At 73.1% G+C, this 56,748-nt stretch carries 55 protein-coding genes (1 of these 55 only partly in view); 31 read left to right on the top strand and 24 right to left on the bottom strand.

The features are described from left to right. A partial coding sequence (locus tag BIU94_RS01650) for a DEAD/DEAH box helicase (protein ID WP_071253579.1) occupies nt 1-1,791 on the top strand: 1,791 nt, incomplete at its 5' end. Nucleotides 1,792-1,940: 149 nt separating this feature from the next. Here BIU94_RS01650 and BIU94_RS01655 read toward each other — a convergent pair. Both BIU94_RS01655 and BIU94_RS01660 read right to left on the bottom strand, forming a co-directional pair. Then, the gene (locus BIU94_RS01655; protein ID WP_071253581.1) at nt 1,941-2,450 is read right to left on the bottom strand and encodes a DinB family protein; all 510 of its coding nucleotides are present in this window, start codon (nt 2,448-2,450) and stop codon (nt 1,941-1,943) included. Nucleotides 2,451-2,487: 37 nt separating this feature from the next. Continuing rightward, entirely contained in the window at nt 2,488-2,988 is a 501-nt protein-coding gene (locus BIU94_RS01660; protein ID WP_071253583.1) for a MarR family winged helix-turn-helix transcriptional regulator, read from the bottom strand. 240 nt (nt 2,989-3,228) lie between these two features. Between BIU94_RS01660 and BIU94_RS01665 the strand changes: the two genes are divergently transcribed. The 4 genes from BIU94_RS01665 (at nt 3,229) to BIU94_RS01680 (ending at nt 9,269) form a co-directional block, all read left to right on the top strand. Beyond that, a complete protein-coding gene (locus BIU94_RS01665) occupies nt 3,229-3,828 on the top strand; it encodes a hypothetical protein (protein WP_071253585.1) in 600 nt (199 codons plus the stop codon). Between the two features lie 29 nt (nt 3,829-3,857). Continuing rightward, nucleotides 3,858-5,039, top strand: a complete 1,182-nt coding sequence (locus BIU94_RS01670) for a hypothetical protein (protein ID WP_071253587.1) — start codon at nt 3,858-3,860, stop codon at nt 5,037-5,039. Nucleotides 5,040-5,103: 64 nt separating this feature from the next. Continuing rightward, on the top strand, nt 5,104-6,267 hold the full coding sequence (locus BIU94_RS01675; RefSeq protein ID WP_071253589.1) for an exonuclease SbcCD subunit D: 1,164 nt from the start codon (nt 5,104-5,106) through the stop codon (nt 6,265-6,267). Further along, nucleotides 6,267-9,269 carry an AAA family ATPase gene (locus tag BIU94_RS01680; RefSeq protein ID WP_071253592.1) on the top strand — a complete coding sequence of 1,001 codons (3,003 nt, stop codon included), beginning with the start codon at nt 6,267-6,269 and terminating at the stop codon, nt 9,267-9,269. Before BIU94_RS01675 ends, BIU94_RS01680 begins: the two co-directional genes overlap by 1 nt. Before the next feature lie 415 nt (nt 9,270-9,684). Here BIU94_RS01680 and BIU94_RS17605 read toward each other — a convergent pair whose 3' ends face one another. Both BIU94_RS17605 and BIU94_RS01685 read right to left on the bottom strand, forming a co-directional pair. Beyond that, nucleotides 9,685-9,861 (bottom strand): hypothetical protein, encoded by a 177-nt coding sequence (locus BIU94_RS17605; RefSeq protein WP_175472159.1) that lies wholly within the window; start codon nt 9,859-9,861, stop codon nt 9,685-9,687. After that, nucleotides 9,858-10,559: a class E sortase gene (locus BIU94_RS01685; protein WP_254784703.1), complete on the bottom strand. Its 702-nt coding sequence runs from the start codon at nt 10,557-10,559 to the stop codon at nt 9,858-9,860. Before BIU94_RS01685 ends, BIU94_RS17605 begins: the two co-directional genes overlap by 4 nt. A 201-nt stretch (nt 10,560-10,760) precedes the next feature. Here BIU94_RS01685 and BIU94_RS01690 point away from each other — a divergent pair, with 201 nt between their 5' ends. The 7 genes from BIU94_RS01690 (at nt 10,761) to BIU94_RS01720 (ending at nt 17,519) form a co-directional block, all read left to right on the top strand. Continuing rightward, on the top strand, nt 10,761-11,309 hold the full coding sequence (locus BIU94_RS01690; protein ID WP_071253594.1) for a GNAT family N-acetyltransferase: 549 nt from the start codon (nt 10,761-10,763) through the stop codon (nt 11,307-11,309). 61 nt (nt 11,310-11,370) lie between these two features. Continuing rightward, entirely contained in the window at nt 11,371-12,540 is a 1,170-nt protein-coding gene (locus BIU94_RS01695; protein ID WP_071253595.1) for a CPBP family intramembrane glutamic endopeptidase, read from the top strand. Between the two features lie 9 nt (nt 12,541-12,549). Beyond that, entirely contained in the window at nt 12,550-14,400 is a 1,851-nt protein-coding gene (gene recQ, locus BIU94_RS01700) for a DNA helicase RecQ (protein WP_071253597.1), read from the top strand. An 88-nt stretch (nt 14,401-14,488) separates the two neighbouring features. Then, entirely contained in the window at nt 14,489-15,238 is a 750-nt protein-coding gene (locus tag BIU94_RS01705) for a 1-acyl-sn-glycerol-3-phosphate acyltransferase (RefSeq protein WP_071253599.1), read from the top strand. Between the two features lie 134 nt (nt 15,239-15,372). Further along, nucleotides 15,373-15,708: a hypothetical protein gene (locus BIU94_RS01710; protein WP_175473902.1), complete on the top strand. Its 336-nt coding sequence runs from the start codon at nt 15,373-15,375 to the stop codon at nt 15,706-15,708. A gap of 214 nt (nt 15,709-15,922) precedes the next feature. Next, nucleotides 15,923-16,579: a M23 family metallopeptidase gene (locus BIU94_RS01715; protein ID WP_071253603.1), complete on the top strand. Its 657-nt coding sequence runs from the start codon at nt 15,923-15,925 to the stop codon at nt 16,577-16,579. A gap of 103 nt (nt 16,580-16,682) precedes the next feature. Then, a complete protein-coding gene (locus BIU94_RS01720; RefSeq protein ID WP_071253717.1) occupies nt 16,683-17,519 on the top strand; it encodes an NAD(P)-dependent oxidoreductase in 837 nt (278 codons plus the stop codon). 12 nt (nt 17,520-17,531) lie between these two features. On the opposite strand, the gene BIU94_RS01725 is transcribed toward BIU94_RS01720, so the two are convergent. Further along, the gene (locus tag BIU94_RS01725; protein WP_071253605.1) at nt 17,532-17,735 is read right to left on the bottom strand and encodes a hypothetical protein; all 204 of its coding nucleotides are present in this window, start codon (nt 17,733-17,735) and stop codon (nt 17,532-17,534) included. Between the two features lie 10 nt (nt 17,736-17,745). After that, nucleotides 17,746-18,261, bottom strand: coding sequence for a MarR family winged helix-turn-helix transcriptional regulator (locus tag BIU94_RS01730; protein WP_071253606.1), 516 nt, complete (start codon nt 18,259-18,261; stop codon nt 17,746-17,748). A gap of 131 nt (nt 18,262-18,392) precedes the next feature. On the opposite strand from BIU94_RS01730, the gene BIU94_RS01735 reads away from it, so the two are divergent. Beyond that, entirely contained in the window at nt 18,393-19,286 is an 894-nt protein-coding gene (locus BIU94_RS01735; protein ID WP_071253607.1) for an alpha-E domain-containing protein, read from the top strand. Between the two features lie 78 nt (nt 19,287-19,364). Here BIU94_RS01735 and BIU94_RS01740 read toward each other — a convergent pair whose 3' ends face one another. Both BIU94_RS01740 and BIU94_RS01745 read right to left on the bottom strand, forming a co-directional pair. After that, nucleotides 19,365-20,711, bottom strand: coding sequence for an MFS transporter (locus BIU94_RS01740; RefSeq protein WP_071253608.1), 1,347 nt, complete (start codon nt 20,709-20,711; stop codon nt 19,365-19,367). After that, nucleotides 20,708-21,118, bottom strand: a complete 411-nt coding sequence (locus tag BIU94_RS01745) for a MarR family winged helix-turn-helix transcriptional regulator (RefSeq protein ID WP_071253609.1) — start codon at nt 21,116-21,118, stop codon at nt 20,708-20,710. The genes BIU94_RS01740 and BIU94_RS01745 overlap by 4 nt, the downstream gene beginning before the upstream one ends. A 95-nt stretch (nt 21,119-21,213) precedes the next feature. On the opposite strand from BIU94_RS01745, the gene BIU94_RS01750 reads away from it, so the two are divergent. Next, entirely contained in the window at nt 21,214-21,966 is a 753-nt protein-coding gene (locus tag BIU94_RS01750) for an SDR family NAD(P)-dependent oxidoreductase (RefSeq protein WP_071253719.1), read from the top strand. 78 nt (nt 21,967-22,044) lie between these two features. Here the strand turns inward: BIU94_RS01750 and BIU94_RS01755 are convergent, their stop codons facing one another. From BIU94_RS01755 to BIU94_RS01765, 3 genes are read right to left on the bottom strand one after another with little or no spacing between them, the layout of a single operon-like run. After that, a complete protein-coding gene (locus tag BIU94_RS01755) occupies nt 22,045-23,004 on the bottom strand; it encodes an acetamidase/formamidase family protein (RefSeq protein ID WP_071253610.1) in 960 nt (319 codons plus the stop codon). Nucleotides 23,005-23,037: 33 nt separating this feature from the next. Continuing rightward, on the bottom strand, nt 23,038-23,307 hold the full coding sequence (locus tag BIU94_RS01760; protein ID WP_071253612.1) for a hypothetical protein: 270 nt from the start codon (nt 23,305-23,307) through the stop codon (nt 23,038-23,040). A gap of 11 nt (nt 23,308-23,318) precedes the next feature. After that, a complete protein-coding gene (locus BIU94_RS01765; protein WP_071253614.1) occupies nt 23,319-24,461 on the bottom strand; it encodes an inorganic phosphate transporter in 1,143 nt (380 codons plus the stop codon). Nucleotides 24,462-24,548: 87 nt separating this feature from the next. Between BIU94_RS01765 and BIU94_RS01770 the strand changes: the two genes are divergently transcribed. Beyond that, on the top strand, nt 24,549-25,421 hold the full coding sequence (locus BIU94_RS01770) for an alpha/beta hydrolase (protein WP_071253721.1): 873 nt from the start codon (nt 24,549-24,551) through the stop codon (nt 25,419-25,421). 312 nt (nt 25,422-25,733) lie between these two features. Then, on the top strand, nt 25,734-26,783 hold the full coding sequence (locus BIU94_RS01775) for a biotin/lipoate A/B protein ligase family protein (RefSeq protein WP_071253616.1): 1,050 nt from the start codon (nt 25,734-25,736) through the stop codon (nt 26,781-26,783). A 13-nt stretch (nt 26,784-26,796) separates the two neighbouring features. Here the strand turns inward: BIU94_RS01775 and BIU94_RS01780 are convergent, their stop codons facing one another. Next, nucleotides 26,797-28,338 (bottom strand): ATP-binding protein, encoded by a 1,542-nt coding sequence (locus BIU94_RS01780; RefSeq protein WP_071253618.1) that lies wholly within the window; start codon nt 28,336-28,338, stop codon nt 26,797-26,799. Between the two features lie 138 nt (nt 28,339-28,476). Between BIU94_RS01780 and BIU94_RS01785 the strand changes: the two genes are divergently transcribed. Together BIU94_RS01785 and BIU94_RS01790 are read left to right on the top strand one after the other, a co-directional pair. Beyond that, nucleotides 28,477-28,806, top strand: a complete 330-nt coding sequence (locus tag BIU94_RS01785) for a hypothetical protein (RefSeq protein ID WP_071253619.1) — start codon at nt 28,477-28,479, stop codon at nt 28,804-28,806. A gap of 127 nt (nt 28,807-28,933) precedes the next feature. After that, nucleotides 28,934-29,986, top strand: coding sequence for a BLUF domain-containing protein (locus BIU94_RS01790; RefSeq protein ID WP_071253622.1), 1,053 nt, complete (start codon nt 28,934-28,936; stop codon nt 29,984-29,986). A gap of 113 nt (nt 29,987-30,099) precedes the next feature. On the opposite strand, the gene BIU94_RS01795 is transcribed toward BIU94_RS01790, so the two are convergent. After that, nucleotides 30,100-30,387, bottom strand: a complete 288-nt coding sequence (locus BIU94_RS01795; protein ID WP_071253624.1) for a GNAT family N-acetyltransferase — start codon at nt 30,385-30,387, stop codon at nt 30,100-30,102. A gap of 119 nt (nt 30,388-30,506) precedes the next feature. Here BIU94_RS01795 and BIU94_RS01800 point away from each other — a divergent pair, with 119 nt between their 5' ends. Continuing rightward, nucleotides 30,507-31,352 carry a site-specific DNA-methyltransferase gene (locus BIU94_RS01800; RefSeq protein WP_071253626.1) on the top strand — a complete coding sequence of 282 codons (846 nt, stop codon included), beginning with the start codon at nt 30,507-30,509 and terminating at the stop codon, nt 31,350-31,352. A 242-nt stretch (nt 31,353-31,594) separates the two neighbouring features. Here BIU94_RS01800 and BIU94_RS01805 read toward each other — a convergent pair whose 3' ends face one another. From BIU94_RS01805 to BIU94_RS01815, 3 genes are all read right to left on the bottom strand, one after another. Next, entirely contained in the window at nt 31,595-34,087 is a 2,493-nt protein-coding gene (locus BIU94_RS01805; protein ID WP_071253723.1) for an MDR family MFS transporter, read from the bottom strand. Nucleotides 34,088-34,345: 258 nt separating this feature from the next. Next, nucleotides 34,346-35,590, bottom strand: a complete 1,245-nt coding sequence (locus BIU94_RS01810) for a glycosyl hydrolase (RefSeq protein WP_071253628.1) — start codon at nt 35,588-35,590, stop codon at nt 34,346-34,348. A gap of 13 nt (nt 35,591-35,603) precedes the next feature. Further along, on the bottom strand, nt 35,604-36,644 hold the full coding sequence (locus BIU94_RS01815; protein WP_071253634.1) for a LacI family DNA-binding transcriptional regulator: 1,041 nt from the start codon (nt 36,642-36,644) through the stop codon (nt 35,604-35,606). Nucleotides 36,645-36,766: 122 nt separating this feature from the next. Between BIU94_RS01815 and BIU94_RS01820 the strand changes: the two genes are divergently transcribed. The 5 genes from BIU94_RS01820 to BIU94_RS01840 are packed head-to-tail and all read left to right on the top strand — an operon-like array spanning nt 36,767 to nt 43,450. After that, nucleotides 36,767-38,056, top strand: a complete 1,290-nt coding sequence (locus BIU94_RS01820; protein WP_071253636.1) for an ABC transporter substrate-binding protein — start codon at nt 36,767-36,769, stop codon at nt 38,054-38,056. 28 nt (nt 38,057-38,084) lie between these two features. Continuing rightward, nucleotides 38,085-39,023, top strand: coding sequence for a carbohydrate ABC transporter permease (locus BIU94_RS01825; RefSeq protein ID WP_071253638.1), 939 nt, complete (start codon nt 38,085-38,087; stop codon nt 39,021-39,023). A gap of 31 nt (nt 39,024-39,054) precedes the next feature. Beyond that, a complete protein-coding gene (locus BIU94_RS01830) occupies nt 39,055-39,909 on the top strand; it encodes a carbohydrate ABC transporter permease (RefSeq protein WP_071253640.1) in 855 nt (284 codons plus the stop codon). Next, nucleotides 39,906-42,179: a glycoside hydrolase family 3 N-terminal domain-containing protein gene (locus BIU94_RS01835; RefSeq protein WP_071253642.1), complete on the top strand. Its 2,274-nt coding sequence runs from the start codon at nt 39,906-39,908 to the stop codon at nt 42,177-42,179. The genes BIU94_RS01830 and BIU94_RS01835 overlap by 4 nt, the downstream gene beginning before the upstream one ends. Beyond that, the gene (locus BIU94_RS01840; protein WP_071253644.1) at nt 42,167-43,450 is read left to right on the top strand and encodes a glycoside hydrolase family 125 protein; all 1,284 of its coding nucleotides are present in this window, start codon (nt 42,167-42,169) and stop codon (nt 43,448-43,450) included. Before BIU94_RS01835 ends, BIU94_RS01840 begins: the two co-directional genes overlap by 13 nt. Before the next feature lie 7 nt (nt 43,451-43,457). On the opposite strand, the gene BIU94_RS01845 is transcribed toward BIU94_RS01840, so the two are convergent. From BIU94_RS01845 to BIU94_RS01880, 8 genes are all read right to left on the bottom strand, one after another. After that, entirely contained in the window at nt 43,458-44,363 is a 906-nt protein-coding gene (locus tag BIU94_RS01845; protein WP_139196241.1) for a hypothetical protein, read from the bottom strand. A 33-nt stretch (nt 44,364-44,396) separates the two neighbouring features. After that, nucleotides 44,397-46,016, bottom strand: coding sequence for a phosphoglucomutase (alpha-D-glucose-1,6-bisphosphate-dependent) (gene pgm / locus BIU94_RS01850; protein WP_071253648.1), 1,620 nt, complete (start codon nt 46,014-46,016; stop codon nt 44,397-44,399). Nucleotides 46,017-46,122: 106 nt separating this feature from the next. Then, nucleotides 46,123-46,368, bottom strand: coding sequence for a hypothetical protein (locus tag BIU94_RS01855; protein ID WP_071253650.1), 246 nt, complete (start codon nt 46,366-46,368; stop codon nt 46,123-46,125). Between the two features lie 115 nt (nt 46,369-46,483). After that, on the bottom strand, nt 46,484-47,146 hold the full coding sequence (locus BIU94_RS01860) for a bifunctional 2-polyprenyl-6-hydroxyphenol methylase/3-demethylubiquinol 3-O-methyltransferase UbiG (RefSeq protein ID WP_071253652.1): 663 nt from the start codon (nt 47,144-47,146) through the stop codon (nt 46,484-46,486). Beyond that, a complete protein-coding gene (locus BIU94_RS01865) occupies nt 47,143-47,775 on the bottom strand; it encodes a DUF2064 domain-containing protein (protein ID WP_071253654.1) in 633 nt (210 codons plus the stop codon). Before BIU94_RS01865 ends, BIU94_RS01860 begins: the two co-directional genes overlap by 4 nt. Continuing rightward, the gene (locus tag BIU94_RS01870; protein ID WP_368086388.1) at nt 47,772-48,509 is read right to left on the bottom strand and encodes a glycosyltransferase family 2 protein; all 738 of its coding nucleotides are present in this window, start codon (nt 48,507-48,509) and stop codon (nt 47,772-47,774) included. Before BIU94_RS01870 ends, BIU94_RS01865 begins: the two co-directional genes overlap by 4 nt. A gap of 207 nt (nt 48,510-48,716) precedes the next feature. Beyond that, nucleotides 48,717-49,787: an NAD(P)-dependent oxidoreductase gene (locus tag BIU94_RS01875; RefSeq protein ID WP_071253658.1), complete on the bottom strand. Its 1,071-nt coding sequence runs from the start codon at nt 49,785-49,787 to the stop codon at nt 48,717-48,719. Next, nucleotides 49,784-50,701 carry an MTAP family purine nucleoside phosphorylase gene (locus tag BIU94_RS01880; RefSeq protein WP_071253660.1) on the bottom strand — a complete coding sequence of 306 codons (918 nt, stop codon included), beginning with the start codon at nt 50,699-50,701 and terminating at the stop codon, nt 49,784-49,786. The genes BIU94_RS01875 and BIU94_RS01880 overlap by 4 nt, the downstream gene beginning before the upstream one ends. A 106-nt stretch (nt 50,702-50,807) precedes the next feature. Between BIU94_RS01880 and glp the strand changes: the two genes are divergently transcribed. The 7 genes from glp to BIU94_RS01915 all read left to right on the top strand — a co-directional run. Then, nucleotides 50,808-52,034 (top strand): gephyrin-like molybdotransferase Glp, encoded by a 1,227-nt coding sequence (gene glp / locus BIU94_RS01885; protein ID WP_071253662.1) that lies wholly within the window; start codon nt 50,808-50,810, stop codon nt 52,032-52,034. Beyond that, complete coding sequence (moaC, locus tag BIU94_RS01890) at nt 52,031-52,513, top strand: cyclic pyranopterin monophosphate synthase MoaC (protein ID WP_071253664.1); 483 nt, start codon at nt 52,031-52,033, stop codon at nt 52,511-52,513. The genes glp and moaC overlap by 4 nt, the downstream gene beginning before the upstream one ends. After that, on the top strand, nt 52,510-53,022 hold the full coding sequence (locus tag BIU94_RS17610) for a molybdenum cofactor biosynthesis protein B (RefSeq protein WP_071253666.1): 513 nt from the start codon (nt 52,510-52,512) through the stop codon (nt 53,020-53,022). Before moaC ends, BIU94_RS17610 begins: the two co-directional genes overlap by 4 nt. Then, complete coding sequence (locus tag BIU94_RS17615) at nt 53,019-53,465, top strand: molybdenum cofactor biosynthesis protein MoaE (protein WP_071253668.1); 447 nt, start codon at nt 53,019-53,021, stop codon at nt 53,463-53,465. Before BIU94_RS17610 ends, BIU94_RS17615 begins: the two co-directional genes overlap by 4 nt. A gap of 458 nt (nt 53,466-53,923) precedes the next feature. Beyond that, a complete protein-coding gene (locus BIU94_RS17620; protein ID WP_071253669.1) occupies nt 53,924-54,322 on the top strand; it encodes a PLDc N-terminal domain-containing protein in 399 nt (132 codons plus the stop codon). 3 nt (nt 54,323-54,325) lie between these two features. Further along, nucleotides 54,326-55,018 (top strand): hypothetical protein, encoded by a 693-nt coding sequence (locus tag BIU94_RS01910; protein WP_071253671.1) that lies wholly within the window; start codon nt 54,326-54,328, stop codon nt 55,016-55,018. 114 nt (nt 55,019-55,132) lie between these two features. Continuing rightward, nucleotides 55,133-56,748: the 5' portion of an ABC-F family ATP-binding cassette domain-containing protein gene (locus tag BIU94_RS01915; protein ID WP_071253673.1), read on the top strand. The gene runs 256 nt beyond the window's last position; only the first 1,616 of its 1,872 coding nucleotides appear in the window; its start codon is at nt 55,133-55,135; the stop codon falls past the right edge of the window.

Genomic DNA, 56,748 nt, shown 5'->3' on the forward strand with positions numbered 1-56,748 from the left:
GCTCCGCGTCGCTTCGACCGGGACGACCGTGCGCCTCGTCGCTTCGACCGCGACGACCGTGCTCCGCGTCGTGACACCGACGACCGCGCTCCCCGTCGCTTCGACCGGGACGACCGTGCCCCGCGTCGCTTCGACCGCGACGACCGTGCCCCGCGTCGTGACAACGACGACCGCCCGCGTCGCTCGTTCGACCGCGACGACCGCGCTCCGCGTCGTGACGCCGACGACCGTGCTCCGCGTCGCTTCGACCGGGACGACCGTGCCCCGCGTCGCTTCGACCGGGACGACCGTGCTCCGCGTCGTGACAACGACGACCGCCCGCGTCGCTTCGACCGGGACGACCGTGCTCCGCGTCGTGACGCCGACGACCGTGCTCCGCGTCGCTTCGACCGCGACGACCGTGCTCCCCGTCGTGACAACGACGACCGCCCGCGTCGCTCGTTCGACCGGGACGACCGTGCGCCGCGTCGGTTCGACCGCGACGACCGCAGCGCCCCGCGCCGCGACTTCGAGCGTGAGGCCCGCTCCGAGCGCTCGGCCTTCGTGCCGGCCGACGACGTCAAGCTCGAGAAGCTCCAGGCCGAGGCCACGATCGCGGCCGACGTCGAGGGCGTGACCTTCGGCGACCTCGGCATCGGCGGCAACATCTCCCGCGCCCTGCAGGAGCTCGGCGCGTCGAGCCCGTTCCCGATCCAGGCGGCGACGATCCCCGACGTGCTCGCCGGCAAGGACGTCCTCGGCCGTGGCCGCACCGGCTCCGGCAAGACCATCGCCTTCGGTGCGCCCCTGGTCGAGAAGCTCATGGAGCACGGCGGCGGCACCAAGCGCAAGATGGGCCGTGCCCCGCGTGCGCTCATCCTCGCGCCGACCCGCGAGCTCGCCCTGCAGATCGACCGCACCGTGCAGCCCATCGCCCGCTCGGTCGGCCTGTTCACGACGCAGATCTACGGCGGCGTGCCCTACGGCCGTCAGGAGGGCGCGCTCGAGCGCGGTGTCGACATCATCGTCGGCACCCCCGGTCGCGTGCAGGACCTCATGAACAAGGGGAAGCTCGACCTCAGCGAGGTCATCATCTCCGTGCTCGACGAGGCCGACCACATGTGCGACCTCGGGTTCCTCGAGCCGGTGCAGGAGATCCTCTCCGCCACGGCCGAGGTCACCCCGCAGGGCAACCGCGCGCAGAAGCTGCTGTTCAGTGCGACGCTCGACACCCAGGTCGCGGCGCTCGTCGAGGAGTTCCTGCACGAGCCGAGCGTGCACGAGGTCGCGGGTGAGGACCAGGCGTCCTCGACCATCGACCACCGTGTGCTCGTGGTCGAGCAGCGCGAGAAGGACCGTCTGCTCGAGGAGCTGGTCGCCGGCGACGGCAAGACCATCGTCTTCGCCCGGACCCGCGCCTACGCCGAGCGTCTGGCCGACCAGTTCGAGGACGCCGGCATCCGCGCGACCTCGCTCCACGGTGACCTGAACCAGTCGCGCCGCACGCGCAACCTGCAGCTGCTCACGAGCGGCCGGGTGAACGTGCTCGTGGCGACCGACGTCGCCGCCCGCGGCATCCACGTCGACGACGTCTCGCTCGTCGTGCAGGCGGACGCCCCGGACGACTACAAGGCGTACATGCACCGCTCCGGCCGCACCGGTCGTGCCGGCAAGGAGGGCACGGTCGTCACGATCGTCCCGCGTGGCCGCATCCGCAAGATCGAGGGCATCCTCGAGCGCGCGGAGATCGAGGCGGACCTGGTGCAGGCCGCACCCGGTGACGGCATCGTGTCGGAGCTCGCTGCGCGCTAGTCGCGACCCCACGAAGGACGGGAGGCCCGGTATCGGCTGGTACCGGGCCTCCCGTCCGTCACATGGTGAGCAGGAATGGTCGGGTCGCGAAGTCGGACCCGACCATTCCTGCTCACGAAGCGGCCGCGCGCACGAGCGCGCGGCACCGCTCAGCGGTTGAAGAACAGCAGGCCGCGCACGAAGCCGGCCTGGCCGGCGTGCTGCGTGCAGTCGTCGAGGATGCTCACGAGCTGGGCGCCGGCCGTCACGGGCGGGTCCCACGCGTCGTCGACGACGGGGTCCAGGTCGTCCGGGCCGAGCGTGCCGAGGTACGCCACCGTGCGCTCGTGCACCGCGCGGAGGTACCCGGTGAGCAGCTCGGCGGAGGCCCGCACCCGACCGACGTCGTCGCGGGACATGCCGTAGCCGAGCGCCTCGGCCGGGAACGGCAGGCCGAACCGGTCGTACCAGCCGTCGACCGTCCAGACCTGCTCGGTGCCGGCGAGGGCGGCGACCTGCGCGTCCTGGCCGCGGGCGATGTGCCATGCGAGCCACGCCAGGGTGTTCGCCCCGGTGGCGGGGCGTGCCGCGAGCTGGTCCTCGGACAGGCCCTCGACGGCCCGTTCGACGGTCGACGGCACGCGGGAGAACGCTTCGATGAGGACTTCGGAGGGGGTCATGCCGCTCACGCTACGCCGGGGCGACGACACGTCCGCATCACGCGAGGCGGGCGACGAGCTCCTGGTCGAGCGACTCGAGCAGCGCGGCGAGCACGGCCATCCGGTCCGTCGGGACGGCTGCGGAGAAGGCCTCGCGGTAGACGTCCTTGACCTCGGCGGCGCTCCGGGTGCCGGCCTCGGTGATGCGGACCTCGACGCTGCGTCGGTCCGCCGGGTTCGGGACACGGCGGACGAGGTCGCGGGCCTCGAGCCGGTCGATCAACGACGTCATCGCGCCGGTCGACAGGCCGAGGGCGCCGGCGGCCTGCTTCGGGAGCACCCGGCCGCTCGCCTGCGCCGCGAGCGCGAACAGGAAGCGCAGGTCGGTGGTCCCGAGGCCGCGCCGGGCGGCCTCGGCGGCGGCGACGCGCGCGTGGTGGACCTGCAGGCTCCGGTAGGCCTCGAGTGCGCGGTCGAGGTCCTGGTCCGCGGTCGGGGTCGGCGTCGGTTCGAGGGTGGTGGTGGGGGTGGGCCGGACGGCCCAGGTGGTGTCCGTCATCGGCTCTTCTCAGGGGTGCGCCGCAGGGACGGCGTGACGGCGGGGGGACTCCGCCGTGCACGTCAGTGTCCAAGCATCTCGATGATCGAACCACCCCCAACAGTGGGGGTGACGGCCCCCCTTGTGGGGCCCGTCCGACGAACGTAGCTTGATCGTCGTACCACCCCGGCACGCAGCGCGACCAACCACCGCGGATCCGGCCGGACCCTCGATCAGACATCTTCACCTCGGAGGACACCCATGTCCCGTGTCACGCCTCGTGCTGCCCGTCTCGCCGCCTGGATCGCCATCCCGGCCGCGCTCGTCGCCTCGGGAGCGGTCGTCTCGACCGCGTCCTACTCGGCCTTCTCGGCGACCACCGTCAACCCGACGAACAACTGGACCGCGGGCACCGTCGCCCTGACCGACGACGACAGCAACACCGCGCTCTTCACCGCCACGAACCTCAAGCCGGGGTCGACGGCGGCGAACTGCATCACCGTCACCTCGACGGGCTCGCTGCCCTCGACCGTGAAGCTCTACGGCACGAACGCGTCGACCACGAACAACCTCGCCGCGAACCTCAACCTGACGGTCGAGCAGGGCACCGGCGGCGGCGCCGGGTCGTGCACCGGCTTCACCCCGGCGGCGACGAGCGGCACGCTCTACACCGGCACGGTCGCCGGCTTCGGGTCGACCTCCACGAACTTCGCCTCCGGCGTCGGGACCTGGGCCCCGGGCGGCGGATCGTCCGAGGCGCGCGTCTACCGCTTCACCTACACGGTCGCGAGCGGCGCCCCGAACACGGTGCAGGGCGGCACCGCCTCGCTCGGCCTGACGTGGGAGGCCCAGAACAGCTGATCGCCCCGCACGATCCGTCGGAGGCGGTCATGGTCAGCATCCCGGCGCCCGGTGGTCACCCACCGCACCAGGCGCTCCACGACGCGGTCGAGTGGGGCCGCGTGGTCGTCGCCACGGCCGCCCGCGGCGTGGTGGCGACGCTCCTCGGGCTCGCCCTGTGGTCGGCGGCCCCCGCGGTGATCGGCTGGCAGCCGACCACCGTGATGACCGGGTCGATGGAGCCGCGGCTCGCGCCGGGCGACGTCGTGGTCACGCGTCCGGTCGCGCCGTCCGAGGTGCGTCCGGGTCGGATCCTGCTCGCTGCGGACCCGGACCAGCCCGGCCACCTGCGGATGCACCGCTACGTCGAGGACGGGCCGGGCGACACCATCGTCACGAAGGGCGACGCGAACCCGCAACAGGACTCGACCCCGGTCGCACGGTCCGCCGTCCGCGGGGTCGCGTTCCTGCGGATCCCGTTCGTCGGCGAGCCGGTCCGCTGGCTCCGCGAGGGACAGTGGGGGAGCGTCGCCGTCCTCGCGGTCGGCCTGGTCGCCCTGCTCGCGCTGTGCGGCGCCGACGGGTCCCTCCGTCGCGCCGCCCGGTCGGACCCGGACGACGGACCGTCACCGGCTGACGACGACGGTGACGGCGACGTCGCGGCTCGCGTCCCCGCCGGACGGGAGGCACGGGTCGGCGCCGCCACGGGCCTCCCGTCCGTCGGCACGGCCGTCCGCAGCCGCCGCGCCGCACGGGCGCGGGAACGTCGCGTCCGGCGCCTGCGCCGGGGCGGGGCCGCGGTGGTGGTCGTGGTCGTCGCCGCGACCGGGTTCCTGCTCCCCGCGCAGGCGGTGGCGGCACCGTTCGGGACGACGACCGGCAACCCGACCTCGACCTTCGTCGCCGGGACGGCGACCGCCGTGCCGACGCTCTCCTGCTCCCCTGCGTCGTCCACGTCGTCGTCGACGTCGGTCCAGATCAGCTGGACGTACCAGGGCTCGACCGTCCCGGTCTCCTTCGACCTGGTGTCCGGCAGCACCGTGCTCGCGACCGCCGGTGGCACCGCCCAGTCGCTGACGTACAGCGGCGGCGGGCTCCTCGCCCTCAACACCCCGTACGTGCTGCAGCTGCGGACGAACCTCGGGGGGTCGTGGACCACGGTGAGCACCGCCACCGTGAACGTCAAGGTGTCGTCGGTGGCGGGCGTGCTGACCTCCGCGGCCTGCGGCTGACCGGTTCTCCACAGGCTGCGCGCGGCCGGCGGGGGATGTCCCCGGCCGGCGTTAGCGTGGCGGCATGCGCATCCTGCACACCGGCGACTGGCACCTCGGCCGCACGCTGCTCGGTGCCGACCTCCTCGAGCACCAGGCGGCGTTCCTCGACTGGCTCGTCGACCTGGTCGCGGCGCGGTCCGTCGACCTCGTCGTCATCGCCGGCGACGTCTACGACCGGGCCATCCCGCCCGTCGACGCCGTCCGGATGCTGTCCCGCGCACTCGAACGCCTGGCCGAGACCGCCACGGTCGTGCTCACCCCGGGCAACCACGACTCCGCCGCGCGGCTCGGGTTCGGAGCCGGGGTGATGGGCGCCCGGGTCCGGATCCTCGCCGAACCCGCACGCGTCGGCGAACCCGTGCTCGTCACCGACGACCACGGTCCGGTCGCGGTCTACGGCATCCCCTACCTGCACCCCGACCTGACGCGGTACGCCCTGGCCGCCGTGCCCGACGAGCCGCTCGCAAGGTCCCACCACGCGGTGGTGCAGGCCGCGACCGAGCGGATCCGCGCCGACCTCGCAGGGCATGCCGGCACCAGGAGCATCGTCGTCGCGCACGCGTTCGTCGGCGGGGCCGACCCGAGCGACAGCGAGCAGGACATCCGCGTCGGCGGCGTGGACCGCGTCGCCGAGTCGGTGTTCGCCGACTTCGACTACGTCGCCCTCGGGCACCTGCACGGGCCCCAGCGCGTCGGTGACGGCGGTCGGATCCGCTACGCCGGCTCGCCCCTGGCGTTCTCCTTCGGGGAGCGCGACCAGCGGAAGTCCGTCACGGTGGTCGACCTCGACGCCGCCGGTGCGGTGACCGTCGAGCTCGTCCCCACCCCGGTACCCCGCCGACTCGTCGACGTCCGCGGCACGATCGACGAGCTCGAGGCCGGGGCCCACCGGGCGGACGCCGACGCCTGGGTCCGGGTGACCGTCACCGACACCGTGCACCCGGAGCGCATGTACGCCCGCGTGAAGGAGCACTTCCCGCACGCGCTGGCGATCACGCACGAGCCGGCCGACCGCGGGCCCGCCTCGGTCGCCCGGGCCGTCACCGCCACGTCCGACCCGGTCGAGGTCGCCGCCGACTTCGTCGCCTACGCCACCGGTGCGGTGCCCGACGCCGACGAGCACGCCGTCCTGACCGAGGCGTACGAGGCCGCTGCCCTGGCGCTGCAGCGCGAGGGGGACCGCTGATGTACCTGCACCGCCTCGACCTGCGCGCCATCGGCCCCTACCCGGACCTGGTCGCCATCGACTTTGCGGCGCTCGCCGCGTCCGGGGTCTTCCTGCTCGAGGGGCCGACGGGCTCCGGCAAGTCCACCATCATCGACGCCGTCGTCTTCGCCCTCTACGGCGGGCTCGCCGGGTCCGACGCCAGCTCCGACCGCCTGCACAGCCAGCACGCCGACCCCGCCGTCGAGCCGTTCGTCGAGCTCGTCTTCGAGACCGGCGCCGGGGTCTTCCGGGTCCGACGGACCCCGCAGTACGACCGTCCGAAGCAGCGGGGGACCGGCACGGTCAAGCAGCAGGCGTCGGCGCAGCTCTTCCGGCTCGCCGGACCAGCCGACGTCGCCGGCGAACCGGTGTCGTCGCGCATCCCCGAGATCGGTCTCGAGATCACCCGGGCCGTCGGCCTCGACCGGGCGCAGTTCCTGCAGACCGTGGTGCTGCCGCAGGGCGAGTTCGCCCGCTTCCTCCGCTCCCCGGGCGAGGACCGCCGCAAGCTCCTGCAATCGCTGTTCGGCACGCAGGTCTACGACCGCACGGCCGACGAGCTCGCCGCACGTCGGCGCGCCGTGCAGGCCGAGGTCGACGGCGCCGACGACCGCGTGCGCGACGCACTGAACCGCTTCGCACAGGCCGCGGGCGTCGACGACGCCGACGAGGCCGTGGTCGAGCCCACCGTCCGGTCCCTGCGGGCCGCGTCGGACGCCGCCGAGGCCGAACGGGTCGCTGCCGCTGCCGCCGCCGCGTCGGCCGTGGCGCACGAGCAGCAGGTCACCGCCAGGATCGCCGCGCGCGACCGCCGCGCCGAGCTCCTGCGTCGACGCACCGCACTCGACGCGGACGCCCCGACGGTGGAGCGTGCGCGCTCGGCCGTGGCGGACGGCGAGCGGGCCGCACGGGTCGCCGCGGTCGCCGACGGGCTCGACGCCGCCCAGGGCCGGGCGGACGACACCGCGACGGCGGCCGAGCGCCTGCGCGACGAGCACGGGCTGGTCGACGCCGCACCGGACACCGTCGTGCAGCAGCGGGACACCCTGACGGACGACCTCGCCGCCGTGCGGCACCTGGTCGGCGTCGAGACCGGCGCCGCAGCCCGACGCGCCGCCGTCGCCGACGCGACCGCGACGGCCGAGCGGCTCGCGGCGCAGCTCGTGGAACTCGACACCGCCCTCGACGCCCGCCCCGCCGAACGCGCGCGCATCGTCGAGGCCGCCCGCACCGCTGCGACGACCGCGGCCGACGCCGACCCCGCGGCGCACGAGGTCGCGCGGGTCCGCGGCCTCCGCGACGACCTCGCCGCCCGCGACCGTGCCGCAGTCCGCGCGGCCGACGCCGAACGGTCGGTCGCCGCCGCACGGGTCGCCGCGACGCGGGCCATCGACGCCGAACGCGCGCTGCGCGAGCGGCGCATCGCCGGCCTCGCCGGCGAACTCGGTGCAGCGCTGACACCGGGCGACCCCTGCCCGGTGTGCGGATCGACGACGCACCCCGCGGTCGCCGTCCCGCAGGACGACCACCCCTCGATCGCCGACGTCGACGCAGCGGCCGCGGCGACCCGTCGTGCCGACCAGCAGCTCGCCGACGCGGCCGCCGGTCTCGCCGTCGACCGTGCCGAGCACCAGCGTCTCGTCGGCGTCGTCGGTGCCCTCGACGAGGCCGGGATCGACGCCATGACGGCGGCGGCGGCCGAGCGGGTCCGGGCGGCGCGCGACGCGGCCGAGCTCGTGCTCCACCACGAACGGCAGCGCGCCGAGCATGACACCCGCACCGGCGTGCTCGAACGGGAGCGCAACGACCTCGACGCCCGGCAACGGCTCACGGCGGCGACGGCGGTGTCCGACGCCGAGCGCCTCGACGCCGACCTGCGCACCGTGCAGGACGCCCGCGAGCGTCTCGCTCCCCGCCTCGCCCCACGTCCCGACCTCGGCCCCGACGACGCGCCGCTCCCGCTCGCGGCGGTGGTCGACCGGCTCGATGTCCGGCTCGCGGGCCTCCGCGCCGTGACCGAGGCGGACGAGCGCGCCGCGCAGGCCGCACGCACGCTCGCCGAGCGCCGCGACGAGGTCGCACGCGTCCTCGCGGCACAGGGCTTCGACGACGTCGCCGGGGCCCGCGCCGCCCTGCTCGACGCCGACACCGCCGCGCGTCACCGCGCGGTGGTGACCGCCGCCGACGCCGAGCACGCCGTCGTGCAGGCCGGCCTGGCCGAGCCCGGGGTGGTCGCGGCGGCAGCGGACGACGCCGCACAGCTCGACCCGGACGGTGCGCGCGACGCCCGAGCCGGTGCCGAGGCCGCCCTGCAGGACGCCACCCGCGCCGCAGTGTCCGCCTCCGACCGAGCGGACGCCGTCGACCGGTGCGCCGCAGAGCTCGCACGTGCCGTCCGGGCCCGCGACGACACCTCCGCCCGGAGCCGGGCCGTGGTCCGCCTCGCCGACGTCGCGAACGGGGTGTCCTCGGTGAACCCGACAGGGATCACGCTCGGCACCTACGTGCTCATGCGCCGCTTCGAGGACGTCGTCGCCGCGGCGAACGACCGGCTTCGGGGCATGCTCGCGGGCCGCTTCACGCTCGAGACCTCGGACGAACGCGAGTCCGGGTCACGCTCGCGCCGGACCGGCCTGGCGCTCGCCGTGCACGACCACACGACCGACACCGTGCGCGACCCGCGCAGCCTGTCCGGCGGCGAGACCTTCACGGTGTCGCTCTGCCTCGCGCTCGGGCTCGCCGACGTCGTGCAGGCCGAGGCCGGCGGGGTGTCCCTCGGCACGCTCTTCGTCGACGAGGGCTTCGGGACGCTCGACCCGGAGACCCTCGACGACGTCATCGGCCAGCTCTCGCGGCTGACCGCCGGTGGCCGCCAGGTGGGCATCGTCAGCCACGTCGAGGAACTCAAGCAGCGGATCCCGGAGCGCATCGCCGTCCGGCGCACCGCGGCGGGTGGGTCACAGGTCACGACGACCGTCTGACGGAGGTGGGGCGCGGGGCGCGTCTCGCGGCGGCGCGCCTGGTCCCGTCTCGCCCCGGCTCGCGGCGAGTCCTCGCTCGCGGCGAGTGAGCAGAACACGCCGCGTGCGCTGGTCGCACCCGACATCTTCTGCTCACTCGATGCCGCCCCGAGCGCCGAGCGCCGAGTGCCGAGCGCCGAGCGCCGAGCCCCGAGCCACGAGCGCTCGACCGCCGCCCGAGCGCCGAGCGCCTGACATCGCGCGCCGAGCACTGCGCACTGAACGCCGCGGCCCTCGGTCCACCGGCGTCAGCGCCTCAGCTCGCAGCGAGTGAGCAGGACACGCCGCGTGCGCTCGTCGCACCCGACATCTTCTGCTCACTCGATGCCGCCCGAGCGCCGCCCGGCCGCCCGACCGCCGCCGAGCGCCGCCGGCGTCAGGGGGTCGGCGTCGACTCGACCGTGCCGTCGGGCGGCGGCAGGATGTCGGCGGCGATCCAGGGGAAGACCCACGTGAAGAGCACGTAGACGATCGCGGCGAGCAGGATGACGAGCTCGAGCACCTTGAGGACGGTCGGTCCGGGCAGGAGCCGCCAGACGAGGGGGAAGATCATCGGGCGGTCTCCGCGAGTTCCTTCGGGGTGCCCTCGGAGGCGGGCATCCAGTAGTCGAGCTTGGCGTGGGTGACGAAGCGTTCCGCGGCGGACCACATCGGGTGGCAGGCGGTGAGGGTGAGCCAGCGGTCCTTCGCGGAGGGTTCGACGCCGGGCTTGTTCGGGACCGGTGCGATGGTCTCGATGTGGTCCGGGGTGACGATCTGGCTGCCGGTGACCTTGTAGACGTACCAGACGTCGAACTTCTTCTTCGCGTCGGTGACCCGGACCACGACGGAGTCGCCCTTCTGCAGCTCGGCGATCTGGTTGAGCGGCTTGCCGTAGGTGACCCGGTGTCCAGCGACGGCGAAGTTGCCCGGGGCGCCGGGCATCGCGGTGTCCTGGTAATGGCCGAGGCCGATGGTGTTGAGCACGCGTTCGCGGTCGGTGCCCTCGCCGATGGGGCGGTTGTAGTCCTTGCCGAAGCGGGGGATCTGCATGGTGCCGAACACGTCGGTGACGTCCGGCGGTTCGGCGAGGACGGGGGCGGTGCCGCGGTGCTCGGTGCCGACCTCGTCGGGGGTCTTCAGCTGGTCGAGGCCCTGCACGAGCTTGGTCTGCTCGGTGACGGCGACGACGTCGGTCCACCAGGCGGTCCACACCACGTACAGGCCGGTTCCGGCGCCGGCGATGATGAGCAGCTCGGCGATCAAGGACACGATCGCGCCGCCCACCGTCTGACGGCGTCGGGCGGGTCGTCCGGAGCGTGCGCCGCGTGCGTCGTCCCGTGCGCTGCGGCGCGACGGCAGAGTGTCGTGTGCGGTCACGGGGCTCCTGATCGGATGGTGGTCGGACAGGTCTATCAGATCACGGCGACGGCCCGGTGACGACGTTCTCCACACCCCCGTTACGGTGAGGGGATGGAGTACCGCACCCGGCCGTTCCACCCGGACGACACCGAGCAGGTCGTCGCCCTCTGGGAGTCGTGCGGTCTCGTCCGTCCGTGGAACGACCCGCGCCGGGACATCGAGCGGAAGCGCACGGTGCAGCCCGAGCTGTTCCTCGTCGTCGAGCGGGCGGACACCGGGCCAGCCGATGCCGGACGACCGGCCGCCAGCCCAGCGGATGTCGGGCGACCGGCCACCAGCCCAGCGGACGCCGGGCGACCGGCCACCAGCCCAGCGGCCACCGCGCCGTCCGGGTCGGCGATCGTCGCTGCGGGCATGGCCGGGTTCGACGGGCACCGCGGCTGGGTGAACTACCTCGCCGTGCAGCCCGACCTGCAGGGCTCCGGCCTCGGCAGGAGCCTCATGGCGGAGTTCGAACGGCTGCTCACGGACATGGGCTGCCCGAAGCTCAACCTGCAGGTGCGCGCCGGCAACGAGCAGGTGATCCGGTTCTACGAGTCGCTCGGCTACGCCCCCGACCACGCGGTGTCGCTCGGCAAGCGCCTCATCCCCGACGACTGACCCGTCCGACGCCCGGCGCCCGCACGGCTCGCGCCCCGGCCCGCCCGGTAGCCTGCACGGCGTGAGCGTTCCCTACCACCGCCTGCCCCGCGTCGACGCACGCTGGAGGTGGTGGCGCCCCCTCGTCGCCCTCGCCTTCCTGGCCGGGTGGTACCTCGTCTCGCAGGTCCTCATCGCGGTCGCGTTCTTCGTGCCGATCGGGGCGACACAGGGCGCCCAGGGGCTCATCGACCTGCAGGACGACCTGGCCGGCGGGGCGCTCGACCCCACCGACCCGCTCATCCTGTCGCTCTCGCTCGTCTCGCTCGTGGTGCTGCTGCCGGGCATCCTGCTCGCGGTGCGGATCGCCCGCGTCGGCCCGGCCGGCATCCTGTCCTCGGTGCGCTTCCGGGTGCGCTGGGCGTGGACGGCCTGGTGCCTGCTGCCGACGCTCGTCATCGCGGCGATCATGTTCGTGGTGCAGACCGGCCTGTTCTGGGACGGCGGCATGATCACGACCGACGGCGGCTTCGCCTGGAACCACGACGCGATCGGACAGTCGACCGTCTCCCTCGGCACCCTGACCCTGACGCTGGTGCTCGTCGTCGCGCTCGTGCCGTTCCAGGGCGCCGCCGAGGAGTACATCTTCCGCGGCTTCCTCATGCAGACGATCGGCTCGTGGATCCCCTGGCGGATCGGCGGGACCGTCATCGCTGTGGCAGTCTCGACCGTCGTGTTCGCCGTGCTGCACATCCCGAACGGCTACAACATCTGGGGCATCCTGGACGTCGGCTCGTTCGGCCTCATCGCCGCGATCATCGTCCTGCGCACCGGCGGGCTCGAGGCGACCGTCCTGCAGCACGCCTTCAACAACATCATGATCTTCGTGCTCCAGGCGCCGGGCTGGTCCGGGATCGACCTGTCGTCCGACGACGCGAACGGCACACCGGGCGGTTGGCTCGTCACCCTCGGCACGTCGCTCCTGTTCTGGGGCATGGTCGAACTGCTCGCGCGGTGGCGGCGACTCGACCGCCGCTTCGCGGGCGCCGAGTCGCCCCGCTTCCGTGGCCCCGTGCCGGTCTGGGCGGGCGGACGCACCTGGCTCCGGCCAGGAGGCACGGGCTGGCAGGCCGCGCCGGCCGGACCCGGCCAGGCGGTCACCGCCACCGCCCCTGCCGCGCCCGACGAGGACGGCACGGGCAGCGGTCCCGTTGCTGTGGACAAGCCCCAGGGTGTCGCCGGTCGCCCGTAGGCTCGTCCCATGAGCACCACGCCCGCGCCCGCCGCCGTGTCTGCTTCCCGTGGCGCTGCACTCGACGTGCTGCACCGGGTCTGGGGGTACGACGACTTCCGCGGCGAGCAGGCCGCCATCATCGACCAGGTGGTGTCCGGCGGCGACGCCCTCGTGCTCATGCCGACCGGTGGCGGCAAGTCGCTCTGCTACCAGGTGCCCGCCCTCGTGCGCGACGGCGTCGGGGTCGTGGTGTCGCCGCTCATCGCGCTCATGCAGGACCAGGTCGACGCCCTCGCCGCGAACGGCGTGCGGGCGGCCTTCCTCAACTCCACGCAGGGTCCCGACGAGCGTTCCCGGGTCGAGCGCGCGGTCGTCCAGGGCGAGGTCGACATGCTCTACCTGGCGCCCGAGCGGCTCCGGCTCGAGTCCACCCGCGCACTGCTCGACCGCGCCCGGGTCTCGCTGTTCGCCATCGACGAGGCGCACTGCGTCGCCCAGTGGGGGCACGACTTCCGACCGGACTACCTCGAGCTCAGCGTCCTGCACGAGCGCTGGCCGACGGTGCCGCGCATCGCCCTGACCGCCACGGCGACCCCGCAGACCCACCGCGAGATCTCCGGGCGGCTCGGCCTCGACGACGCCGCGCACTTCGTCGCCGACTTCGACCGGCCGAACATCCAGTACCGCATCGAACCGAAGACCGGCGCGCTGCAGCAGCTCCTGACGTTCATCCGGACCGAGCACAGCGGTGACTCGGGCATCGTGTACTGCCTGTCCCGCAACTCGGTCGAGCGCACCGCCACGGCGCTCGCGGAGCAGGGCATCCAGGCCCTGCCGTACCACGCCGGTCTCGACGCGCGGGTCCGTGCGCGCAACCAGTCGACCTTCCTGCGCGAGGACGGCATCGTCATGGTCGCCACCATCGCGTTCGGCATGGGCATCGACAAGCCCGACGTCCGCTTCGTGGCGCACCTCGACCTGCCCAAGTCGGTCGAGGGCTACTACCAGGAGACCGGCCGCGCCGGGCGCGACGGCCTGCCGTCGACGGCGTGGCTCGCCTACGGCCTCAACGACGTGGTGCAGCAGCGCCGCATGATCGACCAATCCGACGGCGACGCCGCCCACCGCCGGCAGCTCAGCGCCCACCTCGACGCCATGCTCAGCCTGTGCGAGACGATCGAGTGCCGTCGCGTGCGCCTGCTCGCCTACTTCGGGCAGGAGAGCACGGCGTGCGGCAACTGCGACACGTGCATCGCACCGCCCGAGTCGTGGGACGGCACCGTCCCCGCGCAGAAGCTCCTGTCCACCGTCGTCCGCCTCGAACGCGAGCGCGGCCAGCGGTACGGTGTCGCGCACCTCGTCGACATCCTGGTCGGCAAGCAGTCGCCCCGCGTGCAGGAGCTCCGCCACGACTCCCTGGCGACCTTCGGCATCGGGTCCGACCTGTCCGAGGGCGAGTGGCGCGCGGTCGCCCGGCAGCTGCTCGCCCAGGGCTACGCTGCGGTGTCGGGCGACGGGTTCGGCACCGTGGTCCTCAGTCCGACGAGCGCCGAGGTCCTGACCGGCAAGGTCCAGGTGCGGATGCGTCGCGACCCGGTCAAGGCCCCGCGCGCCGGTCGCAGCAGTCGGCGGACCGTCGTCACCGACATGCCGCAGGAAGCCGTCGGCCTGTTCGAGGCCCTGCGTGCCTGGCGTGCGGCACAGGCCCGTGAGCAGGGCGTGCCCGCCTACGTGGTCTTCAACGACGCCACCCTGCGCGGCATCGCCGCCGTCCGTCCGAGCGACGTCGACCAGCTCGCCGAGATCTCGGGCGTCGGCGCGGCGAAGCTCGAGCACTACGGCCGCGCCGTGCTCGACGTCGTCGCGGCTGCGGACTGAGCGCGTCGGCGAAGGTCCATGCCCGTCCGGGCATGTGCCCCGGCGCGGGCTGATTACACTCGGAACCCCGCTGCCACGAGGAGGTCCGGTGTCCGGTTCGACGAAGTTCGCCACCGTGTTGAGCCGCGCCGTCGTGACGCCGCTGGCCCGCCTGCTCTGGCGTCCGCGGATCATCGGCCGCCGCAACGTCCCCCGCCGCGGTCCCGTCATCCTGGCGAGCAACCACCGCTCGTTCATCGACTCCCCGGCGATCACGCTCATGGCACCGCGCAAGGTGTCGTTCCTGGCGAAGCAGGAGTACTTCACGGGGACGGGCTTCCGTGGCGCGGTGTCCCGCTCGTTCTTCGGTGGCATCGGCGCGATCGGCGTGCAGCGCGGTGCGGGGGCGGCGGCACAGCAGGCGCTCGACCTCGGGCTCGAGCGGCTGCGTGAGGGGGAGGCCTTCGCGATCTACCCGGAGGGCACGCGATCCCTGGACGGCCGTCTGTACAAGGGCCGGACGGGCGTGGCCTGGCTCGCGCTGACGAGCGGCGCACCCGTGGTGCCGGTCGCGCTCACCGGGACCGAGCACGTCCAACCCGTCGGCTCGCGCATGCCGAAGCTCGCGAAGGTCACGATCGAGTTCGGCGAGCCGCTCGACCTGTCCACCTTCGGCGAAGCGTCGTCCGGCCGCGCGCGACGCCACGCGACCGACGCCGTGATGGCCGCGATCCAGGAGCTCAGCGGCCAGGAACCGGCGAACGCCTACAACAACCCGCCGGCGACGACGATCGTCGAACGGGTGCGACGGGTGCTCCAGCCGGACGACCCGAACGTGGCCGCGGTCGACCCCGACTGACCCTACCCGCGCACCGCTATTGCACATCTGAAATATTGCTGGTTGAATGACGGACGTGCCGATCGGCACACCTCCCGTCAGTGGCTCGCCCGATCCCGAGCCGCGCCCCACGACCAGATCGGATGGCCAGCAGCATGTCCTCCACCCCGCTCTTCGACTCGATCGCCCACCGGCACGACCACCCGCAGGCGGGCAGCGCCCCGTCCCGGCCGCAGCCGGCCAGCGCGCCGACCTCGCCGCTCTCGGCCCCGGTCCGCGCGGGGGACTCGACGCTCGTCCCCGCAGCGCTCGTCGCGGCGATCGACGGCATCCCGGAGCGGGTGGCCTCGACCATCGCGACCGAGCTCACCGTCCGGCCCGAGCAGCTCGTGCTCGTCGAGACCGTCGCCGACGCGATCACCCGCGCGATCGTCGACGCCGTCGTCACCGAGCTCGACCGGATCGCCCGCGACGGCGTCGTGCGCGTCTGACCGCGGAGCCGACGGCACGATGTCCACGACCCCCGACGGCCTGCCGCTGCGCCCGCGCGGTGCCGAGCGGCGGGCTGCGAACCGGACCACGGCGTCCCCCGCCCGAGTCGCACGGCGCCGGCTCCGGCGGGACGCCTCCCGAACCGCCGGGGTGGCGGTGTCCCCTCCCGTCACCCCGGCTTCCACCCCACCCGGGCGGGGCGCGCCGGCTCCCGTGACGTCCTGCTTCCGCGGGCCGCTCCGGCGCACGCTCCCGGTCTCGGCAGCCGCCGCCGTCGCCTGCCTGTTCGTCACCGTCGGGTCGCCGCAGACCGCGGTGGCGGCCACCGACGAGCAGGCGCCCTCGATCCACCTCGTGCAGTCCTTCGTCGCCGACGGTGCTGGCCGCGCCAGCGTGGCCCGTGACGGTTTCTCCGTCGTCGGTGCGCCCGGGGTCTCGGTCCGCTCCGCGCCGGGTGGACCAGCGATCGCCGCGCGCCCCACCGTCGGCACCGTCCCCGCGGCCGGCGGGTTCGGGACGCGGTGGGTCGCCGGGTGCGGCGCCTGCTCGACGGTCCACCAGGGCATCGACTTCGCGGCGCCGACCGGGACCGCCGTGGTGGCCACCCTGCCCGGTCGCGTCGTGTCCGCCGGGCCGCTCGGCGGCTACGGCAACCAGGTCGTCGTGCAGCACGCGGACGGCATGCAGACCCGGTACGGGCACCTGTCCGTGATCGACGTGCGCGTCGGCCAGCAGCTCGCCGCCGGGCAGCGACTCGGCGCGGTCGGCAGCACCGGCGTCTCGACCGGTCCGCACCTGCACTTCGAGGTCGTGGTCGCGGGCACCCCGGTCGACCCGGCGGTCTGGCTGCGGGACCGCGGACTGCTCTAGCCCGCGACCGTTCGCCGAGCACCGCCCCGGTCCGGCGCGCGTACCGTCTGACCGGCCGCGGCACGAGCGTCGCGGCAGGACGGAGACGCACGTGCGAGTGACGGTGTTGGGGACGGGAGCGATGGGAGCCGGGGTCGCGGGGTCGCTGCTCCGCGAGGGCCACGAGGTCACGGTCTGGAACCGGAGCGCCGACAAGGCCGCTCCGCTCGGCGACCGGGGAGCCGTCGTCGCCCACGACCCCGGTGATGCCGTCGAGCAGGCCGAGGTCGTGCTGCTGACGCTGTTCGACACCGACGCGGTCGTCGACGTGCTCGAGCAGGCCGCCGGCGAGGCGCCGACCGACGCCGTGTGGGTGCAGTGCTCGACGGTCGGGGTCGCCGGCACCGAGACGATCGTGCAGCTCGCCGCGAAGTACGGCATCACCCTGGTCGAGGCGATGATGCTCGGCACGAAGGCCCCGGCGGAGCAGGGCACGCTGACGATGCTCGCAGCGGGGCCCTCGGACGTGCTCGACCGGGTCGACCCCGTGCTCGACGCCGTCGGCGCGAAGACGGTCCGGGCCGGGGACGCCGTCGGAGCCGGCACCGCGCTGAAGCTCGCCGCGAACGCCTGGATCGCTTCCATCACCGCGGCCACCGGGCAGTCGCTGGCCATCGCCCGGGCGCTCGGGCTGGACCCGGGGCTCTTCCTCGAGGCCATCGACGGCAGTGCGAGCGACTCGGCCTACGCCCACACGAAGGGCGCCGCGATGCTCGAGGGGGCGTTCCCGGCGCAGTTCGCGCTCGACGGGCTCCGGAAGGACATCGGGCTCATCACCGAGGCCGCGCGCGACGCCGGGGTCACCACCACGGTGCTCGAGGCGCTCGGCCGCGTCTACGCGGACGCGAGTGCTGCGGGGCACGGCGGCGACGACATCGCGGCGGTCGGCACCGCGTTCTGACCCGGGTCGCCGTCAGCTCCGGCGGAAGAGCTCCCGCAGACGCTTCGTGAGCCGTCCGACGGCCTCGTCGTTCATGGTGTTCGCGAGGTCGAAGGCCTCGCGGGTGGGATCTGCTCCGCGCTCGATCCGCCGGAGCGCCGCCTCGGCCCGGGCGCGCGCGTCGAGCTCGGCGAGCGGCATGTCGTCCTCGGGGTCGTGCGTGCGGCGAGGCTCCATGGAGAGCAGGTTACGCGCGGGAGGCGTGGTCGCCCGTGTCGGCGTCCTCGACCACGCGCACCATCTCGTCGAGGAACTCCACGACGACCGCCATCTCGTCGACGGGCAGGTGCTCGGTGACCCCGAGCGCGCGGTTGTCGAGCTCCTCGATCACCCGCAGGGCGTCCCGCATCGAGGTACCGGTGGCGGTCAGGATGACCCCGCGACGGTCGTTCGGGTCCGGGTGTCGTTCGACGTGGCCGCTGCGGACGAGCCGGTCGACCAGGGCGGAGGTCGATGCTGCGGTGATCTCGAGCCGCTCGGCCAGGTCCTTCGCGTTCATCGACCGACCCTCGTGCTCGGCGTCGATGAGGATGCGGAGCGCGAGCAGTGCGTTCTCACCGATGCCCAGCGCTTCCCGCGCACGGCGTTGCGCGGCGCTCTCGGCGCTGCGGTAGCGGCGGAGCGCGTTCAACACGTCGACAGCGGCGACCCCGGAGTCCCTGTACCAGTACCCCGCGGTGCCGGTCATCACCTCGGACGTCATGGTTCAATGCTAGACGCTCTAGTTAGATTGTCTAGCGAGCGCGGCCTCGGGACAGCCGCAACACCCGTGACGCGGTCCGGAAACACTCCCGCAACGCCCGGTCGTTAGGTTCTGGGCATGCAGGAGCAGCCGTGCTGAGCCGTCTCGCGGGCAACGTCTTCCACGTGGGGAGCGCGGTCGAGCGGACCGACGTCGTCGCCCGGTTGCTCGACGTGTACGTCGCGCGACGGGAGCCCGGCACCGTCGAGGACGACCGGCTCGTCGCGGCGGAGCTCCGGTCGGTGGTCGGCGCCGCCGGCCCCGGGGACGACGCCGACCGTGCGACGACGATCGACGGCCTGGCGCTCGACCGGCACGAGCCCGCCTCGATCGCGGCCGCCGTCGCGGTCGCGCGCGACCACGCCCGCCGCGCGCGCGAGGTCGTCTCGAGCGAGCTCTGGGACTGCCTCGACGTCACGCGGTCGCGGATGCCCCGGAAGGTCGCGCCGGACCGGGCGCACGAGTTCCTGTCGTGGGTGCGCGAACGGAGTGCCCTGGCGATCGGCGTGGTCGAGGGGGACGCCAGCCGCGACGAGGTCTGGGAGTTCTTCACGCTCGGCCGCTCGCTGACCCGCTGCGCGTCGACGGCGCGGTTGCTCGCCTCGGGGTTGATCGCGTCGGAGGAGATCACCTCGTGGGTGGCGGCCCTCCGGGCCTGCGGCGCGGGGGAGGCCTTCCTGCGGGGTCGCGACCACGCGCCCGTGCCGGTCGACGCGGCCGCGTTCCTGCTCCTCGACGAGCACAGCCCGCGTTCGCTGCGGTTCGGCGTGCGTCGTGCCGCCGAGTGCCTCGACGACCTCGCGCCGTCCTGCGTCGACGACGAGGTCGCCGGGTTCGTCGAGGCGCGCGCCCGGCTCGACGCGGTGCCCGTGGACGCTGCCCTCGACGTCGTGTCCGAAGCGGGCGCCCACATCGCCGCTGCCGCGGACCGGGTGATCGTGGCGCTCGACGAACGCGTGTTCGCCGTGTCCGCCCCCGCACACTGAGCCGCGCGTCCCGAGGCCGGGTGCCCCGAGGCCGGGTGCCCCGAGGCCGGGTGCCCCGAGGCCGGGTGCCCCGAGCGGTCAGACGGAGCTGGAGCGGTCCGTGACGGCCTCGTCGCGTTCGAGCTCGGCGCGCAGTGCGGCCCGTCGGGTCGCGGGGTCGAGCACCGGGACGGAAGCGGTGACGGCGAGGTGCAGTCGGCTGTCGGCGTCGTACCGCAGCCGCAGGTGCTGGAACCGGACGAGCCACACGATCGCGATGGCCAGGGCGACGAAGCCCGACGCGGCGCCGACCGCGATCGCCCACCGCGGGCCCCAGGCGTCCGCGACGGCGCCGACGATCGGTGCGCCGATCGGGGTGCCGCCGGCGAAGATCGCCATGTAGAGCGCCATGACGCGGCCGCGCATCACCGGTTCGGTCGTCGTCTGCACGAGTGCGTTCGCGGTCGTCATGAACGTCAGCGCGGCCAGTCCGACGAAGACCAGCACGACGGCGAACGTCCAGTACGTCGGCGCGAGGGCGGCGGCGGTGCAGGCGAGGCCGAAGCCACCGGCCGCGAGCACGAGGGTGCGCATCCTCGGACGGTCCCGTCGCGCCGACAGCAGGGCGCCGGCGACCGAGCCGATCGCCATCACCGAGTTGAGCAGACCGAACTCGCCGGCTCCCTGGTGGAACTCGACCCGGGCCATCGTCGAGGTGAAGATCGGGAAGTTCACGCCGAAGGTCCCGACCACGAAGATCATGCAGAGGACGACGACGATGTCCGGCCGGGTGCGCACGTAGCGGAAGCCGGCGACGACCTGCCCCTTGCCGCGCTTCGCCCGGACCCGTTCGGCGAGCTGCGCCGGGTCGACGAAGCGGAGCGCGACGAGGACCGCCAGGAACGAGCCGGCGTTGATGACGAAGACCCAGCCGGAGCCGATCGCCGCGATGAGCACGCCGGCGACCGCCGGGCCGATGAGCCGGGCGGCGTTGAACGACGCCGAGTTGAGGGCGACGGCGTTCGCCACGTGCTCGCCCTGCACGACGTCGGAGACGAACGCCTGGCGGACCGGGGTGTCGAACGCGGCGACGATGCCGAGTGCGAGGGCGAAGCCGTACAGCGCCAGCAGGGTGGCGGTGTGCGTGAGGACCATGACGCCGAGCCCGAGGCCGAGCAGCCCCATGAGAGCCTGGGTCAGCATGAGCGTGCGCCGTCGGTCGAAGCGGTCCGCGACGAGTCCGGTCAGCGGCAGGAGCAGCAGCTGCGGGCCGAACTGCAGCGCCATCGTGATGCCCACCGCGACGGCGTCGTCGTCGGAGAGCTGCGTGAGGACGATCCAGTCCTGGGCGGTCCGCTGCATCCAGGTGCCGACGTTGGACACCAGGGCGCCGGCGAACCAGATGCGGTAGTTGCGGCCGGCGAGTGATCGGAACATGGCGCTCACGGTTGGGCCAGCCTCCTCATGATCTCGGTGGCGTCGGCGAGGGTCGCCCGCTCGTCGGGGGTGAGGGCGGCGAGCCGCGGGGTGAGCCAGCCGTCGCGGCGCCGTCGGGTCTCCTCGACCAGGGCGGCGCCGGTGGGCGTCGCGCAGAGCACCACCTTGCGGCGGTCGTCGTCGTGCCCGCCCTTCGAGACGAGTCCGCGCTCGATGAGCACCGCGACGGTCCGGGTCATCGACGGCGGGGTGACGCCGTCCTGGCGGCTGAGCTCGGCGAGCGTCATCGCGCCGTCGCGGTGCAGTCGTGCCAGGGCGGAGAACTGGGCGTCGGTGACGGCGGCGTCGGCCTTCTGCGCGCGGAGCGTCCGGGACAGCCGGTTCACGGCGATGCGGAGGTCGGTGGCGTCGGTCACGGGTCGTTAGTCTAGCTCATTAGTTCAGCGAACGAACTTCCCGGTCGGTGTACGCTGCAAACAGACAACAGGTGTTGCCGAGGGAGAAGGAGAACATGTCCGAGTTCGAGGGCAAGGTCGCGATCGTCACGGGTGGCGGCAGCGGGATCGGTGAGGCGATCGCGAAGGAGCTCGCCGCGGCGGGCGCGACGGTCGTCGTCACCGACATCAAGCAGGACGCCGCGCAGCGCGTCGTCGGTGAGATCGAGGCAGCCGGTGGCACCGCCTCGGCGTTCGAGGCGAACTCCGCCGTCGCCGCCGACAACGAGCGCATGGTGCGGTTCGCCGTGGACACGTACGGGGCCCTGCACCTCGCCGTGAACAACGCCGGCATCGGTGCCGCCCCGCAGCCCATCGGCGAGTACGACGTCGAGGCGTGGGACCGCGTGCGCGCGGTGGACCTGGACGGCGTCTTCTACGGGCTCCGCTACGAGATCCCCGCGATGCTCGCCGCCGGCGGGGGCGCGATCGTCAACATGGCGTCGGTCCTCGGGTCGGTCGGCATCGCCGAGAACGCCGCCTACGTCGCGTCGAAGCACGCGCTCGTCGGGCTGACGAAGGTCGCCGCGCTCGAGTACACGGCGCAGGGCGTCCGCACGAACGCCGTCGGCCCCGGCTTCATCGACACGCCGCTCGTGCGCGCGTCGCTCTCGCCCGAGGCCCTGTCGGCGCTCGAGGCCGAGCACGCGGCGAAGCGCCTCGGCACCGACACCGAGGTCGCCGCGCTCGTGCTCTTCCTGCTGAGCGACAAGGCGTCCTTCATCAGTGGCAGCTACCACCTGGTCGACGGCGGCTACTCCGCGCACTGACGCGCGTCGCGTGGTGGTCGGACGGGAGGCCCGCCCAGCGTGAGCCGGTCGGCTCGCGCTGGACGGGCCTCCTGTCCGTCAGGGCCGCGCGTCCGTCGCGGAGGCGCCCGTCAGGATCGCGTCGTGGGGGAGCAGGGCGTGCACGCCCCACGTGCGGTTCGCGACCTGCGTCACCCGCATGCTCACCGCGACGCTCGCCATGGCGAGCGCCTCGGCACGGCTGGTGCCGTGCAGCGCGACGATCCAGTCGACCATGCGGTCGAGGGCCGTCGCGGTGGCGGCGTTCAGGTCGGCGTCGAAGCCGAACGTGATCCGGCCGGCCGGGGTGTCCGCGTGCACGCCCTCGACCGGAGCCGTGTCGAGGAGCGTCAGTGTCATCGTGGTGGTCATGCCGCACTCGACGGCGGTGCCGGAGACCTCGCCGTCGCCCTGCGCTGCGTGCCCGTCGCCGACGGACAGCAGTGCGTCCGGCACCGTGACCGGCAGGTACAGGGTCGAGCCGGCGACGAGCTCGCGGCAGTCGATGTTCCCGCCGCCGAGCGGTCGCGGCGGGATCGTGGAGTGCTCGCCGGTGGGTTCCGGCGGGAGCCCGACGACGCCGAGGAACGGCGCGGTCCGGACCCCCAGCCCGAGCTGGTTCACGGCGACGCCCCGCTCCGGGTCGATGTCCCAGAGGAGCGGACCGCGGGACGCCGGGTCGGTCAGCCCGAGCGCCCGGTTCACCGGGGTGTCCACACCGCCGGAGCCGGTGTAGCCCCAGTCGTCCGGCACGAGGTCGTCGAACCGCACCGCGAGGACCGCCCCCGGCCGCGCGCCCGTGACCGCGATCGGGCCGACCAGGCAGTGGCCGCGGCGCGGGTCGATGAGCGTCGGGGCGTCGACGCCCGGTGCCGGCTGCCGCGCCGTGTACCCGGCGGCGCTCAGGGTGTGGACGGTGACGGTGTCACCCGGGGCGACGGTGAGCACCGGCCGGCGCTCGGCGGTGAGGACGTCGACGGTGGAGTCGGCGGTGGACTCGAGACGGTGGGTGGTCGGCACCCTCCGATCATCGCAGTCGCCGCACGTCCACCGTCAGTGGAACTGGGGGATGGTCAGCCAGATCCCGGTCAGGACCGCCGCGACGCAGACCGCGAAGCAGACCACCGCGCCCGCCAGCGCGGCCGGCGGGGTGTGGCCGGACCGCGGCGTCTCCTGCGCGTACCGGGTGCGCTCGCCGCCGGCGTCGACCGGCTGGCCCGTCCCGAGCAGGCGGAGGCCGAGCGTGTACACGAGCACCACGCCCACGGCCGACACGAACCCCACGACGGCGACCGTCGCGATGGCGGTGAAGTCGATGTCCATCGTCGTCCTCCTCAGTTCGCGACCGCGGCCGGCTGGTCCGCGGTGTCGTCGGCGGTGACGTCCTCGTGCGAGATCGGCTTGCGCCGCGCGAGGAACCAGAAGGTCAGCCCGGCGGCGAGGCCGAGCACCACGACGGCGACCAGGCCGACCGTCGAGCTCGCGGCGACGGCGGTGGCGAGGGCCCCGACGACCGCCGCTGCCGGCAACGTGACGACCCACGCGACGACGATGCGCCCGACGACCGACCAGTGCACGTCGGCGAGCTTCTTGCCGAGCCCGGAGCCGACCACCGACCCGCTCGTCACGTGCGTCGTCGACAGCGCGAAGCCGAGGTGCGACGAGACGAGGATCGTCGCAGCGGAACTCGTCTCGGCAGCGAAGCCCTGCGGCGACTGCACGTCGGAGATCTTCTTGCCGACCGTCTGCATGATCCGCCAGCCACCGGTGTAGGTGCCGAGGCCGATCGCCAGCCCGCAGGCCAGGATCACCCAGAGCGCCGGGCCGGTGCCGGCGTCCTGGTAGTCCGCCGCGATGAGCGTCAGCGTGATGACGCCCATCGTCTTCTGCGCGTCGTTCGTGCCGTGGGCGAGCGACACCAGCGACGCCGAGATCGTCTGGCCGTGCCGGAAGCCCGTCGCGGCACCGTGCGTGGTGGCGTTCCTCGTGAGCGTGTACGCCAGGTAGGTGGCCACGAGCGCGATGACACCCGCGATGACCGGGGAGAGCACGGCCGGCAGCACGACCTTCGACACCACCGTCGACCAGCTCACCGAGTCGATGCCGGCGCCGATGATCGAGGCGCCGATGAGCCCGCCGAACAGTGCGTGCGTCGACGACGACGGCAGGCCGAAGTACCACGTGGCGAGGTTCCAGAGCACCGCCCCGACGAGCCCGGCGAAGATCATGGTCGGGGTGATCGCGATGCCGCTCTCGCCCTCGCGGATGATGCCCTGCGAGACCGTCTTGGCGACCTCGGTGGACAGGAACGCGCCGACCACGTTGAGGACGGCGGAGATGAGCACGGCGGTCCGGGGCTTGAGCGCACCCGTGGCGACCGACGTGGCCATGGCGTTGGCGGTGTCGTGGAACCCGTTCGTGAAGTCGAACACGAGGGCCACCACAACCACGAGCACGACGATGACGAGGACGTCCATGCGGAGGACGCTAGGCCCGCTCGGACCCCGCCGCGTGAACGCCGGGTGAACAGGTCGGCGGGTTCGTGCGTCTGCGAAGATGTGGCCGTGCCCACGTTCTCCGCAGCCCGAGGCGACGCCTCGTTCACCGACGCGCACGGCGTCGAGATCGTCTACTCGACCTGGCGTGCGGCGCGGCCGAAGGGCATCGTGCAGATCGCCCACGGGGTCGGCGAGCACGGGCTGCGGTACGAGCCCCTGGCGCAGGACCTCGTCCGTGCCGGGTACACGGTGCACGCCAACGACCACCGGGGGCACGGACGCACCGGCCTCAGGCAGTGGGACGGCGACCACGCGAAGCTCGGCCGACTCGGCCCCGGCGGTCTGCGCGCCGCGATCGCGGCGGTCGAGCAGATGGGTGCGGTCGCCCGCGCGGACACCCCGGGCGTCCCGCTCGTCCTGCTCGGCCACTCGTGGGGATCGCTGATGGCCCAGCGGATCGTGAACACGGCGTCGGAGGCGTACGACGGCGTCGTGCTCTCCGCCACCGCGTACCGGCTGCCCGGCTGGATGAACGGCGGCGACCTCAACGCCCGGCACGCCGGCTCCGGGCCGACGAAGTACGAGTGGCTCACCCGCGACCGCTCGATCATCGACGCCATCGCGCTCGACCCGCTCGCGGTCGAGGCCGACGTCATCGGGCTGTTCGGCCTGCCCGACACCCTGCGGCTGCTCGGCGTGCCGCGACGGGGGATCCCGCACGACCTGCCGATGCTGCTGCAGGTCGGGTCCGACGACACCCTCGGCGGGCCGCGCTCGGTCGAGCGGCTGGCGCAGGCGTACCGCCGACGCGGCCGGCTCTCCAACGTGACCGTGCAGGTGTACGAGGGCGCGCGGCACGAGGTCTACAACGAGACCAACCGCGACGAGGTCGTCGGGGACCTGGTCGCGTGGCTGGACCGGGTGGCGGCGCGCGCGTAGGGGGCTGTTCCGCGCGGGTGGCTGTTCCGCGCTGGTGCTGTTCCGCGCGTGGGTGGCTGTTCCGCGCGGGTGCAGTTTCGCGCGTGGGTGGCTGTTCCGCGCATGGGAAGGCGGATCGCGCGTGGTGAGCAGGAAGTTCCGGCCTCCTACGCGCGAAAGTGCTTCCCACTGTGGGTGCGATGGGTGGGAACGACGGACGGGAGGCCCGTGGCGGGGCCGACACGGGCCTCCCGTCCGGCAGGTGGGTGCGTGATGGCGGCCGGGGCGACGTGGACCGGCATGGACCTGTCCGCGCGGGCGTAGGCTCGTGGCGTGCACGGTGAGTACAAGGTCCCAGGTGGCAAGCTCGTCGTCGTCGACCTCGAGGTGGTCGACGGGGACGTCCAGGAGTTCCGGCTCGCCGGAGACTTCTTCCTCGAGCCGGACGAGGCGCTGGCCCGCATCGACGACGCCGTGAACGGTCTGCCCGCGACGACGGACGCCGCCGGCATCGCCGCGGCCGTCCGCGCAGCGCTCCCCGCCGACGCCGTCCTGCTCGGCTTCACGCCCGAGGCCGTCGGGGTCGCCGTCCGCCGGGCGCTCTCGCGCGCGTCGTCGTGGCAGGACTACGCCTGGGAGATCGTCCACGAGGGCCCGATCAGTCCGAACGAGCACCTCGCGCTCGACCAGGTCCTCACCGAGGAGGTCGGCGCCGGCCGCCGCGGTCCGACCCTGCGCATCTGGGAGTGGGACCAGCCGGCCGTCGTCATCGGGTCGTTCCAGTCGCTCAAGAACGAGGTCGACCCCGAGGGCGCGGAGAAGTTCGGCATCGAGGTCGTCCGGCGCATCTCCGGCGGCGGCGCCATGTTCATGGACGCCGGGGCGGTCATCTCGTACTCGCTGTACGTGCCGAGCGACCTGGTGCAGGGCATGACCTTCGCCGACTCGTACGCCTACCTGGACGAGTGGGTGATCGAGGCGCTCAAGTCGCTCGGTATCGAGGCGTCCTACCAGCCGCTCAACGACATCACCTCGACCAAGGGCAAGATCGGCGGCGCCGCGCAAAAGCGCCTCGGCACCGGCGCGCTGCTGCACCACGCCACCATGAGCTACGACATGGACGGCGAGAAGATGGTGCAGGTGCTGCGCATCGGCCGCGAGAAGATGAGCGACAAGGGCACCACCTCGGCTGCGAAGCGCGTCGACCCGCTGCGCTCGCAGACCGGGCTGCCCCGCGCCGAGGTCATCGAGCGGCTCATCGGCACCTTCACGAAGCTCTACGGGGCGACCGAGGGGCACGTCACCGAGGCCGAGCGCGAGCGCGCGCAGGAACTCGTGCGGACCAAGTTCGCGACGAAGGAGTGGCTCGAGCGGGTGCCGTGATCGGACGTTCGAGTCACGACCCGGGCTGATCGTCCTCGTCTTCGGGATCGCGGAGGACGAGGTCGACGCCGGCCGCGGGCTGGTCCGCGCGGAGGGCGATCTGCTGTACGGGCGCGATGTACGAACCGCTGAAGGTGATCTCGTCCTCGTCCTCGTCCTCGTCCTCGTCGGGCTCGTCGGTGTCGTCGTCGGAACGGGTGCCGAGCAGCTTCCGCGTCAGGGCGCTCCGCTCGGTCAACAGCGAGTCGAGTGCCGAGAGCAGGTCGGTGTCGTCGGGTTCCGCTCCGCGCAGGGCGGCGGCGAGGACGCTCCGGCGCATGAGCTCCTTCGCGAACGAGCCGGTGGTGCCCGCGGCGCGCTCCGCCGCCACCGCGAGGGCGTCGTCGGAGTACGGCAGCGAACCGGCGTACCGGCGGAAGAGCCGCGTGCGCTCCGGCAGGTCCGGCAGCGGGATCTCGACCGCCAGGTCCACTCGGCCGGGGCGGTCCGCCAGGGCCCGTTCGAGCACGGACACCCGGTTCGTCGTCATGACGAACGCGACGTCGGCATCGCCGTCGAGACCGTCGAGGGCGTCGAGCACCTCGAACAGCAGTGGCTGCGGGGAGCTGTGGCGCTCCATCGCGACGAGGTCGATGTCCTCCATCACGACGAGTGAGGGCTGGAACGTCCGGGCGATCTCGGCCGCGGCCCCGATCGCGGCGATGCTCGACCCGGTGAGCAGGACCGCCGTGACGCCCTCGGTGCGGGCGAGCAGGTGGCGGATGGTCAGGGTCTTCCCGGTACCGGGCGGGCCGTAGAGCAGGACCCCGCGCTTGAGGTGCTGTCCGGCGGCGAGGAGCGCCTCGCGTTGCTCGCCGATCCCCACGACGTGGTCGACGACCTCGTCGAGCACGCCGTCGGCGAGCACGACGTCGTCCGCGGTGACGTCCGGTCGGCGCAGGAAGGTCGCGCCGGCATCCGCGCCGTACTCGGACTGCACGAAGGACAGCACCTGCCCTCGCAGCACGCTGCGTTCGATCATGAGCGCGCGGAACCGGCGCAGGAACGCGGCCACGACGTCCTGGTCGGAACCGAGGACCTCGATCGTCGCGCTCCCGCGGCCGTACTCCGGCTTGGCGGACCGCTGCACGACCGCGATCCGCGCGCCGTCGAACGTCAGGAGTCGGAGCCCGAAGGACACCACGCGACGGGTGTCGTCCGGTCCCGTCGCCCGGTCCGAGTAGCTCACCGGGCCGACGGCCCACCGGGTGCTCGGGTTCGCGATGAACTCGCTGACCGAGCTGTGGAACCGGCTGTCGTCTCCGGCGATCCCGAGGAGGGCGTCGGGGTCGTCCCCCGCGAGTTCCGCGAGGGCGACGTCCGCGTCGACGAGCCGGTGGTCCGGCAGCTCCTCGGTCACGACGGGAACGGATCGCGGGTCGACGCCGAGGTGGTCCCGCACCCGCTCGCCGAGCGGCGTCAGGACCGTCTGCTGCTCGGACCCCACGAGTTCGTTCGCATGGTCGATGTAGCGGGCGATCGCCCGCATGAGATCCCGGTCTGCGTCGTCGAGCACGTCGCCATCTTGGCACCGCGGGGTCCTTGGAGGCCAGGGGACGGTATGCAGCACGTCTCGGTGCACCCGACCTGCGGATGGTGCACATCACCCGCGCGGCGGATGTCCCGTCGCGGTCCGCCACGTAACGTCGCTGCCGTGAACTGGTTGATCTTCCTGGGGGCGGTGGCCGCGCTGGCCGTCGTGGTGTGGATCGCCGACCGCGTGGGGTGGATCGACCTGTCGAACAAGTCCACGCGCAGCGGCGGATCCGGTGGTGCGATCGGGATGATGGACGAGGTGTTCGCGCCGACCCGTCACGAGACGCAGGCCGAGTACGAACGGCAGTCGCGCCTCCCGAGAGAGGCACCGACACCGGCGGATGACGACCACGACCTGCTCAGTGGCAGCGTGCTCATCAGGGTGCCGACGGTGCGGAGCACCGGTCGGCACGAAGCGCGCGTCGGGACGCACGACCGCTCGTACTGAGCACGCGCGAGCAGACGGGGCGGGAGACCGATCTCCCCGTCCGCGGCCGCAGGGGTTGTGGGGCGACGGACAGAGGGGTTCACTCGACAGGGCAACGCGTTCCGGCGAGCGAGGGAGACCAGGACTGATGCGTTCGATCGTCTACACCAGCACACAGACCCGTCCGATCACGGACACCGAGCTCGCACAGATCCTCGCGGTGGGCCGGGAGAAGAACACCGCCCTCGGGGCGACCGGCATCCTCGCGCACAAGGAGGAGAACTGCCTCGGGATCCTCGAGGGAGACGACGAGACCGTCGCCGCGCGGTTCGAGCAGGTGCGTGCCGACCCGCGGCACACGAACGTCCGGGTCCTGGCGGACGAGTCGGTCGGGCAGCGGTCGTTCCCGGACTGGTCGATGGCGTTCCAACCGCTGGATCCGCTGCTGCAGCAGGTCCCGGGCTTCAGCGACCTCTTCGCCCCCGACCACGCACTCGACCCGTCGGCGGGGGTGACCCGGGCCCGTGCACTGCTCGAGTGGTTCCGGAAGCACCCGCTCGCCCCGTTGACGAGCCGGACCGCCGAAGCGGACGAAGCCCCACGGACGCGTGCGATCAACGGTGCGATCACCGCGCTCCACGACGGCGGCGTCACGAGGTTCACCCTCGAGGTCGCCGCTGAACGTGCGGGGATGAGCGTGGCCGAACTGCAGGAGGTGTTCCCGTCGGAGCCGGCGCTGCTCGCGGCGACGGTGGAGCGGTGGACGCAGGCGATCTCGGCGCCGCTGGTCCCGTTGATCGCGGAGAAGGGCACGGTGGCGTTCCTGCACGCCCTGCTGGCCGCGCAGGCGGAGGAGCCGGGGCTGATGGAGCTCCTCGCCGCGAGCCTCGCGTCGGCAGCCGACCCGACGGCGGACGGCGCCGACTACCACCGGTCGACGTACCGCCGGTTCCGGCAGATGATCCGGGACGGTCTCGCCGCGGACGTCCGCGACGGCCGGGAGCCGGGGACGATGGACCCGATCCGGGGAGCGCAGCAGCTCCTGGCGCTCCACGACGGTCTCCGCCTGCAGGCACTGCTGACCGCGGACACGGACCTCGTCGACGCCTTTGACCGGGCCGCGACCCGGATGCGCCGCGGGTGGTCCGAGCAGTACGAGCAGCCCTCTTGGTGGGACGTCCCCGTCGAGGGGACCCGCTGACGGACCGAGCCGGTGGCTCACAGCTGCCGGACACCGGCGCGGGACGGGTGATCGCAGCCGGCCGGCCGGTCGCGTCGCGGTCGCGTCCTCGCCGAGACCGGTCCCGGTGCGCGTCAGCGCGTGGTGAGCTCCTGGTAGTCCGGGTGGCGCTCGATCCAGGCGTGGACGTAGCTGCACTGCGGCACGACACGGAGCGAGGACCCGGACCGGACGTCGTCGAGCGCGTGCTGCACGAGGATCGACGCGTGTCCGCCACCGCGGTGCGCCGGGTCGACCTCGGTGTGCACGAAGCGGATCTCGTCGCCGTCGACCTCGTACGCAGCGAAGCCGATCACCTCGCCGTCCTCGACGAGGGAGTACTGCTGCTTGTCGGTGTCGTTCCGGACCTCGGGTGCTGCCATGCCGTGCACGCTACGCCCGGGTGCGGTCGCTCGCTGGGTCCCGGCTGGGTGGCGCGGGGTGCAGCGGGGGTGCGGCGGGTGCGGCGTCGGCCGTGGCGTCCCGTGCGGGACAATGGACCGTGCACACGGCAGACGATCGCGGCCCCGACCGCGTGGTCCACGGCGACGCGCTCGACGTCGTCCCCGCGTACGCCGACGGCTCGTTCACGCTCGTCTACCTCGACCCGCCGTTCAACACCGGGCGCTACCAGCGCCGGCACGCCAGCGCCGCGGTGCCGTCCGCCGACGGGCCGGTGATGGGGTTCCACGGCCGGACCTACGAGCGGGTCCGCGGCGACCTGATGCGGTTCGACGACCGGTTCGAGGACTACTGGTCGTTCCTCGAGCCCCTGCTCGTCGAGGCGTGGCGACTGCTGGCGGACGACGGCACGCTGTACCTGCACCTCGACTACCGAGAGTCGCACTACGCCAAGGTGCTGCTCGACGCGCTGTTCGGTCGGGAGTCGTTCCTCAACGAGATCGTCTGGGCCTACGACTACGGCGCGAAGTCGAAGTCCCGCTGGCCGACCAAGCACGACACGATCCTGGTGTACGTGAAGGACCCGACACGCTACTGGTTCGACTCGACGACGGTGGACCGGGAGCCGTACATGGCGCCGGGGCTCGTCACGCCGGAGCAGCGCGAGCGGGGCAAGCTGCCGACCGACGTCTGGTGGCACACCATCGTGTCGCCGACCGGCAAGGAGAAGACCGGCTACCCGACGCAGAAGCCCGAGGGGGTGCTCCGCCGGATCGTGCAGGCGTCGTCGCGCGAGGGGGACTGGGTGCTCGACTTCTTCGCCGGCAGCGGCACGACGGGGGCGGTGGCCTCGGCGCTCGGCCGGCGGTACGTGCTCATCGACGACAACCCTGCGGCGATCGAGGTCATGCGGAAACGGTTGCCCGGGGCGTTCTTCGAGGGGTGACCGCGGGCGGCCGAGCGGGTTCAGGCGTGTGCAGGGCGTGCGGGGTGGTGGCGCGGTGGCGCGGTGCCGCAGTGCCGCGGTGGCGGTGCATGTGTGTGCACCGTGCGACGGAGCACGAGTCGATCGACACGTGCTCCGTCGCAGGATGCTCACGCACCGGATGCACGCGCATGTGACGACGGACCACGAGCCGATCGACGCGTGGTCCGTCGGAACATGCACCCGCAAGGAGTGCAGGGCGCCTACTCGGCCGAGTGCCGCCCGTGCGGGTGCGTGTCATCGGACACCGGAGCCGACGGCGAACCCGAAGCCGGAACCGACTCCGCAGCCGGCGCCGGAGCTCCGGCGACGTGCGCGGCGTGGGTCCGGATCGCGCCGGTGGCGGTCGGCGGCTCGTCCACCGGTGCCGCGGCCGAGTGCGCACCGTGCGTGGTGGCGTCGGGCAGCGGGGCCCGGGTGTCGTCCGGCTCGGAGCGGGTGTCCGACGGCAGGACGGACACGTCGCCGGCGCCCGCGGAACGGGCCGATCGCGGCTGCGCCACGACGTCCGGCGAGGTCGGCACGGCATCGGCACCTGACGAGGCGACGGCGGTCGGGACCCCCGAGGCACCAGACCCACCCACGGCGCCGGACCCACCCGAGGCTCTCGACCCGACCGGGGCGGCAGCGCCCACGCTCGGCCCGGGGCCGGCGACGGTGTCCGCGGTGCGTGCGGCGTCGGCCTGCTCCTGCAGGGCCGAGGTCTTGCGCAGCGGCGGCACCCGGAAGAACCAGGTCAGCACGAACGCGAGCAGGATCACGGCGAGCCCGACGTAGTAGACGCGGACGGCCGAGTCGCTGAAGCCGACCAGGAACGGCCGGGTCAGCCGCTCGTCGGCGCCGTTGAGGAACGAGGTGTTGCTCGTGGTCGCGTTGCTCGACGAACTCGCGCTCGTGTCGCCCCGCTTGAGCTGCTCGATGAGCGACGGGGCGACCCCGTCGACGACGTTCTGGCGCTGCGACCGGTTCGAGTAGTCCACCTGCACCGAGCCGTCGACGACCTCGGCGTCCGCCTTGGCGGCCACCGCCTCGAGCGCCTTCTGCTCGGCGGCGGGGGTGGCGTCGTCGACCTGCTGCGCGATGACGGTGTCGGCTGCGGCGGCCGGGAGCGTGCCCGCGTCGACCTGCTCCTGGACGGCGGCGGTGACCTGCTCCGTGACGGCCTGGTCGGCGGACTGCTTCGCCTGCGCGGCGGCCTTGTCGAGGCCGTCCTGCACGTTGCGCTGCACCGGGTCGACGATCTTCGACCAGATCTGGTCCATGACGCCCTCGTTCTCCGAGGCGCTGGCGACCGACGGGGTGAGCGCGGCGTTGAGGGCACGCTTCAGGTCGCCCTCGTTCTGCATCGCGGCCGTGATGTTCGTGGGCATGAGCGTGAAGAGCACGGAGAGCAGGACGGCGGTGCCCATGGTGCCGCCGATCTGGCGGAAGAACGTCGCGGCGCTGGTGGCGACGCCGATGTCGCGCGGGGAGACCGAGTTCTGCGCGGCGAGGGTCAGGGTCTGCATGAGCTGGCCGAGGCCGAGCCCGATGAGGAACATGCCCGTCATGAGGAACCACAGCGGACGGTCGGCCGTCAGGAAGGTCAGGACCGTGAAGCCGACGGCGGTGAAGGCGGTGCCGGTCACCGGGAACACCTGGTAACGGCCGGTGCGCGAGATGATCTGGCCGGAGGCGATCGACGAGATCATCAGGCCGAGGACCATCGGGAGCATCGCGAACCCGGACTCGGTCGGTGTGACGCCCTTCACGATCTGCAGGTACAGCGGGATCGTCAGCATCGCGCCGAACATGCCGAAGCCGACCAGGACGGACAGGATCGCCGCCATCGAGAAGACCCGCGAGCCGAACAGCTTCATCGGCAGGATCGCGTCGTCGCCCATCGCCCGTTCGACGATGATGAACGCGATGAGCCCGAGCGCACCGATGGCGTAGCAGGCGAACGCACCGGGGGAGTCCCAGCCCCACTCGCGGCCCTGCTCGGCGATGAGCAGCAGCGGCACGAGGGTGACGATGACGAGCGTCGCGCCCCACCAGTCGATGCGGGGCTTGCCGCGGTCGCCGAACTTCGGCAGGTGCAGGAACGTGAGCACCATGAAGAGCGCGATGATGCCGATCGGCACGTTGATGAGGAAGACCCAGCGCCAGCCGGCGATGAAGAGCAGCTGGTCGGCTCCGGCGAAGACACCGCCGACGAGCGGGCCGATCACCGACGAGATGCCGAAGACCGCCAGGAAGTACCCCTGGTACTTCGCGCGCTCGCGCGGGGCGAGCATGTCGCCCATGATCGCCAGCGGCAGGGACATGAGGCCACCGGCACCGAGGCCCTGCAGCGCGCGGAACCCGGCGAGCATGAGCATCGAGGTCGAGAACGACGCGGCGAACGACCCGATGATGAAGATCGCGATCGCCGTGATGAACAGTGGGCGGCGGCCGAAGATGTCGGAGAGCTTGCCGTAGATCGGCGTGGTGACGGTCGACGCGATGAGGTACCCGGTGGTGACCCAGGCCTGCTGGTCGAGCCCGTGCAGGTCGTCGCCGATGGTGCGGATCGCGGTGCCGACGATCGTCTGGTCGAGGGCGCCGAGGAACATGCCGGCCATCAGGCCGTAGATCACCAACAGGATCTGTCGGTGGTTCATCACGACGTTGGACGCCGTGGTGGGGGCCGCGGGTGCGGTCGCCGTCTGGGTCATGAGCAGGGTCTCCCGGTCCGGTGCGCTGGCGCACACGAATTTTGCGCTGCGTGCAAAGTTACAGCAGCCGCAACGTGCTCGCGCCCGTGGGTTCGGCTTCCTGAACGGATCGGCAGGGATCTGCACGGGTGGCACCGAGGGACGCGCCGGGGGCACCCGATCGGCATCACCGTACGCCTGGTCCGCTCCGCCGGTGCGCCGGCTCCGGACGTCGGCGCACGGCGTGGACGGACGGCCGGGAGGCCCGGCTCGGCCCCGTCAGACCGCCGCGGGTTCCACGACCCGGGTCACGCCCCGTGCCGCCAGCTCGGTGGGGTCGGCTGCGGTCCGGCTCGTCACGACCGTGACCGCCTGACCGGCGGCACGGAGGCGGTGCCACTGCTCGAACACGGCGCCGCCCGGGGCCAGGTCGGACCGGCGCAGGGGCAGGTCGGCGTGGTCGACGTCGACCACCACGGCGCTCGTGCGCGGCGTCGGCGCGGGTGCGGCGCGGCGTGCGTCGGCGACGACCTCGGCGTAGCGGCGGCCGAGCGGCTTCACCCGGTTGTCGACGTCGAGCAGGCCGAGCGAGTACTCGAGGTCCTTGAAGTCCCCGAGGTCGCGGGAGACGTCGTGCGAGCACCACCACGTCACCGCGTGCAACCGTTCGGTCGTCAGGGCGGCCGCCACCGTGCGCTCGAGGAACTCCGGCATCTCGGACTCGGCGAGGTGCCGGTCCGGGGCGCCCACCTCCTGCAGCCAGACCGCCCGGTCGGGGTCGGTGGCGAAGGCGCGGGCGAGCTCGATCATCCACTCGGCGTGGCGGACGGACTCGTCGGACAGCGCCCCGTAGCGATCGGCGACCCCGTTGAAGATCCACGAGTGCACCGTCGTGACGTCGCCGAGGCGGCTGGCGTGCGCGGGGACGAACGGGTGGCCGTCGCGGTACCAGAGGTGGTCGTTCTCGGAGTGGGTGACGACGTGCCGCGGGTCCTTGTCGTGGGGCGCCTCGAGCAGCGACGTGAGCCAGTGCGTCACCTGGTCGGTGTCCGCGGGCATCGCAGCGGGGTTCGGCGGCTGGAACTGGTTCAGCTCGTTGCCCAGGGTCAGGCCGGTGAAGTTCGGGCGGTCGCGGACGGCGTCGTACACGGCGGCGACGAGGGCGGCCTGCGCGTCGATCGCCGGCTGGTCGGTGAACATGTTGCCGTCGTGCCAGTTCACGAGCCAGGCGGGCACGAAGTCGAAGCCGGACATGTGCCCCTGCACGACGTCGACACTGGCGTCCAGCCCGAACTCGGCGGCGAGGTCGACCACGAGTGCCACGTCGTCGAGCGCCCGGCGGCGGATCAGCGTTCGGTTCGGCTGCAGGGTGGGCCAGAGCGGGAAGAGCCGGACGTGGTCGAGCCCGAGCGCCGCGATCGCCTCGAGGTCGCGACGGACGACGGTCTCGTCGACGGACTGCCACTGGAACATCCAGTCGGTGGACGGTACGTAGTTGACGCCGAAGCGGGTGGCGGTGAACATCGGTCTCCTTCGGTCAGGGAGCTGGGGTGGGCGCCGGTCCGGTCGACCCACGGACGTGCAGGGCGCGACCGCCGACCTCGGCGTCGGCGACCTCGTCGCCGCGCACGAGTCGTTCGACGAGCGCGACGGCGGTGCGGGCCGAGTCCTCGACCGGGGCGTCGAGCGCCGTGAGCGCGGGGCGGACGATCGTGGAGACCCACGAGTCCTCCCACGCGACGACGGACAGGTCGTCGGGGACGCGGACGCCGAGCTCGGGGGCGTGGGCGACCACCTCGGCGGCGATCGCCTCGCCGTCGAGGACGATGGCGGTCGCCCCGTCGAGCCGGGCGAGCAGGTCGGCGACGGGGTCCTCGGCGCCGGCGCGCCAGTCGAGCACGAGGGCCTCGACGCCCCGGCGCCGCGCGGCACGGGTGAACCGGGCGTCACGCGCGCCCGTGTGGGCGAGCGCCGGTCCGTCGCCCACGCGGGCGATCCGCCGGTGGCCCAGCGTGCCGAGGTGGTCGAGCAGCGACTCGGTCGCGTCGGCGTCGCTGACGGTCACCGCGGGCACGGTGCTGCCGGGGATGGGGGCACCGAGCATCACGGCCGGTGCGGCGAGGTGCTGCAGCAGGGAGATGCGGGGGTCGTCGGTGCGGACGTCGACGAGCAGGAACCCGTCGACCCGCTGCTCGGTCCACCACTGGCGGTACACGGCGGCTTCGTCGTCGGCCTGCACGAGGGTCACCGACAGCGACCAGCCGATCGCGGCAAGCGGTTCGGTCAGCCCGGCGATGAGGCGCATCGTGAAGGGGTCGCGCTGGAAGGTGTCGCGGGAGCGGGCGAGCACGAGGCCGAGGCTGTGCCCGGCGTTGCCGGAGAGCTTGCGGCTCGCCAGGTTCGGCCGCCAGTTGAGGTCGTCGGCGGCCTTCCGGATGCGTGCGGCGGTGGCGGCCGACACGTTCGGTCGTCCGTTGAAGACGTGTGAGACCGCCGACGTCGAGACGCCGGCGCGCTTGGCGACCTGCGCGATGGTCACGCGGCGTCGGTCGACGGCGCCGGCGGTGGTGTCGCTCATGCGGTCGAGCGTAGAGGCTTGACCACTCTGTGTAAAGCGGTATACGTTGCTCGTCACCTGAAGTACACCGCTGTACCGAATCGCATCGGGACCGCTCCACCATCCACTGCCAGGGAGGCACCGTGACGGACGGCATCAGCAGACGCACCCTCATCGGAGCCGGGTTCGGCGCCGGCATCCTCGCGCCGATCCTGGCGGGGTGCAGCGCCCTCACGCCGGCGTCGAGCGGCCCGGGGACGCTCAGCGTGCACACCCAGCTCAGCGGCGCGGTCGCCGGCGCGCAGACGTTCACGGACGTCGTCGCCGCCTACCGCCGCCGTACGGACCGCCGGGTCGCCCTGCTCTCGAACGGGTCCGACCTGCCGATCGTCTTCGAGACGAGTTCCCTGGCCGGCAAGGAAGCCGACGTCGCGATCGTGAACATGGTCGGGCGCACGCTGTCCTGGACGGGCGAGGACGCCACGATCGACGTCTCCCGTTACCTGGACGAGTGGGACCTGCGCGACAAGATCATCCCCGAGGCGCTCGAGGAGTGGACCGACGACCAGGGGCGGCTCCGGGCGTTCCCGTTCACCCGGACGAACTGGCCGGTGTCGTTCAACACGGCGCTGCTCGAGGAGGCCGGCGTCAGCGAGATCCCGACGACCTCGGACCAGCTCATCGCCGCGGCCGACCGCCTGCGGGCCGCCGGCATCGGCCCGGTCACCGTCGGCGGGTCGGACTGGAGCGGGCAGAAGCTCCTCATGCAGGTCGTCCAGGGCTTCGTCACCCAGGACGAAGCCGCGACGGTGTTCTCCACCGGCAAGATCTCGGAGAGCCCCGGGGCGGTCCGCGGCGTCGAGCACTTCGTCGAACTCCGCGACGCCGGGGTCTTCGTGGACTCGGTGCAGGGGTTCACCTCGGACTCCGAACTGACGCAGTTCACCACCCGCAAGGCCGCCATCGTCCCCGCGATGTCCTCCGCCCTCGCGCTGGTGTCGAAGGAACGCGCGAAGGAGGTCACGGTCGGCGGCTGGCCGGTGCCGTCGAAGGACGCCGCCATCGCGCACCCGAGCGTCATCAAGAGCTACAACGGCCACGGCATCTGGATCAGCGAGAACGGCCGGGCGAAGCTCGCCCTCATCAAGCCGTTCGTGCAGTACCTGTACTCGTCGGCCGTCACGAGCGAGTTCGTCCTCGACTCCGGCCGCGACATGAGCCGGATCACGGACACCGTCAGCCGTGACTTCCCGCTCGTCGCCCAGGCGTCGAAGCTCACCGACGACCAGGTCACCCCGGTGATGCTGCCCGACCTGCTCGTGCCCGACTCGGCCTACGAACCGATGATCCGCGCGACGAGCCTGGCGTACGGCTCCGGCACCTCGGCCGACCGCATCATCGACCTCTTCGAGCGCGCCTACACGGCCGCCTGACCACCCGATCCGCGAGAAGGAGCTCCCCATGGCAGTGCTCGTCGAGGAACCACCCGTCCGGTCGGCGTCGACGCCGTCCGGCCCCGGCCGCCGGGGCAACCGTGCCGTCGGGACCGCTCGCGGCGCCTTCCCGACCTTCGCGGTCCCCGCGCTGGTCTGGTACGGCCTGTTCATGATCGGGCCGGTGCTCGCGATGATCATCATCGCGTTCCTCAGCTGGCCGGGCATGCTCGTGTCGCCCACCTTCGCGGGGCTCGACAACTTCCGGGTCCTGTTCTCGGACGAGACCTTCTGGGCGGCGGTCCGGAACAGCACCGTGCAGATCGTCGTCGGCCTGCCGATCATGATCGTGCTGGCGTTCCTGCTCGCGTTCCACGTCGTGCAGAAGCCGCGCGGGCACAAGGTGCTCCGCTACCTGCTCTTCATCCCGGCGCTCATCTCCGCGCCCGCCACCGCGATGATGTTCTACGCGATGCTGAACCCCGACGGCCTGGTGAACGGCGTGCTGGCGACCGTCGGGATCGGCGGCAAGGCCTGGCTCGCCGATCCCGCCACGGCCCTCGGCGCGCTCATCGTGGTCGACCTCTGGGCCGGCATCGGCTACTCGGCGGTGCTCATCGCGAGCCGCCTCGACGGCGTCGACGCCGAGGTCGTGCAGGCCGCCCGGATGGACGGCGCCGGCTCGTGGCGGCTCGCCTGGGGCGTGTACTGGCCGATCGCCCGCGACTTCATCGGCGTCGTCGCGATGCTCCAGTTCCTGGCGATGCTGTTCAGCTCGGCGCAGAACGTGCTGCTCCTGACCCAGGGCGGGCCGGGCACCGCCACCACGACACTGTCGTACCTCGTGTACCAGAAGGCCTTCGTCGACACCGACCTCGGCTACAGCCAGGCGGTCGGCGTCGTCCTGTTCGTCCTCGGGCTCGTCGGGATGTTCGTCATCCGCCGGGTCCTCCGCAAGACCCACTGACCCACTGAGCCTCTGACCCCGGGAGACCACCATGGCGAAGCCCACCGCCGGCATCCGGCTGCGCGACCGGATCGGTTCCATCACGAGCGGCACCGTGGCGTGGATCTACGCCGCCCTGCTGATCCTGCCGTTCTACTACTTCGTCGTCTCGTCCTTCAAGGACAACGACGGCATCTTCGAGTCCCCGCTCGCCCTGCCCACCTCGTGGGACCTGTCGAACTTCACCGACGCGATCCGGCAGGCGTCGCTCGGCCCGGCGATCGCGAACTCCGTCATCACCACGGTGGCGGCGCTCGTGCTGACGCTCGTGCTCGCGCTGCCGGCGTCGTTCGCCCTGGCCCGGGCGACCGGCCGCGCTGGTCGCGTCGTCGAGGCGCTGTTCTCGCTCGGGTTCCTCATCCCGTCGTTCGCGGCGCTGTTCCCGACGTTCCTGCTCGCGGCCGGCATGGGTCTGTTCCACACCCGGACCTTCCTCGTGCTGCTGCTGCCCGCGACCGCCATGCCGCTCGCGGTCGTCATCCTGACCCAGTTCATGCGGACGATCCCGCGCGAACTCGAGGAGGCCGCGTCGATGGACGGCGCCTCGGCGTGGCAGGTCATGCGGCAGGTCTACCTGCCGATCTGCATCCCGGGCATCGCCACCGTGCTGCTGCTCAACTTCCTGTCGTTCTGGAACGAGTACCTGTACGCGCTGGTGCTCATCGGCCCGGACACCGCGCAGCGGACCATCCAGGTGGCGCTCCCGACGTTGAAGGTCGACGCCGGCACCGACTACGGGATGCTCATGGCCGGCACCCTGTTCACCCTGCTGCCGGTGTACCTCGTCTACTCGATCCTGCAGCGCCAGATGCAGCGCGCGCTGGTGTCCGGAGCGATCAAGGGATGACCGGGCACCCGACCGCGACGAGCCTCGACGTGCGCGCCCGGATCGGGCAGGTCAACCAGCGGCTCAAGGGGTGGGAGGCCGTCCGCTGGGTCGACGGCCGCCCCCGCATCACCGACGTCCTGCGTGCCGAGGTCGACCGCTGGGGCGGCATCGGCGCGGTGTACGGCGTGCTCCGCGCCGACCCGTGGTCGGGCGTGCACTGGGGGAACGGCACCCCGCCCGAGCGGTCGGCCGAGGCGTACGCGGCCGTGCAGGAGCACGTCGTCGCCCACGCCGACGGCGGCGTCCCGACCCTCTTCGTGGAGGAGGTCCCGCACGGCCTGCAGGCCCTCGGCGGCACGACGGTGCCGGTGAACCTCGCCCTCGGCGCCGCGATGGACGAGCAGCTCGTCGAGGACCTCGCAGCCGCGGTCGCGGCGGAGGTCCGCGCGCGCGGCACCCACGTGGCGCTCGTCTCCGGGCTCGACGTGCTGCGCGACCCCCGCTGGGGGCGGAGCGAGGAGTGCTGGTCGGAGGACGCCGCACTCGCGGCGGTCATGGTCGCCGCGACCGTGCGCGGCATGCAGGGCGGCGGGGACGGCCCGATCGACGGGCGGCACGTCGCCGTCGTCGCGAAGCACCTGGCCGGGCAGGGTGCCGGCATCGGTGGCCGCAACGGCTCCGGCGCGCCGATCGGCCGACGCGAGTTCGCCGAGGTGCACCTGCCGCCCGCCCTCGCTGCGGCGCGTGCGCACGTCGCCGGGTTCATGGCGGCCTACAACGACGTCGACGGGGTGCCCTGCTGCGGCAACCACGACCTGCTCACCACGACGATCCGCGACGCCTGGGGGTGGGACGGGCTCGTGATGGCGGACGGCACCGCCGTCGACCGACTGCGCGACGTCACGCCCGACCCGGCCTCGGCTGCGGCGCTCGCGCTCCGGGCCGGCGTCGACCTGAGCCTCTGGGACGAGGCGTTCACCCACCTCGACGAAGCACTCGACCGCGGGCTCGCGGACCTGGCGGACCTCGACCGTGCGGCCGACCGCGTGCTCGCCCTGAAGCGGCGCGTCGGGCTGCTCGGCGCGCCGCCGGCCCCGGTCGAGCACCGGACGCCGCCGGAGCGTGCAACGGTGCTGCTCGCCGAGCGTGCGGCCCGGCGGGCGGTGGTGGCCCTCGGCGGGCCGCTCCCGACGATCGCCGCCGACGCCGTCGTGGCCGTCGTCGGCCCGAACGCCGACGACGTCGACGCGCTGCTCGGCGACTACGCGCCGCCGCGGCCGCCCGTCGACCCCGGTGCGTCCACCGTGCGCTCCGCCCTGGAGGCCCGGCTCGGCCCCGACCGGATCCGCACCGCCCGGGGCAGTCGCCTCCGCCACCCGCTGCCGGGCCCCGACGGGATCGCCGCGGTGGACGCGGCGCTCGCCGACGCCGACGTCGCGGTCGTGGTCCTCGGCGGGTCGAGTCGCCGCACCTACGACGACGGCTTCGAGGACAACGGCGCGGTCAGCGGTCCGGCACCGGACACGACGAACGGCGAGGGGGTCGACCTGGCCTCCGTCGCGGTGCCCGAGGCACAGCTCGACGTCCTCCGCGCCGCGCGGGGGAGCGGTCTGCCCGTCGTGGCGGTCGTCGTCGACGGTCGGCCGAGGGTCCTGACCGAGGTGCTCGCCCTGGCGGACAGCGTGCTGGTCGTCCCGTTCCCGGGACCCGCCGGCGGCGGGGCCGTCGTCGACGTGCTGCTCGGCGCCCCGGCCGAGGGGCGGCTCCCCGCGACCTGGCCCGGCGCGGACGGCGTGCTGCCCGTCGCGCACGACGAACGCCTCGAGACGGCGCGCGGCTACGTGGACGTCTCCGCGCCGCCGACCGTCACCGGTGCACCCGGACCGGGAGCCGGCATCCAGGTGGAACTGGCGGACGGGACCGACGCGGTGACGGCCGTGCGCCTCCTGGCCGGGGGCACGGTGACCGTCCCGGTCACGGTGCGCAACGCGTCGGACGCACCCCGTCGGGTCTCGGTGCCCCTGTGGGGGCGGCGACGTGAACCGGGTGTGCGGCCGCGGCGTCGGCGGCTGCTCGCCCTGGTGACCGTGGACGTGCCGCCGGGCACGACCGTCGAGACCGCGTTCGCCCTCGGACTCGACGCGCTCGGCACGTGGGACGCTGGTCTGCGGCTCGGTGCACGGCCGCTCGACCTCGACTGCTGGACGGACGACGTGCTCGATCCGCCCGGGTCGACGCGGACCGTCCGCGTCACCGACGGACAGGAGGCAGTGCGATGGGTGTCGTGACGCAGGTGCGGCTCGAGGAGGTCACCCCGACCCTGGCCGCGGCGGCCGACCGGGTGCGGGCCACGATCGGCGTCGAGGTCGGCGACCGCGTGGAGCGCGCGCTCGTGCGGACCCTGCGCGACACCATCACGCTCGACGACGACGGCGCCTTCGTCATCACGGGGGACATCCCGGCCATGTGGCTCCGCGACTCGACGACCCAGATGACGCCCTACCTGCGCTTCGTCGCGGACGACGCGGCGCTCGCCGACCTGCTCTGGGCGGTCGTGCGCCGCCAGCTCCGGCTCGTCGAGCACGACCCCTACGCCAACTCGTTCAACCGTGAGCCGAACGGCGCGCACTACGACGAGGACGACCTCAACGCGGACCCGCTGGTGTGGGAGCAGAAGTACGAGGTGGACAGCCTCGCCTACCCGGTGACGTTCGCGCACGCGCTGTGGCGGGCGACCGGGCGCACCGACGTGCTCGACGAGCGGGCGCACCGGGTGTTCCGGACGATCGTCGCGCAGTGGCGTGCCGAGCAGGACCACGACGCGTCGGCGTACCGCTTCGTCCGCGATGGTGCGATCCCGACCGAGACCCTGGCGCGGGACGGCCGCGGCACCCCGGTCGCGGTGACCGGCATGACCTGGTGCGGGTTCCGCCCCTCGGACGACGCCTGCACGTACGGCTACAACGTGCCGGCGAACCTGTTCGCGGCCGAGGCGCTGCTCGCCGTCGCGGCGATCGCGCGCGAGGTCTGGGCCGACACCGGCCTCGCGGACGACGCCGACCTGCTGCGGAGCGCGATCACGGACGGCGTCCGACGGCACGGCATCGTGCCGGGGCCGTCGGGGACGGACGTGTACGCGTACGAGGTCGACGGGCTCGGCGGCGTGCTGCTCATGGACGACGCGAACACCCCGTCGCTGCTGTCCCTGCCGCTGTCGGCGCCGTCGGTGGTCGACCGAGCGGTGTGGGCGGCGACGCAGGAGTTCGTCCTGTCGCCGGCGAACCCGTACTGGTCGAGCGGTGCTGCGGCGGCCGGGGTCGGCAGCCCGCACACGCTGCCGAACCGGGTGTGGCCGATCGCCCTGGCGGTCGAGGGACTCGTCTCCGGGTCGCCCGCACGGCGGCGGCAGCTCCTCGACGTGCTCGTGGCGACGGACGGCGGCACCGGCGACATGCACGAGGCGTTCGACGTCGACGACCCGACGCGGTACTCGCGACCGTGGTTCTCGTGGGCCGACGCGATGTTCTGCGAACTGGCGCTCGCGGCCGCCGACGACTGAGCGGTCGTCAGGCCATCGCCTGCTCGAGCGCCTCCTGGAAGCGCTCGTCGACCTCGATGCGCATCGCCCCGGACTCCGGGTCGAACGACGACACGATGCTCACCTCGCCGTCGCGGGCGAACAGCAGCCGGTCGCTCAGCACACCGCCGGGTGCTCCCCGCGGGTCGGACACGAGCTGGACGAGTGCTCCCGCCAGCGTGTTCACCGCGGTCAGGCTGTCGGCGTCGCGGATCGGGACGGCGAGCAGCAGGTGCCGGTGCGGGATCGCGATGACCGCCCCGTACGGCAGCGCTCCGAGCACGGCGGGCAGGTTGACGGCCTTCGACGCGGTGAACAGCGACTCGCCCTCGACGACGACGAACCCGGGGGCGACCTCGCTCTGCTGGTCGACGGGCTCGTCGTCGCTGTTCAGCTGGCCGATCGCGAAGAGCTCGTCGATGCCGAGCGGCAGCCGGTGCACGGTCTCGGCGGAGAGCGTCGCGACGGTCGTCGGGAAGTCCACGCAGAGCGCCGCGACCACGCCCGGCACGAACGGCCGCGCGTAGGACAGGTCGATGCCGTCCGGACCCCGCTCGGCGAGCAGCCGCAGCCGGATGCGCTGCCGGAGCTCGTCGGGGGACATGTCCTCGGCCGCCGGGTCGCTCCGCGACGCGAGCATGGCGTCGAGGTGGCGTCGGACCGCGGCCTCCTGCGTGGCGGCGTCAGCCCCCTCGAGCATCCCCGCGAGGTTGCCGAACAGGTAGACCTGCCCGTCGGAACCGCGCAGCCGGGCGGCCGACGGGTCGTCCGCCGGCCCCTCGACCGTGGTCTCGACGCCCCGCTCGGCGAGCACGCGCCGCGCGAGCACGACGAGCGATGGTGCCGCTACCGCTCCCGCTCCCGGTTCCCGCTTCTTCCGTCCGAACAACCCCATGACGTCCTCGTCCCCCTCGTGGTCCGCTCGTGCTCAGCCGCCGAGGGCGGCGTCCACGATCTCCTTGGCCTCGCGCTGCACCTGCTCGAGGTGCTCCTGTCCGACGAAGCTCTCGGCGTAGATCTTGTAGACGTCCTCGGTGCCGGACGGTCGCGCCGCGAACCAGGCGTTCTCGGTCACGACCTTGACGCCGCCGACGGCCGCGCCGTTGCCGGGCGCCTCGGACAGCTTCGCCGTGATCGGGTCGCCGGCCAGCGTGTCGGCCGCGATGGCCTCGCCGTCGAGCTTGCCGAGGCGGGCCTTCTGCTCCTTGCTCGCCGCCGCGTCCACACGCTGGTAGACCGGGTCGCCGAAGCGCTCGGTGAGCTCGGCGTAGAGCTGCGACGGGGTCTTGCCCGTCACCGCGATGATCTCCGACGCCAGCAGCGCGAGGATGATGCCGTCCTTGTCGGTGGTCCACGCGGTGCCGTCGTGACGCAGGAACGACGCTCCGGCGGACTCCTCGCCGCCGAACGCCACGGAGCCGTCGATCAGCCCGGGCACGAACCACTTGAAGCCGACCGGGACCTCCCACAGGCGACGGCCGAGGGACTCCGCGACGCGGTCGATGATGCTCGAGGACACGAGCGTCTTGCCGACGGCGGCGTCGTCGCGCCATGCCGGGCGGTGCGCGTAGAGGTACTCGATGGCGACGGCCAGGTAGTGGTTCGGGTTCATCAGGCCACCGTCGGGGGTGACGATGCCGTGCCGGTCGGAGTCCGCGTCGTTGCCGGTCAGGACGTCGAAGTCGTCCTTCCGGGCGAGCACCGATGCCATCGCGGAGGGGCTCGACGGGTCCATCCGGATCTTGCCGTCCCAGTCGAGCGTCATGAACGCCCAGGTGGGGTCGACGTCCGGGTTCACGACGGTCAGGTCGAGGCCGTAGTGGTCGCGGATGGCGTTCCAGTAGGGCAGGGACGCGCCGCCGAGGGGGTCCGCTCCGATCCGGACGCCGGCTCGCTTGATCGCCGCGATGTCGATGATGTTCTCGAGGTCGGCGACGTACGTGTGGAGGAAGTCGTAGCGATCCGGCGTCGCCTGCTCCGTGCGCTGCACCTCGGCGTTGCCGCCCGCGATGATCGCGTTCGCGCGGTCGGCGATCCAGCTCGTGGCGTCGCTGTCGGCCGGGCCGCCGTGCGGCGGGTTGTACTTGAAGCCGCCGTCGCGGGGCGGGTTGTGGCTCGGGGTGATCACGATGCCGTCGGCCGTGTCGGCGTGGTCCTCGCGGTTGTACCGGATGATCGCGTGGCTGAGCGCCGGGGTGGGCACGTAGCCGTCCGCGCTGTCCGCCAGGACGTGCACGCCGTTCGCGGCGAGGACCTCGAGGGCGGTGCGCTCGGCGGGGGCGGACAGCGCGTGCGTGTCGCGGCCGATGAAGAGCGGGCCGTCGGTGCCCTGCGACCGGCGGTACTCGACGATCGCCTGCGTGATGGCGGCGATGTGGGTGTCGTTGAACGCGGAGTCGAGCGACGACCCGCGGTGGCCGGACGTGCCGAACACGACCTTCTGCTCGGCGACGGAGACGTCCGGCACGCGGTCGTGGTAGGCGGCGACGAGTGCGTCGAGGTCGACGAGGTCGTCTGCGGTGGCTGGGGTGCCGGCACGGTCGTTCATGGACCCATCCTGGCATCGCGCAGCCGCTCGCGTCCGGCCGGCACACAGCACGACGCCGCCCGGCCGGGGGAGGGCCGGGCGGCGTCGTGTGTGCGCCGGTGGTCGGTCAGGCCGTGCGGAAGGACCCCGTGGCGGTGCGGAACGAGCCCGTGACCGTCCGGGTCGAGGCCGTCGACGTGCCGGGTCGCATGCGCTGGGTGTCCACGAAGCGTCCGAGACGCCCGGTCACCGGAGCGCCGGTGTAGGTGCCGATCGAGTCGGCGGTGCGGCTGCCCGTGTAGGTCCCGCGGTCGTCACGCCCGCCGATCCCGGACACGAAGCTGCCGCCGAACGGGAAGGTGCTGTTCGTCATGGTGGTCTCCTCGGTGTGTGGCGACGTCGAGGGACACCGGTCCGGCGGCCCTGACGCCGTCGGCTGGTTCCACCACCCTACGTCCTTCTCTTGCATGATGCAAGAAAAGGATGGCTCAGGCCACGAGCTCGCAGAAGCTGCGGCCCTCGACGGTCCAGCTCTGGCGGGCCACCAGTCCGGCAGCGGCCGCGTGCCGGTGCAGCGCGTCGAGCCCGACCTCGGCCCAGGGGAAGCCGGCGCTCTCGTGGCCGTCGGCGTCCATGACGCGGGCCGTGTAGACACGGTCGGCGAGCGGGTCCGGGTTCGTCTCGACGACCACACGGCCGCCCTCGCGGACGATCGCCCGACAGCGGTCGAGGAGCGCAGCCGGGTCGCCGCCGATGCCGATGTTGCCGTCGATGACCAGTGCCGTGTCCCAGTGGCCCTCGTCCGGCACGGGGTCGAAGACCGACCCCTGCAGTGCGGTGCCGCCGGAACGCGTGGCGATCGCGACGGCCTCGGCCGACACGTCCACGCCGAGCGAGGGGAGGCCGAGCTGGGCGGCGGCGACGAGCATCCGGCCCGGACCGCAGCCGATGTCGATGACCGCGCCGTCGACGTTCTCGAGCAGCGAGCGGTCCACCTGGTCGGCGGCGGCGCTCCAGCGGCCGACGTCGAGCGTCGTCACCTCGCCGGGGCGGTCCGGGTCGGTCAGGCGGAGGCGACCGTCGGTGCGCAGGGCGCGGGCGTAGGGCTCGCCGCCGCCGGCGCCGAACGTGACGGGTGCGTGCATGGTCATCGGGAGCTCCCAACGGTCTCGGCTCGGAGAGCCTCGGCGAAGCCGGAACCCGGCACGAGGGCGGCGACGCGCTCGGCGTCCGGGACGGTGTCGACGTCGAGCAGCACGCCGAGGTCACCGGTGTCGAGGCCGGCCTCGACCAACCGTGCGCGCTGCAAGGCCCCGGTGTCGTCCTGTGACATCGGGACGCCGCGGAGCAGGTCGCCGGAGGGGTCGCGCAGGTACAGCGACCAGAAGCCGCCGTCCTCGGCAGGGCCGAACCAGGCGTCGCGGCCCGGTTCGTCGAAGACCGGCGCGAGGTCGGCGACGGTCACCTGCGGGGTGTCCATGCCGACGAGCAGCGTCGGGCCCTCGACCGTGTCGAAGAGGAAGCCGAGGCGCTCGTCGAGGCCGCCGCCGGGCTGGTGCAGGACGTCGAAGCCCTCGGAGCCGTCCGGCAGCACCTCGCCGTCGAAGAACAGCAGTCGACGGGCCGCGGGCAGGGCCCGCACGGTGGCCAGGGTGTCGGCGAGGCTCGCGGCGGCGACGCGGGCGGCGCCCTCCGGGGTGAGCGCCGGCGTCAGCCGGGTCTTCACCTTGCCGGGCAGGCACTCCTTCGCGACCACGGCCACGGTGATCCCGGTGCTCACGAGCGGACCTCCTCGACGGCGGCGGAGCCGGCCACGGGGCGGGCCGGCGCGGGTGCGACGACGCGGCCCCGGGCCTCCCGGCGGTGGGCGCGCAGCAGTCGGGACATGTCGCGCACGGCGTTGACGGTGCCGCGCAGCGTGCCCGTCACCTTGCTGTCGCCGATGCGCTGGGCGTACCCGATGTCGGACTCGTCGACGCGCCAGCCCGCGGCGTGCGCAGCGAGCACCATCTCGAGCGGGTAGCCGCTGCGGCGGTCCTGCAGGTCGAGCGCGACGAGGTCCTCGCGGCGCATGACGCGCATCGGGCCGAGGTCGCGCAGCCGGTAGCCGGTCGCGCGATGCATGAGGACGGCGAGGACGCGGTTCGCGAAGCGGGCGTGCGGTGCCCACGCGCCCTTGCCCGTCGGGACGCGGCGGCCCAGGGCCAGGTCGACGCGTCCGCTGGCGACGCGGTCGACGAGCGGGGGGAGCTCGGCCGGGTCCATCGACGCGTCGGCGTCGCAGAACGCGACGTAGTCGGCGGTGGCGGCCGCGACGCCCGCGGCGCAGGCCGAGCCGAAGCCCTTGCGGGGTTCGGTGACCACGGTCGCGCCGAGGGCGCGCGCGACGTCGGCGGACCCGTCGGTGGAGCCGTTGTCGACCACGATCGCGCGGTACCCGCTCGGCAGGCGCCCGATGACCTTCGGCAGGGCATCCGCCTCGTCGAGGCACGGCAGGATCACATCGACACGCATACCGGGCATTCGGTGCGGTCCACCGGATCGACGGGTCTGTTGTGTCATGCACCCGACACAACACGATGAAACCGTCAGGAGTACGGGTTCCGACGATCTGATGGACGTTCCGCGCACTTCCCGGGCGCGTCCGCCCCTGGACTGGGGGCGTCCGCGTACCCAGGAACGGTCGGGTCGCCGCTCGGCACCCGACCGTTCCTGCGTGGTCTACTGCACCGCGCTCCGGAGCGGGGCGGTCGCGAAGTCCCGCATGCCCTGCTCGAAGTCGACGGCGGCCCGCCACCCGAGGTCGGCGGCGATGCGCTCCGACGACGCGGTGACGTGCCGGACGTCGCCCAGGCGGTACTCGCCCGTGACGACCGGCTGCGGGCCGTCCGGGCCGGCGATCGCCGCGGCCATGTCGCCGATCGTGTGCACGGTGCCCGAGCCGACGTTGTAGGCGCGGAACGAGTCGGCCGGCAGGTCGGCGGTCGCCGCGATCGAGGCGGCGTTCGCCCCGGCGACGTCGTCGACGTGCACGAAGTCGCGGCGCTGGGCGCCGTCCTCGAAGACCCGAGGGGCCTCCCCACGGGCCAGGGCGGAGCGGAACAGCGACGCGACACCGGCGTAGGGGGTGTTCGCCGGCATCCCGGGACCGTAGACGTTGTGGTACCGGAGCGCGATCGCCCGGCCACCCGTCGCACGGGCCCAGCTCGACGCCAGGTGCTCCTGGGCGACCTTCGTCTGGGCGTACACGTTGCGGGGGTCCAGCGCCGCGCCCTCGTCGATGAGCCCGGGCACGAGCGGCTGCCCGTCCGGCCCGATCGGGTCGAAGCGTCCGGCGTCCAGGTCCTCGCGGCGCCGCGCCGGCGGACGGATCGGGTCGCCCGAGGCGGTCGTGTACGCGCCCTCGCCGTAGACGACCATCGAGCTCGCGACGACGAGCCGCCCGATGTCGTGCCGGTCCATGCCCGCCAGGACGTGGGCGGTGCCGGCGTCGTTCGACGAGACGTAGTCGGGTGCGTCCTGGAAGTCGACGCCGAGGCCGACCTTCGCCGCCTGGTGGCAGACGACGTCGACGCCCTCGAGCGCGGCGTCGAGCGCGACCCGGTCGCGGACGTCGCCGTGCACGAACTCGATGCCCTGCTGCTGGTGGGCGAGCACGACCTCCTCCGGGGCGCCGTGCACGTCGGCCCGCAGCGAGTCGAGCACACGGACCTCGTGGCCCTCGGCGCGCGCGCGACGGACGATGGCGGACCCGATGAAGCCGGCACCACCGGTCACGAGCAGGCGGCTCACGCGGTGGCTCCCGGGGTCGCGGTGCCGGTGGCTGCCGGGGTCCCGGTGCCGGTCGTGCCCGCTGCTGGGGCATCGGTCGCCCGGGCGATGCGCTCGCTCGCGCTGGCCGGGACGAGCTCGCGCGGCGTGAAGTCCGCCGGGATCGCGGCGACGATCGAGCCGATGGCGCGGACGATGACCTCGTTGGCGCGGGCCAGCCGCTCCATCACCATCGCGTGGGTGACCGGCTCTGCCGTGCTGGCGGCCGCCTCGTCCTCGCTCGGGGCGAGCCCGGCGTCGGCGTCGGTCACGAACGACAGGTTGACCGTGCCGATGCCGAGCTCGGCGGACAGCGGCACCTCCGGCGTCATCGTCATGTTGATGGTGTGGCCGCCGGCCTCGCGGAGCCAGACCGACTCGGCGCGCGTCGAGAAGCGCGGGCCCTGGATGACGACGCACGTGCCCGTCGGGCGGAAGGGCACGTCGAGCGCGGCGATCGCCTCGACGGCCGCACGGCGCAGGGTCGGGTCGAACGGGTCGGCGAACGACAGGTGCTGGACGTCGTCCTCGAAGAAGGTGTCCGCACGACCCCAGGTGCGGTCGATGAGCTGGTCGGTGACGACGAAGGTGCCGGGCGCGTAGTCGGGGTGCAGGCCGCCGACGGCGCTCGACGACACGATCGCCCGGACGCCGAGCGACCGGAGCGCCCACACGTTCGCGCGGTGGTTGATGCGGTGCGGGGCGACCGAGTGCTGCCGCCCGTGCCGGGTGAGGAACGCCACACGGCGACCGGACATCGTGCCGATGCTGATCGGGCTCGACGTCGGGCCGAACGGCGTCGGCACGTCTACCTCGTCGGCGCTCCCCTCCTCGAACAGCTGGTAGAGGCCGGAGCCCCCGATCACACCGATCGTCACGGCTTCGTCGTTCTCCACAGGTCCTCCGGATGGTCGTCTGCGCGGTCCGCGCGCTGGATACGCTACTGAAGCCGACCCCGGGCGAACCGGGTGGCGGCGACCCCACCCCTGTTCGGAGGCACCCGTGCGAACGATCGGTCAGCACCGTGACGACCTGGCGGCGTTGCTCGCGCCGGTCCTGGCGGGACTCGGCGCAGAGCAGTGCGCGGTCGACGAGCTCGCCGCCGGCAGCAGCGCAGGCGCCGGGTGGCGTGTGCTCGCGGCACCCGTCGTGTCGCCTGTGCCGCTGCCACCGTTCGACAACAGCCAGATGGACGGCTTCGCGGTGCGCGCCGCCGACGCCGGGGACACGGTCCGGGTCGTCGAGCCGATCCCGGCCGGCGTGGTGCCCGAGCCGCTCGCGCCCGGGACGGCCGCGCCGATCATGACCGGGGCGCGGATCCCGACCGGCGCCGACGCGGTGTTCCCGGTCGAGGCCACCGGGCCCGGTGCGTTCCCCGCGGCACTCGACCTGCCGCAGGTGACCGTGCCGGGCGACCTGACCGCCGGCACCTTCGTCCGGACGACCGGCAGCGACCTGGCGACCGGCGCCGAGCTCGCTCCGGCCGGTGCGGTGGTCACACCGGCGCTGCTCGGCGCGCTCGCCTCGGCCGGGGTGTCGACCGTGTCGGTCCGACGGCCGCTGCGGGTGCTCGTCGTGTCGACCGGCTCCGAGCTGCAGGGCGCCGACGTCGACGCGGCGACGATCGGCGACGCGAACGGCACCGCGCTCCGGGCGGCGCTCGCCGAGGTCGGTGCCGGGTCCCGCGCCGTCCGCGTGCCCGACGACGTGCCGTCCTTCGTCGGGGCGCTCGACGCCGCGGTGGGCAGCTGGGCCGACCTCGTGCTCACGACCGGGGGCATCAGTGCCGGCGCCTACGAGGTCGTCCGCCAGGCGCTCGAGCCCCGCGGGCTCGCCGTCACCCCGGTCGCGATGCAGCCGGGCGGTCCGCAGGCGTCCGGCACCGTTGTGCTCGCCGGTCGGCCGCTCCCGGTGGTGTCGTTCCCGGGCAACCCGGTGTCCGCGCTTGTCTCGTTCGAGGTCTTCCTGCGCCCGTTGCTCGCGCCGCTCGTCGGACTGCCGGCCGAGCGACCCGCACAGCGTCTGCCCGCCGCCGCTGCCGCCGCGTCGCCGCCCGGCAAGCACCAGGTGCGCCGGGGTCGGGTCGCCGACGGGCTCGTGCACCTCGTCGGCGGGCCGGGCTCGCACCTGCTCGCACACCACGCCGCCGCCACCCACCTCGTCCACGTCCCGGTGGGGGTCGACGCCGTCGAACCGGGCGACGAACTGACCGTCTGGAGCCTCCGATGACGACCGACCCGACCGAACTCTCCCACGTGCGTGCCGACGGGTCCGCCCACATGGTGGACGTCTCCGCGAAGGACGTCACCGACCGCTCCGCGACCGCGACCGCGACCCTGGTCACCCGTCCCGACGTCGTCGCACGCATCCTCGACGGCTCCCTGCCCAAGGGCGAGGTGATCGGCACCGCCCGCATCGCCGCGATCATGGCCGTCAAGAAGACCTCGGACCTCGTCCCGCTCTGCCACCCGCTGCCGATCGCCGGGGTGCAGGTCGACATCACCGGGGCCGACGACCGCGTGCGCATCGAGGTCGCCGTCCGCACCACCTCGCGCACCGGCGTCGAGATGGAGGCGCTCACCGGGGCGAGCGTCGCCGCCCTGACCGTGTACGACATGGTGAAGGCCGTCGACCGCGCGGCGACGATCACGGACGTCCGGGTGCTCGAGAAGCACGGCGGGCGCTCCGGGGACTGGAGCAACCGATGACCGGCGAACCGACCCGCGGCCGCGCCGCCGTCGTGGTGGTCTCCACGCAGGCCGCCGCCGACCCCGCACTCGACCGCACCGGTCCGGTCATCGCGGCCTGGCTGCGCGAGCGCTCCTTCACCGTCGACGAACCCGTGATCGTGCCGGACGGGGGCAGCATCGCCGAGACCGTCTCCGCGGCGCTCGACGCCGGTGCCCGCATCGTCGTCACGACCGGGGGCACCGGGGTCACACCGACCGACCGGACCCCCGAGGCCGTCGCGCCGCTGCTCGACCTCGAGCTGCCCGGCATCATCGAGGAGATCCGTCGTCGGGGCCTCGACGGCGCCGGGCCCACGGCGCTGCTCACCCGCGGGGTCGCCGGCATCAGCAGCGGTGGCGCGCTGGTCGTCACACTGCCCGGGTCGCGCGGCGGGGTCGCCGACGGGCTCGCGGTGCTCGACGGCGTCCACGAGCACGTGCTCGCCCAGGTGCACGGTGCGGGGCACGCACCGCGGAGCGCGTCGTGAGCGCCGCCCCGGACGCACCCGTCGACCGCGTCGTGCTCGCCGACGTCGTCGACCGGGCGATCAGCGTCGACGAGGTCTCGGCCGTGGCCGCCACCGAGCACGACGGCGCCGTCGTCACCTTCGCGGGCGTCGTGCGCGACCACGACGGCGGCAAGGGCGTCACCGCCCTCGACTACGAACGGCACCCGAGTGCCGGTGAGGTCATCGCCGAGGTCGCCCGCACCATCGCGGACGCGCACCCCGACGTCCGGGTCGCGGTGCTGCACCGCGTCGGCGCGCTCGGCATCGGCGACGTCGCGCTCGCCGCGGCGGTGGCGTCGTCGCATCGGGCACAGGCGTTCGCGGCGTGCGGGGAACTGGTCGACCTCGTCAAGGAGCGGGTGCCGATCTGGAAGCACCAGCGCTTCACCGACGGCACCGACGAGTGGGTGGCGGCGCTCTGACGGGGTGCGCGCAGGGCGGCGCGCGCGACGTCGAGTGAGCAGAAGACGTCGCTCGGCGTGCGGGGACTCGACACTTTCTGCTCACTCGATGCCCCCCGCCGCCTCCGCCCCCGCACCAGCACGGGGTCGGCACGTGGTGGTGCGGCCGCACGCTTCGTTCGGTGAGCAGAAGATGTCGCCTGGTGTCCGGGGACTCGACACTTCCTGCTCACGAGATGCGCGCCCACCTGCCCGCCCCCGCACCAGCACGTGGTGGTGCGTGGCGGTGCGGCCGCGCGGTTCGCTTGGTGAGCAGAAGATGTCGCCTGGTGTCCGCGCACTCGACATCTTCTGCTCACGAGATGCCCGCCCACCTGTCCGACCCCGACCACCCCGCACCTCTCCGCGCGCAACGCCCGCACCCCGCCCCCCGACGAGGGCGTGGCACGGATCCTCGGCGGCTCTCTAGACTCACGAACATGAGCGTCCTGCTGCCCGGCATCACCGTCGTCCTGCTGGTCTTCGCCCTGATCGACATCCTGACGAAGAACGACGACCAGATCCGGGGCCTGCCGAAGATCGCGTGGGTGATCCTCGTGATCCTGGTGCCCGTCGTCGGCAGCATCGTCTGGTTCGCGATCGGGCACGACTGGGCACCGGGGGAGCGCAACCACGGCCGGTACCTCGAGCCCGCGCGGCACGAGGACCGCTACGCCACCCTCGGCGACGCCCGGAACGCCCACGGCGACAAGCGGGTGAGCGGTACGGAGCAGGAGCTCGCCGAACTCGAGCGCGAGATCGAGTACTGGGAGGCCCAGGCCCGGCTCAAGCGGGCGAAGGAGGCCGCCGGCGAAGGCGACGCTCCCGCTGCGAGCTGACCGGTGTCGAGCGCTGCACCGCAGACCTCGCCCGTCTCCGAGGAGTCCTGGGACCTGGTGGCCGACGCCGTCGCGGGTCGGCCGCACCCCACGGTCGAGACGGCCCAGCGTCGGCTGACCCGGGTCCTCGTCGTCTCCCTCGTCGCCGCGGTCGTCATCGGAACGGGCGCCGGGCTGCTCGCCGGAGCATCTTCGTCGGCGTCCGGGGGTGGTCTCGACGCCCTGGTGCAGGGCGAGTCCCGTGCGGGCTGGCCCGGCGCGGTCGGGCTGGCCGGCAACCTCGTCGGGCTGCTGTGCATCATCGTCGGTGTGGTCGTGTTCCTGGTCCGGAACCGGTCGGTCGGCGCACGCGCGATCCCGCTGGCCGGTGTCCCTCGCCGCGAGCAGCAGTGGATCGGGCGGATGGCGCTGGGACGGGTGCCGTGCCCACCGCACCGCGTGGCCGAGGTGCGGGCCGTCGCCGCCGGGAAGCTCCGGACGACGGCGTCCACGGCGTTCCTCGTCGGGGGAGTCTGCGCGATCATCCTGGCGCGGGTGGTGTCCACCGAGTGGTCGGTCGTCACCGGTGCGTTCGCGATCGGCGGGGCGGTCCTCCTGGCGCTGCTCGTCGCGACGCTGCGCTCGCGTGCGCGGTGGCGCGCGTTCCTGCAGGAGACCGAGCCCCCTGCCGGAGCCGAGCCCGCCTCGGTGCGCTGACCCGGGCCTCCCGGCAGACCCGCAGCACACCGCAGCGCGCCGCCGGACGGCGCCGGGACCAGGCAGGACGCAGCACCGGACCGACCACCCCGCCACGCCGCCTACCCTTGAGGGGTGGCTCATCTCCTCGGCGCCGAGAACCTGCATCTCGAGTTCCCCACCAAGGTCGTCTTCGACAGCGTCACCCTCGGCATCGACGAGGGTGATCGGATCGGCGTGGTCGGTCGGAACGGCGACGGCAAGTCGACGCTCCTCGCACTGCTGGCCCAGCGCCTCGAGCCGGACGACGGCCGGGTCACGCACCGCCGCGGCCTGACGATCGGCTACCTGGACCAGCGCGACATCCTGCCCGAGGGGGCGACCGTCGGCAGCACCGTCGTCGGCGACCTCGAGGAGCACGAGTGGGCCGGTGACCCGAAGATCCGCGACATCATCGGCGGCCTGGTGTCGGACATCCCGTGGGACGTCAGCGTCGACGACCTGTCCGGTGGGCAGCGTCGCCGTGTGGCACTCGCGCGGCTGCTCGTCGGCGACTGGGACGTCCTGTTCCTGGACGAGCCCACGAACCACCTCGACGTCGAGGGCATCGAGTGGCTCGCCGGGCACATCAACCGGCGGTGGTCGTCGAACCAGGGCGGCATGGTCGTCGTGACGCACGACCGGTGGTTCCTCGACGCCGTGTCGACCGACACGTGGGAGGTCCACGACGGTGTCGTCGACCCCTTCGAGGGCGGCTACGCCGCGTACATCCTGCAGCGCGTCGAGCGTGACCGGCAGGCCGCCACGATCGAGCAGCGCCGCCAGAACCTGGCCCGCAAGGAGCTCGCGTGGCTCCGCCGCGGCGCACCGGCCCGCACGAGCAAGCCGAAGTTCCGCATCGACGCGGCGAACGCCCTGATCGACGACGTCCCGCCGATCCGCGACACCGTCGCGCTGTCCCGGACGGCGACCGCGCGCCTCGGCAAGGACGTCGTCGACCTGCTCGACGTGAGCGTCTCGTTCGACGGCACGCAGATCCTCGACCGCATCGAGTGGCGCATCGCGCCGGGGGAGCGGACCGGCATCCTCGGCCCGAACGGCGCCGGCAAGTCGACGCTGCTCAACCTGGTCTCCGGCCGGCTGCAGCCGACGAGCGGGCGGGTGAAGACCGGCAAGACCGTCCAGGTCGCGGTGCTCGACCAGCAGCTCGCCGACCTGCAGCAGTTCGCCGACGACCGCGTGCGCGAGGTCGTGGCCCGCAAGAAGACGAGCTACGTCGCCGACGGCAAGGAGATGACGCCGTCGCAGCTGCTCGAGCGGCTCGGCTTCACCTCGGAGCAGCTCTCCACCCCCGTGAAGGACCTGTCTGGTGGGCAGAAGCGCCGCCTGCAGCTCATGCTCATCCTGCTCGACGAGCCGAACGTGCTCATCCTCGACGAGCCCACCAACGACCTCGACACCGACATGCTCGCCGCCATGGAGGACCTGCTCGACACCTGGCCCGGCACCCTGCTCGTCGTCAGCCACGACCGGTACCTGCTCGAGCGGGTCACCGACCAGCAGTACGCCGTGCTCGGCGGGCACCTGCGCCACCTGCCCGGCGGCGTCGACGAGTACATGCGGCTGCGCGAGGCCGGCACGGGTGGCGGGACCGCTTCTGCGGCTGCCGCGGCGACTGCCGGGAGGCCCGACACCGTCGGCGGGACCGGCTCGGCCGGTGCCGTGGCCGGGTCCGCAGCCGTGGCCGGTTC

Source organism: Curtobacterium sp. MMLR14_006 (assembly GCF_001864985.1).
Lineage (GTDB): Bacteria > Actinomycetota > Actinomycetes > Actinomycetales > Microbacteriaceae > Curtobacterium.

Coding starts and splice junctions, on each gene's coding strand:
- recQ (WP_071253597.1), top strand. CDS start 12,550: ATGAGCACCACGCCCGCGCCCGCCGCCGTGTCTGCTTCCCGTGGCGCT.
- BIU94_RS01665 (WP_071253585.1), top strand. CDS start 3,229: ATGTCCCGTGTCACGCCTCGTGCTGCCCGTCTCGCCGCCTGGATCGCC.
- BIU94_RS01760 (WP_071253612.1), bottom strand. CDS start 23,307: ATGGACATCGACTTCACCGCCATCGCGACGGTCGCCGTCGTGGGGTTC.
- BIU94_RS01675 (WP_071253589.1), top strand. CDS start 5,104: ATGCGCATCCTGCACACCGGCGACTGGCACCTCGGCCGCACGCTGCTC.
- BIU94_RS01840 (WP_071253644.1), top strand. CDS start 42,167: ATGGGTGTCGTGACGCAGGTGCGGCTCGAGGAGGTCACCCCGACCCTG.
- BIU94_RS01870 (WP_368086388.1), bottom strand. CDS start 48,509: ATGCGTGTCGATGTGATCCTGCCGTGCCTCGACGAGGCGGATGCCCTG.
- BIU94_RS01815 (WP_071253634.1), bottom strand. CDS start 36,644: ATGAGCGACACCACCGCCGGCGCCGTCGACCGACGCCGCGTGACCATC.
- BIU94_RS01680 (WP_071253592.1), top strand. CDS start 6,267: ATGTACCTGCACCGCCTCGACCTGCGCGCCATCGGCCCCTACCCGGAC.
- BIU94_RS01790 (WP_071253622.1), top strand. CDS start 28,934: ATGCGTTCGATCGTCTACACCAGCACACAGACCCGTCCGATCACGGAC.
- BIU94_RS01660 (WP_071253583.1), bottom strand. CDS start 2,988: ATGACGGACACCACCTGGGCCGTCCGGCCCACCCCCACCACCACCCTC.
- BIU94_RS01810 (WP_071253628.1), bottom strand. CDS start 35,590: ATGTTCACCGCCACCCGCTTCGGCGTCAACTACGTACCGTCCACCGAC.
- BIU94_RS01710 (WP_175473902.1), top strand. CDS start 15,373: ATGTCCTCCACCCCGCTCTTCGACTCGATCGCCCACCGGCACGACCAC.
- BIU94_RS01835 (WP_071253642.1), top strand. CDS start 39,906: ATGACCGGGCACCCGACCGCGACGAGCCTCGACGTGCGCGCCCGGATC.
- BIU94_RS01730 (WP_071253606.1), bottom strand. CDS start 18,261: ATGACGTCCGAGGTGATGACCGGCACCGCGGGGTACTGGTACAGGGAC.
- BIU94_RS17620 (WP_071253669.1), top strand. CDS start 53,924: ATGAGCGTCCTGCTGCCCGGCATCACCGTCGTCCTGCTGGTCTTCGCC.
- BIU94_RS01725 (WP_071253605.1), bottom strand. CDS start 17,735: ATGGAGCCTCGCCGCACGCACGACCCCGAGGACGACATGCCGCTCGCC.
- moaC (WP_071253664.1), top strand. CDS start 52,031: ATGACGACCGACCCGACCGAACTCTCCCACGTGCGTGCCGACGGGTCC.
- BIU94_RS01825 (WP_071253638.1), top strand. CDS start 38,085: ATGGCAGTGCTCGTCGAGGAACCACCCGTCCGGTCGGCGTCGACGCCG.
- pgm (WP_071253648.1), bottom strand. CDS start 46,016: ATGAACGACCGTGCCGGCACCCCAGCCACCGCAGACGACCTCGTCGAC.
- BIU94_RS01690 (WP_071253594.1), top strand. CDS start 10,761: ATGGAGTACCGCACCCGGCCGTTCCACCCGGACGACACCGAGCAGGTC.
- BIU94_RS17610 (WP_071253666.1), top strand. CDS start 52,510: ATGACCGGCGAACCGACCCGCGGCCGCGCCGCCGTCGTGGTGGTCTCC.
- BIU94_RS01795 (WP_071253624.1), bottom strand. CDS start 30,387: ATGGCAGCACCCGAGGTCCGGAACGACACCGACAAGCAGCAGTACTCC.
- BIU94_RS01830 (WP_071253640.1), top strand. CDS start 39,055: ATGGCGAAGCCCACCGCCGGCATCCGGCTGCGCGACCGGATCGGTTCC.
- BIU94_RS17605 (WP_175472159.1), bottom strand. CDS start 9,861: ATGATCTTCCCCCTCGTCTGGCGGCTCCTGCCCGGACCGACCGTCCTC.
- BIU94_RS01845 (WP_139196241.1), bottom strand. CDS start 44,363: ATGGGGTTGTTCGGACGGAAGAAGCGGGAACCGGGAGCGGGAGCGGTA.
- BIU94_RS01805 (WP_071253723.1), bottom strand. CDS start 34,087: ATGACCCAGACGGCGACCGCACCCGCGGCCCCCACCACGGCGTCCAAC.
- BIU94_RS01750 (WP_071253719.1), top strand. CDS start 21,214: ATGTCCGAGTTCGAGGGCAAGGTCGCGATCGTCACGGGTGGCGGCAGC.
- BIU94_RS01670 (WP_071253587.1), top strand. CDS start 3,858: ATGGTCAGCATCCCGGCGCCCGGTGGTCACCCACCGCACCAGGCGCTC.
- BIU94_RS01765 (WP_071253614.1), bottom strand. CDS start 24,461: ATGGACGTCCTCGTCATCGTCGTGCTCGTGGTTGTGGTGGCCCTCGTG.
- BIU94_RS01855 (WP_071253650.1), bottom strand. CDS start 46,368: ATGACGAACAGCACCTTCCCGTTCGGCGGCAGCTTCGTGTCCGGGATC.
- BIU94_RS01860 (WP_071253652.1), bottom strand. CDS start 47,146: ATGACCATGCACGCACCCGTCACGTTCGGCGCCGGCGGCGGCGAGCCC.
- BIU94_RS01655 (WP_071253581.1), bottom strand. CDS start 2,450: ATGACCCCCTCCGAAGTCCTCATCGAAGCGTTCTCCCGCGTGCCGTCG.